Raw genomic sequence first — 57,671 nt, 5'->3', positions numbered from 1 at the left:
GGTGAGGGTGGAGCCGTTGCGCTCGGTGTCCCAGTTGTCGACGAAGACACCGGACTGGCCGCTTGCCATATAGCCCCAGCCCTCGCCGAAGTTCTTCAGATACGCCAGCTTCTCGCTCTGGAACACCCGCTTGAGGTCACGGCCGTAGCGGAACTCCTGCACATCGCCGTTGCGCAGATACTCCGTCGGGGAGACCGCCTCGCCCTCGCCGTGGATGACCTCCTGCTTCCAGTAGACGCCGGGGTCGCTCAACTGGCTCTTGATGGCGGCCAGGTCGTCCGCCGGGATGTGCTTGGCGCCGTCGACGCGGAAGCCGTCCACGCCGAGCGAGAGCAGGTCGTCGAGGTACTGGGCGAGCCGGGTCCTGACGTATGACTCACCGGTGTCCAGGTCGGCGAGGCCCACCAGCTCGCAGTGCTGTACGTTCCAGCGGTCCTGGTAGTTGCTGACCTGTGAGGTGCAGTCGTCCATGTCCTGGGGCTGATAGATCCCGGGGTAGGTGTACTTGGTGTACGAGGAGCCGCCGGTGCCGGTGCCGGAACCGGCGGACATGTGGTTGATGACGGCGTCGGCCACCACCTTCACGCCCGCGGCGTGACAGGTGTCGATCATGTTCTTGAACGCGGTGCGGTCGCCGAGCCGCCCGGCGATCTTGTAGCTGACGGGCTGGTAGGAGGTCCACCACTGGCCGCCCTGGATGTGCTCGGTGGCCGGGGACACCTCGACGAAGCCGTATCCGGCGGGGCCGAGGGCGCTGGTGCACTCCTTGGCGACGGAGTCGTACTTCCACTCGAAGAGTTCCGCGGTGACGTCCTTGGTGCCGGGCGGTGTCGCCCGCGCGGTCTGCTGGGGCAGGGCGACGAGCACCGCCGCGCTCGCCGCGAGGGCGAACGCGGCGGCAAGGGGGATGCGGCTGCTGGCCATCGTTCCTCCGTGGGGGGAGTTCGGGGGTGCCGATTCAGCCTCGTACGGCAACGCGCCGTGCCCGTAAGGCCAGTTGAAGGGTTGAAGGTTCTTGCTGCAAGACGTCAGTCCGATGTCGGTGTCCGGACCGTACTCGCGAGCTTTTGTGGCTGCAAGACCTTTCGCAAGGGATTGCGGCGGTGTTACGTTCAACCACGTTCTCCGGTCCGGCCGGCCGGGGGCCTGTCAACAGGCCCCACGCGCCCGGCCGGTCGGATCGGGTTTTCCACGGGGTGTCGGTGGGCGAACGGCCCGTCGCGGGCGTCAAGATCCGTCCGGCACCCGCTAAGCGCTCCGCTGGAAGTGCCCTGACCTGCCGTCGATCGTCCGCGGCGCCGTCGCGGCTGGTCGCGCCCACGCGGCGGAGCCGCACATCGACACAGCCCCGCGCCCCTTCGGGGCGCCACCGAACCGCAGCCGACTTCCGCCGATCCGCTTAGCGCGGCCTGGCCGTCGAACCGCGTACGACGAGGTCCGGCTGGAAGACGAACTCCGTCTGCTGCACCGGGTTTCCGGCCATCTCCTCCAGCAGCGCCCCCACCGCCGCCGTGGCCATCGACTGCACCGGCTGGCGCACGGTGGTCAGCGGTGGATCGGTGAAGGCGATCAGCGGGGAGTCGTCGAAACCGACCACCGACACATCGTGCGGCACCCGCAGCCCCCGGCGGGATGCCTCCCGGATCACCCCGAGCGCCATCAGATCGCTGCCGCACACGATGCCGGTACAGCCCTGGTCCAGCAGCGTGGCCGCCGCCACCTGACCGCCCTCCACGCTGAAGAGCGTATGGCGCACCAACTCCCGCGCCTCGTCCGGCGATCGGTCCAGCAGCTCGGCGCTCGCCGCGAGGAATCCCTCGACCTTGCGCCGCGCGGGGACATAGCGGGCGGGCCCCACCGCGAGGCCGATCCGGTGGTGGCCGAGGGCGGACAGATGGCGTACGGCCATCCGCGCCGCCGCCCGGTCGTCGGGGGAGACGAACGTGGCCTGGATGTGCTCGTTGTAGCCGTTGATCAGCACGAACGGCACCTTGCGGCCGGCCAGTCGGGCATAGCGGGCGGGGTCGGCCGTGGTGTCGGCGTGCAGTCCGGACATGAAGACGATGCCCGCCACATCGCGCTCCTCCAACTGCTCCACCAACTCGTCCTCGGTGGCGCCGCCGGGCATCTGGGTGCACAGGATCGGGGTGTAGCCATGTCCGGCGAGCACCTGCTCGATGATCTGCGCGAAGGCGGGGAAGACCGGATTGGTCAGCTCCGGGATCACCAGGCCGACCAACCCGGCGCTGCGCCGCCGCAGCCGCACCGGCCGCTCGTAGCCGAGTACCCCGAGAACGCTGAGGGCGGCGAGCACCCGCTGCCGGGTGGTGGCCGCCACCCCCGCCTTGCCGTTGAGCACCCGGCTGACGGTGGCCTCGCTGACCTCGGCCTGTGCGGCGATGTCGGCGAGCCGCGGCGGCGCCGACAGGCCCGCCCCCGGAGGGCTCGGCGCCGGAGGGCTCGGCGCCGGAGGGCTCGGCGCCGGAGGGCGGGCCGCGGATGCGCTCGAGGCCGCTGGGCCCGCCCCGGGCGGGCCCGCCGCCGGCGGACTCGTCACGACTTGGTCGCTCCGGCCGTGAGCCCCGCGACGAGATGGCGCTGGGCCCAGGAGAACACCAGCGCCGCCGGGATCGCGATCATGACGGCGGCGGCGGTCATCGAGCCCCAGTCGGAGGTGTACTGGTTGACGAAGGTCTGGAGCCCCGCGGCGAGCGTGAGGTTCTCCTCCCCCGTCATGAAGGCGGAGGCGTAGGCGACCTCGGCCCAGGCGGTGATGAAGGTGTAGAACGCGGTCACCGCGAGCCCCGGTTTGGCCAGCGGGACCACCAGCCGCCAGAAGGTCCCGAACGGGTTGAGGCCGTCGACCCGGCCGGATTCGTCGATCTCCACCGGGATGGTGTCGAAGAAGCCCTTCATCATCCAGGCGCAGAACGGCACGGCCACGGTGAGGTAGGTGACGATGAGCGAGATCGGCTGGTTGAGCCAGCCCAGCGTCGACATGATGTTGTACAGCGGCACGATGAGGATGGCCACCGGGAACATCTGGGTGATCAGCAGCAGCCACATCAGCGGGCGCATCCCGGGGAAGCGGAAGCGGCTGACGGCGTAGCCGGTGGTGGCCGCGACGAAGACGCCCAGGATCGTGGTGATGACCACGATGAACAGCGAGTTGCCGAACCAGCTCAGGAACTCGGTGTCGCCCAGGACGTGTTGGTAGTTCCGCAGCGTCGGGTCCTTGACCACATCGGTGCTGAACGCCTCGCTCTTGGGTTTGAACGAGGTCACCACCAGCCACAGCGGCGGGAAGACCGCCACGGCGGAGGCGATGATGAGCGTGGTGTGCAGCCCGACGGAGGCGAGCGGGCCGCGTCGTTGGTCGCGCATGGCTACCACACCTCTCCCTGCTTGCGGAGCGAACGGCGGTAGACCACCGCGAAGAGCATGAGGATGAGCAGGATCAGCACACCCCAGGCCGAGGCGCCGGCGAAGTCGCGCGGGCTGTTGACGAAGGACAGCCGGTAGGCGTACGTCACCAGGATCTCGGTGGAGTCGCCGGGTCCGCCGCGGGTCAGCAGGAAGATCACCGGGAACATGTTGAACGTCCAGATGGTCGACAGCAGGATCACGGTGGAGCTGACCGAGCGCAGCCCGGGCAGGGTGATATGGCGGAACCGCTGCCAGGGGCTCGCCCCGTCCATCTCGGCGGCCTCGTACAGCTCACCGGGGATGGACTGCAATCCGCCGAGCAGCGCGACCAGCATGAACGGCACCCCGAGCCAGATGTTCACGGCGATCACGGAGACCTTGGCCATGGTGGGGTCGTTGAGCCAGGGCACCGCGTCGATCCCGCCGCCGTGCAGCACCTTGTTGAGGATGCCGTTCTTCTCGTTGTAGAGCAGCCGCCAGGCGAAGACGGAGACGAACGCGGGAACGGCCCAGGGCAGGATCAGCAGCGACCGGTAGAGGGTGCGCCCGGCGAACCGCCGGTTGAGCAGCACGGCCAGGCCCAGGCCGATCGCGAAGGTGAGCGCGACACAGCTGACGGTCCAGGTGACGGTCCAGCTCAGCCGGTCCCAGAAGACCTGGTCGTCCAGGATGGCCCGGAAGTTGTCGAGGCCGACCGTCTTGTAGGTGGCGGGGATGTGGTTGATCCCGATGGTGCGCTCGACGTTGGCCTCGTTGGCGTCGGTCAGCGACAGATAGACGCCGCGGACCAGCGGATAGCCGATGATCAGCCCGATGACGATCACGACGGGCGCGACCATGGCCCAGGCGTACCAGTGGCGGGCCAGCGCGTCGCGGATGCGGCGCGGCGGTGGGGTGCCGGCCTTGCGGACCCGGCCGCGGGCGCCCTTCGCGCCCGCGGCCGGGTCCATCGGCCGGCTGGTGTCGACAGCCATCGTCGCCGGCCCTACTTCCAGTCGCCCTTGAGGAGCTTGCGGTACGCGTCACCGGCCGACTTCGCGGCCTTCTCGGGTGAGGTCTTGCCGGTGAGAACGCCCGGGAACTGCACCAGGATCGCCTGGAAGAGGCTGTTGCCCTCGGGGATCCAGGGGCGTTCGACGGCCTTGTCGACCGCGGCCTTGAAGAACTTCACATTGGCGTTCGCCGCGACCGCCTTGTCGGAGTAGACGGAGGTGCGGGTGGGCAGCAGGGAGAGCTTCTCGGTGGTCTTGGCCTGGACCTCGGCCGAGCTCATGTACTGGGCGAAGGCGTAGGAGGCGTCCAGGTTCTTCGATCCGGCGTAGACGGTGAGGTTCTGGCCGCCCTGCGGGGCGCCCTGGCCCTTGCTGCCGGCCGGGACGGGGACCACCCCGAGGTTGGACTTGTCCTTGAACGCCTTGCCGGCCAGGGTGTCCTCGATCGCCCACGGCCCGTTGATCGTCATCGCGACGTCGCCGTTCTTGATGGCGTTCTGCATGTTGTCCCAGCCGTCGGTGGCGTCGGTCTCCGCCGCCTTGGACGTGACCAGGTCACGGGCGGCCGCGAACGCCTTGATACCGGGCTCGTCGTCGATGGTGACCTTCTTGGCGCCGGTGTCGAGGAGGTCGCCGCCCTCGCCGTAGATGAAGGGCAGATACCAGTAGGCGTCGTCGCCGCGCAGATACAGACCGGTCTTGCCGGTCTTCTCCTTGATCTTCTTGGCGGCGGCCTTGAGCTCGGTCCAGTCCTTGGGCGGCTCGACCCCGGCGTCCTTCAGCATCTTCTTGTTGTAGAAGAGGCCGAGGGTGTCGATGACCTGCGGTACGGCGTAGGTCTTGCCCTTGAACTTGGCGCCGGCGAGGGCCTTGGGCAGATAGTCGGACTGGTCGGCGAGGGCGGGGGTGCCGTCCAGTGGGGCGAGATAGCCGATGTTGGCGAGGTCCTGGGTCCAGGCCACCTCGGTGCGCAGCACATCGGGCGCGCCGGAGCCGCCGGAACCCGCGGCGTTCTTGAACTTGGCCAGCGCGTCACCGAAGGGCACATTGACGTAGTCGACCTTGACGTCGGGGTGCTTCTTCTCGAAGCCCAGGGCGAGCTCCTTGTACGTGCCCTTCTCCGCGTCGTTCGACGTGTCCCAGTACGTCACGGTGCCGGAGAGATGGCCGCCGGACTTCTTGTCGCCGCTGCCGCCGTCGTCACCGCCGCACGCGGTCGCCGCGAGCGCCATGGCCGCGACGAGTGCGGTGGCCGCTATGCCACGTCGCATGTGAACTCCTCCAAAGCCGGCCGCTCCGTCGCGGCCCCGGGTTGCGGAGGAACGTAACAGGGCCGCAAGCGCGCCGAAAGAGCTTGCGGCAAATTTCTGCAAGCCGCCCGGCATCGTTACGTCCGCGTGTCCCCGCGGTGGCCGCTCCGCTCCCGTGCGGGCGCTTGACATGCGCCCGTAGCACGACCGGAGCACCCCCGGAGTCCATCAGCGCGCCCTGCAAGCTCTTCCGCAAGGCATTGCAGAGCTGTTACGTTCGCGCCATGACCCAGGAGCTCACGACCTCTCTTGCCACCGAGCCGGCGCGATCGTCCGAGAGCCCCGGATGGTGGCGCGACGCCGTCATCTACCAGGTGTATGTGCGGTCCTTCGCCGACAGCGACGGCGACGGGATCGGCGATCTGCGCGGGGTGCGGGAGCGGCTGCCGCACCTCGCCGGGCTGGGCGTGGACGCCGTCTGGCTGACCCCCTTCTACGCCTCCCCGCAGGCCGACGGCGGCTACGACGTGGCGGACTACCGCGCCGTGGATCCGCTCTTCGGCTCCCTCGGCGACGCCGACGATCTGGTGCGCACCGCCCATGAGCTGGGGCTGAAGGTGATCGTGGACGTCGTCCCGAACCACAGCTCGGACCAGCACCCGTGGTTCCGCGAGGCGCTCGCCGACCGGCCAGGAGGCGCGGCCCGCGCCCGGTACCACTTCCGCCCCGGCCGCGGCGCGCACGGCGAACTGCCGCCGAACGACTGGGAGTCGGTCTTCGGCGGCCCCGCCTGGACCCGCACCACCGATCCGGACGGCACCCCCGGTGAGTGGTATCTGCACCTCTTCGCCCCCCAGCAGCCCGACCTCGACTGGGACTCCGCCGAGGTCCGCGCCGAGTTCGACTCGGTGCTGCGCTTCTGGCTGGATCTGGGCGTGGACGGCTTCCGTATCGATGTCGCCCACGGCATGGTCAAGGCCGCAGGGCTGCCCGACATCGGCCACACCGAACAGGCCAAGCTGATCGGCTCCCAGGTGCTGCCGTTCTTCGACCAGGACGGGGTGCACGAGATCCACCGCTCCTGGCGCCGGCTGCTGGACTCCTACCCCGGTGACCGGATCGGCGTCGCCGAGGCATGGGCGCCCACCGCCGAGCGGCTGGCCCTCTACGTACGCCCCGACGAACTGCACCAGGCGTTCAACTTCCAGTTCCTGAAGTGCCCGTGGGACGCGGTCGCGATGCGTCAGGTGATCGACGAGTCGCTCGCCGCGACCGGCTCCGTCGGCGCCCCCACCACCTGGGTGCTCTCCAACCACGATGTGGTCCGGCACCCCACCCGCTACGCCGACGGCTCCCCGGAGCGGGGGCTCGCCCGCGCCCGCGCCGCCGCCCTGCTCACCCTGGCACTGCCCGGCTCGTCCTATCTCTACCAGGGCGAGGAGCTGGGCCTTCCCGAGGTGACCGATCTGCCGGACGAGCTGCGCCAGGACCCCGCCTTCTTCCGCACCTCCCCCGACGGGCAGGACGGCCAGGGCGGTCAGGACGGCTTCCGCGACGGCTGCCGGGTGCCCCTGCCCTGGACCCGCTCCGGCAAAAGCCATGGCTTCGGCCCCGGCGGCAGCTGGCTGCCCCAGCCGGACACCTGGTCCGGGCTGTCCGTCGAGGCGCAGACCGGCGACCCCGACTCCACGCTGGAGCTCTACCGCGGCGCGCTCGCGCTGCGCCGTGAGCTGCCGGGGCTGGGGGACGGCGCGATGAGCTGGCTCCAGGCCCCGGCGGGGGTGCTCGCGCTGTCCCGGCCGGGCTTTGTGTGCACGCTCAACACGCTCGGGGAGGAGATCGAACTGCCGGTGCCGGGGCGTGCGCTGCTGTCGTCCGCGCCGCTGACGTACGAGGCCGGAACCGTGTGCATTCCGCCTGATTCATGCGCGTGGTGGGCAATCTGACACGCGACCGGTACAGTCCCACTCCATGACCGCACGGCTTGCTGACATCGCAGCCCAGGCGGGGGTCAGCGAAGCCACCGTCAGCCGCGTCCTCAACGGCAGGCCGGGGGTGGCCGCGGCCACCCGCGAGTCCGTCCTCGCCGCTCTGGACGTCCTCGGCTATGAGCGGCCGGTGCGGCTGCGACAGCGCAGCGCCGGGCTGGTGGGACTGATCACTCCCGAGCTGGAGAACCCGATCTTCCCCGCGCTCGCCCAGGTCATCGGGCAGGCGCTCACCCGGCAGGGCTACACCCCGGTGCTGGCCACCCAGACCCCCGGCGGCTCGACCGAGGACGAGCTGACCGAGATGCTGGTGGACCGGGGGGTGGCGGGGATCATCTTCGTCTCCGGGCTGCACGCGGACACCTCGGCCGATATGCAGCGCTATGACCAGCTGCGCGGCCAGGGTGTTCCGTTCGTACTGGTGGACGGCTTCTCGCCAAAGGTGCGGGCGCCGTTCATCTCCCCGGACGACCGGGCGGCGATGGGGCTGGCGGTCACCCATCTGGTCTCGCTCGGGCACACCCGGATCGGTCTCGCGCTCGGGCCGAAGCGGTTCGTTCCCGTACTGCGCAAGATCGAAGGCTTCCAGCAGGCGATGCGGGACCGGCTGGGGCTCTCCGCGGCGGAGTCCGAGGAGCTGATCCAGCATTCGCTGTACACCCTGGAGGGCGGCCAGGCGGCGGCGACCGCGCTGATCGAGCGGGGCTGTACGGCGGTGGTGTGCGCGAGCGACATGATGGCGCTGGGTGCCATCCGGGCGGCCCGGCAGCAGGGCCTGGCGGTCCCTCAGAACGTCTCGGTCGTCGGCTTCGACGACTCCCCGCTGATCGCCTTCACCGATCCGCCGCTGACCACCATCCGCAAACCGGTGCAGTCGATGGGGCAGGCGGCGGTGCGGGCGCTACTGGAGGAGATCGGCGGCACTCCGGCCCCGCCCAGCGAGTTCGTCTTCCTACCCGAACTGGTGGTGCGCGGCTCCACCACGTCGGCCCACGGCGTGGAGTCGCGGGGGCGGGCGGCCGGGGGCGCGGCCCAGGGGGCGTCCGGGGGCGGCTGAGGCTCCGTCCGGGGGCCGTGACGCCTGCGGCGGGCTGATCCCCTCCCCGCCCCTTCCCACAACTGGGGCTCCGCCCCAGACCCCGCTCCTCAATCTCCCCCAGCTACCGCTGGGAGGTGCCCCCTGGAGGGGCTGGAAGGCCAAACGCCGGGGGGCTGGAAGGTGGGGCTCCGCCCCAGACCCCCGGGTCCAGGGGGCAAGGGATCCCGGCCCCCGGGGTCCAGGGGCAGAGCCCCAAGTCGGGGTCTGGGGCGGAGCCCCGGTTTCGGGAAGGGGCGGGGAGGGGAAAGATGCGCCGGGCACCCCGCAGCCCCTGTCCGGCGGCCCCGTCCGAGGGCCCTGCCCGGGGTCTCCGTCCAGTGGTTCGACTCAGTGGACGTATAGGGGCATACGTCCCTTTGATGACCCCCCGGACCAGGACATAAGCAACGAAGACCCGATGCCGTGGATGATCTGCGGGTGGAGCTCGTCTGGCAGACTGTTGCCCTATGGGTGGAGCGACGATCAGGACCACGGAAGGCCGGACGGCCACCCCGGCACCCATCGCCGACACCGATGCGGCGCGGGCGCCGGGCCACACCCTGATGGACCGGTTGCGTACGCCCAGAAGGCCCCGGCTCTGGTTCGAGATCGTCCTCATCGCCGTCAGTTACTGGACCTATTCGCTGATCCGCAACGCCGTCCCGGAGCAGCGGCCCGAGGCGCTGCGCAACGCGAGCTGGATCTGGGAGTGGGAGCACCGGCTGGGCATGGCCTTCGAGCGGGGTGTCAACCACGCGCTCGACTCGGTCAGCTGGCTGATCGTGGGCATGAACTACTACTACGCCACGCTCCACTTCATCGTGACGCTCGGTGTGCTGGTGTGGCTCTACCACTGGCATCCGGGCCGTTACGCCGCCACCCGGCTGGCGCTCTTCGCGACCACGGGCGTGGCCCTGCTCGGCTACTACTTCTTTCCGCTGGCCCCGCCCCGGCTGATGAGCGGCGGCCACTTCATCGACACCGTGGTGGTGCACAACACCTGGGGCTCGATGGCCTCGGGAAACCTCGCCGATATGTCGAACCAGTACGCGGCGATGCCCTCGATGCACATCGGCTGGTCGCTGTGGTGCGGTCTCACCATCGCCACACTGGCCCGTCCGGTGTGGGTGAAGGTGCTGGGGCTGCTCTACCCCTCGGCCACGCTGCTGGTGATCGTCGCCACCGCCAACCACTTCTGGCTGGACGCGGTGGGCGGGGTCATCTGTCTCTCCTTCGGCTTCGCGCTGTCGAGCGCGTGGTACGGCTCGCTGCCGTACCGGCTGCCGAAGCAGGTCGCCGTGATCTGCACGGTTTGATCGTCCCCGGCGGAGCCGCCATTCTCTGTTCCGCAAGGTCGACATGGGTTCACAGGTCGACATGGGTTCAGGGGCTCCCTGTGTCGCGCTGATCGACGCGGAATGAGCACGATGAGCGTGACGAAAGGGACCACCGGCCACCGTGCACACCGCCGACGCCGCTGCCGCTGCTGCTGTTTCCACCTCCGTATCCACCCCCGTATCCGCCTCCGCACCGGGCGGCACCGTGCCCCCGGGGCCCGTACCCGCCCCGGGCGCGCTGCTCCCCCGGCCCCGTACCGCCGGGCGGCCCCGCTTCCCGCTGGTGGCCACCGACCTCGACGGCACCCTGCTGCGCGGGGATCTGACGGTCTCGCCCCGCAGCCGTGCGGCGCTCGCCCTCGTCCGCGCCGCCGGGGCGCGGCATCTGGTGGTCACCGGGCGCCCGGCCGCCTCCTGCCGGGAGTTCCTGGTGGCGATCGGCTACCGGGGGCTCGCGGTGTGCGGACAGGGCGCGCAGTTGTACGACGCCTCCGCGGACCGGCTGCTGGTCTCGGCGTCGCTGGACCGGGAGCTGGCCCGGTCGGTGGTGGAGCGCACCGAGGAGGCGCTGGGCGCGGGGCCGCTGGAGCTCGCCGTGGTGACCGCGGCGCCCGAGAACCGCTTCGTGGTCACCGCCCGCTTCACCGACCGGATGCGCCCGGAGTGGGGGCTGGCCGGGCGGGAAGAGCTGTGGGCGGCGCCGATCGAGAAGGTGCTGATGCGCCACCGCACGGTGGCGGACGGGCTGGTCGCGGCGGCCGCGGTGCGGGTGGGCGGGGGCGAGGTGGCGGTGACCCACTCCGAGAAGGGCATGATCGAGGTGCTGCCCGCCGGGACGGACAAGTCGGTGGGGCTGCAACTGGCCGCCGACCGCATGGGGTTCACCCCCGCGGAGACGATCGCGTTCGGCGATATGCCCAATGACATCCCGCTGCTGGGCTGGGCCGGATACGGGGTCGCGATGGGCAACGCACATCCGGATCTGATCGCGATGGCCGATGAGGTGGCACCGGCCAACGAGGACGACGGGGTCGCGGTGGTGCTTGAACGGCTGTTCGCCCACCCTTGAGCCGCTCTCGCACGGCACTCGCGGCGGCCTCGAGCCGCCCGGTGCGCCCTTGACTGGCTATATACAACTAAACAAAATATCTAAGGTGCGAGCCGAACCACGATCTGAAGCCCATTACGTCGACGAGCGCTCCGGCGCCACGTACCCGATCGACGATCCACGCTGGTGCGGGGACGACGGGGCTCCCCTCACCGTCTCCGCGCTGCCCGGCATCACCCGCGAGCAGGTGGACACCGGGGCCCGGTCACTGTGGCGCTACCGAGCGGCCCTCCCGGTGCGCGTCGACGCCCCGGTGTCACTGGGTGAAGGGTGCACCCCACTGGTCGAGAAGAGCTGGGGGGAGGGTCGGGTTCGGTTCAAGCTGGAGTGGTTCAGCCCCACCGGCAGCTTCAAGGACCGCGGCACCAGCGTGATGATCTCGCTCCTCGCCCAGCGGGGCGTGCAGGAGGTGATCGAGGACAGCTCCGGCAACGGCGGGGCCTCCGTCTCGGCGTACTGCGCCGCGGCCGGCATCCGCGCCAGGATCCTCGCCCCCGCCACCACCTCGCCCGCCAAGATCCTCCAGAGCCGGGCCTACGGCGCCGAGGTCCAGCTGGTGCCGGGCGACCGGGACGCCACCGCGGCGGAGGCGCTGCGCCAGTCGGCCCATACGTACTACGCGAGCCACAACTGGCACCCCTTCTTCCTCCAGGGCACCAAGACCCTGGCGTACGAGCTGTGGGAGGACCTGGGCTTCACCGCACCGGACGCCGTGGTGACCGTGGCGGGCGCGGGCAGCACCGTACTCGGCTGCGACCTCGGCTTCTCCGAACTGCTCGGCGCGGGCCAGATCACCCGCCGCCCCCGGCTGCTGGTGGCCCAGCCCGCCCACTGCGCACCGCTGCACGCCGCGTTCCACGCGGGCGCCGAGACCCCGGTGCCGTTCGATCACGCCCCGACCATCGCCGAGGGCACGGCCATCCGCGAGCCCGTCCGCTTCCCCGAGGTGCTGCGCGCCATCCGCCGCTCGGAGGGCGACATGGCGGCCATCCCGGAGGACGCGATCGCCTCGGCGGTCCGCCGGCTGGCCGCGATGGGGCTCTACGCGGAGCCCACCAGCGCGACGGCCGCCGCGGCGATCGAGGTCTTCCGCGCCCGGGGCGCGATCCGCCCCGGTGAGACCACGGTCGTGCTGCTGACCGGGTCGGGGCTGAAGGCGACGCCGACGATGACGGAGCTCTTCGGATGACCGGGGTGAGGCGTCAGGAGACGGCGGGAACCCCCGAGGACGAGCTGCTGCTGCGCGAGGCCGAGAAGATCGTGGTCGCCCTCGGCCGGATGTTCCCCGGGCTGTGCGAGGTGGTCCTCCACGATCTGCGCAACCCCGACCAGTCCATCCGCGCCATCGAGAGCAATCTCTCCGGCCGCGAGGTGGGCGAGCCCGCCACCGAGCTGGGCCTGGCCCGGATCCAGGACCCCGGCTTCCCCGACATCGTCCAGAACTACGCCAACCGCTTCCCGGACGGCCGCCCGGCCAAGAGCACCTCGGTCGGCATCAAGAACAGCGCGGGCCAGTACGTCGCCGCCATCTGCCTCAACCTGGACGTCTCCCTCTTCGCGAGCGCCGCCCGCAGCCTCAACAACCTCGTACGGACCGATGAGCAGGAGCAGCCGCTCACCGAAACCCTCCGCGCCCGCACCGCCGCGGAGCTGCGCGCCGTCATCGAGGAATTCGCCGCCGCCCGTGGCCAGACGCCCCGTAGCCTGGGCACCCCAGCCAAGAAGGAACTCGTCCGCACCCTCAAGACCAGCGGCTTCCTCCAGGTGAAGCACTCCGTCCAGGTGGTCACCGAACTCCTGGGCGTATCCCGCGCCACGGTCTACAACTATCTGCGCTCACCCTGACCCCGGGAGCCTCCCCCATGACCCCGCCGATCCGCGGCATCGACAACCCCGAAGCCTTCGCCGCGTCGTTCGGCGAGCGCGACGCCACCGACCGCGCCTGGCTCGCCGCGCTGCCCCGGCTGGCCGCGGACTTCCTCGACCGCTGGGACCTGCGCCCGGCCGGTCCCGCCGCCCATGGCATGGTCTCGCTCGTCCTCCCGGTGACCGGCGCGGACGGAACCCCCGCGGCCCTCAAGCTCCAGCAGGTCAAGGAGGAGACCGAGGGCGTCCCGCTGGGCCTGCGGACCTGGAACGGCGACGGCGTGGTGCTCCTGCTCGACCATGACCCGGACACCGGCACCATGCTGCTGGAGCGCCTGGACGCGTCCCGTCCGCTCTCCTCGCTGCCCGACGACACCGCCGCGCTGGGCGTTCTGGCCGATCTCCTGGCCCGTCTGACCTCGGTACCCGCCCCTGACGGTCTGCGCCGCCTGTCCGATATCGCCGCCGCCATGCTCGAGCGGACGCCCGACGCCGTACCGGCCCTGCGCGATCCGGCCGAACGGCGGCTGGTCCGCGTCTACGCCTCCGCCGTGGCCGAACTCCTCGACGAGCCGGGCGACCGGCTGCTGCACTGGGACCTCCACTACGACAACATCCTCGCCGGGGAACGCGAGCCCTGGCTGGCCATCGACCCCGAACCGCTCACCGGCGACCCCGGCTTCGAACTCCTCCCGGCGCTGGACAACCGCTGGGACGAGGTCCTGGCCACCGGCGATCCCACCCGCGCGGTGCTCCGCCGCTTCGACCTGCTGACCGAGGCCCTCGGCCTGGACCGGCGGCGGGCCACCGGGTGGACCCTCGGCCGCGTCCTGGAGAACGCCCTCTGGGACATCGAAGACGGCAAGACCGCCCTGGAACCGATCCAGGTCACCATCGCCACGGCCCTGCTGAACCACCGTTAGGCGGTTTCCGGTCTGCTCTCGGCAAACCGCCATGGTGGCGCGCCGCGCGCCGCGCCACCATGGCGGGATGGCCAACGACACCTCCGTGCGCCGCCCCGACCTCGGCTACTTCGTCCGCCCCGCCGTCGAGACCGGTAGTCACCGGTCGTCCGCCAGCCCGACGGCACGGTGATCCTCGCCGGTCAGGCACATGACTTCGCCACCGAGTTCGGCTCGGACCAGCTGGCCCGCAGGGCCGCCCTCGACGGCGTGGCGCAGCCCCTCCCCCCGTACCGCCCCTGGCTGGACCGCCTCACCGACTTCGACCCCCGTCGGGTGCTTTTCGCCCACGACTGGGCGGTCTGGGAGCCGTCGGGCGACTGACGGTCTCGTCTCGCGCCTTCGGCGCCTTTGAGCATGGGGGCGGGGGTGCCGGGCTCGCGCTTTCTTCGCCGGGCGGCGGGCAGTGGGTGGCAGGGCCGGTGGCGGCTCCCGTGCCCAGGGGCTTGTGCCAATGCCGGACCGTCGGAGGGGTACCCCCCTGGAAAACGTTTGACAAATTAGTTGCTCCAGATCAAGCGTTCTCGGAAGGGGTACCCGGAGGGACCGCCAGTCCGGCCGGGCCTCAGCCCAGGGCCAGCAGAAGCCGCCCCGGGGCCCACCACCACCTGGCCCGCCAGCCGGCGGCGAGACCCGCGCCCCCCATCCCCCGCCCCCATGCTCAAAGGCGCCGAAGGCGCGAGACGAAACCCGCACCCCACCACCGGCCCCAGCACCGGAACGAACGGCGCCCCGGGCAGTCGCTCCCCGAAATCGGTGACCCGAAGTCGGTGTGGTTCCAGGTCAGCGGGCGCGAACTGCCCTGTCCTGGGCGGTGGACGGCGCTCGGCGCGCACGCCATGCGAGAGGACTCGGGCCCGTCTCTCTCACTTCCGGGCAACGGGCCGGGTGTGCGCCACCCGCGGAGCTACCGTGACGCCACGTTCCCCTGACCCTCGGCACCTGGAGGATTGTGTGCGGTACAAAGGACCGCTTCCCAAGCGATTCACCGACCGGTTCAACGCCTGGATGGTCGGGCTGCGGTCCTCCCCTCGGTGGGGGCGGAGGGTGAGCGGGCGGCTCACGGTCGTCACGTACACGGGGCGGCGCTCGGGCCGCACCTTCAGTACGCCGGTCGCCTATCGGCGCGCCGCCGATGCCGTCACGATCACCGTGGCCATGCCCGAACGCAAGCTGTGGTGGCGCAACTTCACCGGTGAGGGCGGGCCGATATCGCTGGACCTGGACGGGAGCGACCGCACCGGGCACGCGGTCGCTCGGGTCGATGAGAAGGGCCGCGTCACCATCACCGTACGGCTCGACCAACCGCCCGCCCCGAACAGCCCCTGATACCTGCGGAATTGCCATGCCCCCTGCACATCGCACACGGAACCGCTGAGTAGGATCGGCGGCCACACGGGGGAAAGGCACACAATGAAACAGCTGATGGGCGGCGCGCGCCGTCGGACGGCTCTGGTCGGCGGCGCCGTCGTGGTGCTGGTGGCGGCCGGGCTCGGCACCTGGGCCACGGACACCTGGCCGTTCGACGGCAAGGACACCTACTGCTGGGGCGCCTGGAAAGAGGACAGCGGACCGGGTTTCCTGAGCCGGAAAGCGCTCGACGAGGACAACGCCAGCCGTACGTCCAAGGAGACCGCGCCGACACCGCGGCGGCAGCGCGGACAGTGCACCGTCTCGCTCCACTCCGAGCGCGTCGGCAGCGACGGCGACCAGATCGTGGCGGAGACCAAGATCACCGTCACCTACGGCCCCGCGCCCGAGGGCGCCGGACAGCGCCTGGAGTGGATCGACGGATACCTCGGCGACCGGGCGATGCCGCTGCCCGATGGGCTGCCGGGCGCCACCGACGGAAAGCAGGCGCTGCTGGTGCTGCCCGAGGGGTGCGACACCCGCGACGGGCGACCGACGGCGGTGACGCTCGACACGGTGGCGCGGACGGTCTACAGCGACACCACCATGTCGGCCGACGCGGGGCTCGGCGGCTCCCAGTCCGTGGCACGGTTGCTGGTCGCGGTCGCCAACCGGGCGATGGAGAAGGCGGGTTGCGCCCCGGCCGAGCCGCTCGAGGCCGTGTCGCCGATGACCACCCTGCCCGAGGAGGACGAGTCCTTCTTCACCCGCGCCTGCCGGATCAGGGGTCTGGAGTTCGGCAAGGAGGGCCGCGACCTGGAGTACCAGGTCGGCGCGGTCACCCGGGATTTCCAGTCCTGTTCGGTACGGACGCAGCGCGGTGACGGCCGGTACTTCGACGCGCTGATGGTCGCCCAGCCGCGGTTCTCCGCCCTCCTCGACGGGGTCACGGGCACCAAGGCCCCGGCGCGCGGCTGGCGCGGTACGGGCGTCTTCGCCGACGACTACAAGGTCGTACGGGCCGACTGCGCGGGGCGGCCGCTCACCGTGCTGATGCTCGCTCCCTCCCTGCACGAGACGACTCCGTACTTCACCGCCTTCGCCAACGCCGTGGCGCGACGCGTCGGTTGCGCGCCCATCGCACCTGGGGGTTCCAGCCGATGACCGACTCCGAGAACGCCGAGCCCGCCGAGAACAACGAGAACAACGAGCGCGACGGGAGCGGTGCGGCCAACGCGCGCGTGCCTCTGCACGAGCGGCGCCGCCCCTGGTGGCACTGGGGGCGCCTGGCCGGCAGCCGTCTGCGGCTGGCCGTGATCATCGGCGTGGCCGGGGCCGTCGTGGGAGCGCTGCTCGGCGGCGCCGGAGTGGCCTGGCGGGCCGGGGCGGGTCCGTTCGCGGACGACCGGGCCTGCTGGGGGGCGTTCGGCGAGGACGATGTGGCGGCGCTGTTCGACGGCAAGAGGGACATCAAGACCTCGGAGGTGCCCATCACCACCGATCGCATCGGCAGCCAGGGCCCGTCGGGCACCTGCCGTCTGACCTCGCCGCGCGGGCGGCGGATCACGGTCCAGGCGCACCAGTTGGACACCGGGTTCGGCGGCGCGGGCGATCGGTGGGCCGATGAGTTCCTCTCCGCGCGGCTCACCCCGCTGGGCGACGGGCTGCTGGGCATGGCCTCGGACACCCGGGCCTGGCTCGCGGTGCCCGACGGCTGTATCGGCCGGCCGAGCCGGCTGGACGTCAGCGGCGGCCCCACCGTGATCGACATGGAGACCGGCTGGACGGTCTACGACGACGACGTGGACACCAAGGCCCGTGACGCGCTCGCCCGCGCCGTGGTCAAGCTGGTCAACCGCTACATGGCCGACGAGGGCTGCACGGGCAGGATCGCCGACCCGGTGCGCCGGATGCCGGAGCCGCCGCGGTTTTTGGTGGAGAAGAAGGACGGGATGTGCGGCGTCAAGGGGCTTCGGCTCCCGAGCACGTACCAGCACGAGGGAAGGCACCGGCCCCTGCTGACCCGGGGCGACGGCCCGGTGCGCACCTGCGACCGCGGTGTGCTCTTCGACCACCCCGGGCTGCGGCTGATGACGATCGAGGACCCCCGGCTCGCGGTGCTCTACGACCGGCTGTCCCGCGATGGCGCCAAGGAGCCGGTCAGGACCGGTGCCCACGGTGAGCAGGACGGGTACGGCTTCATCCGCGACGACATGGGGCTGTTCCAGGCCGAGTGCCAGACCGGCCAGGTCACCTTCCTGGTCCGGGCGGATGACGGGGAACACCCCGACGACATCCGTGCGCTCCTCCCCCGCTATGTGGCCGCCGAGGCCGACCGCGTCGGCTGCGGTCCGCTGCGCGTCACCCTGCCCGCGGAGGGCTGAGGCACCACCGCACTACAGCCCCGTCAGCCCTCGTAGTCGTAGAAGAGGCGCTCCACCACCGCCCGCGCCCGGCGGGTGGTGCGGCGGTAGTCCTCCAGCAGCTCGCCGACATGGCCGGGGCCGTAACCCAGGTAGCGGCCCACCGCGGCCAGTTCGCGGACGTCCGTCGGGAAGGTGTCGCCGGGGCGGCCGCGGACCAGCATGACGGCGTTGCGGACGCGGCTGGCCAGGACCCACGCCTCGTCGAGGGTCTGGGCGTCCTCGGTGGCGATCAGCCCGGCGGCGTGGGCCGCGGCCAGGGCCTCGCGGGTGCGGGTGGTGCGAAGGCCGGGCTCGGCCCAGCCGTGCCGCATCTGGATCAGCTGGACGGTCCACTCGACATCGCTGAGACCACCGCGGCCCAGCTTGGCGTGGGTGGTGGGGTCGGCCCCGCGCGGCAGCCGCTCGGACTCCATCCGGGCCTTGAGCCGCCGGATCTCACGGATCGCGTCCTCGCCCAGCCCCTCGGAGGGATACCGCAGCGGATCGATCAGCTCGATGAACCGCTCGCCGAGCCCGGGGTCGCCCGCCACCGGCTCGGCGCGCAGCAGCGCCTGGCTCTCCCACACCAGCGCCCAGCGGCGGTAGTAGGCGGCGTACGAGGCGAGGCTGCGCACCAGCGGCCCGGACTTGCCCTCGGGGCGCAGATCGGCGTCGATGAGCAGGGGCGGGTCGACGCTGGGGAGTTGGAGCAGCCGTCGCATCTCGTTGGCCACGGCGAAGGCGGCGCGGGCGGCCTCCTGGTCATCGGCCCCCTCGCGCGGCTCATGGACGAAGAGCACATCCGCGTCCGAGCCGTAGCTGAGCTCATGGCCGCCGAAGCGGCCGAGGCCGATGACGGCGAAGCGGGTGGGCAGCTCATCGCCCCAGGTGTCGCGGACGGCGGCGCGCAGCGCTCCGGCGAGGGTCGCGGCGTTCAGGTCGGAGAGGGCGCCGCCGACCATGTCGATCAGCGTCGCGGCGTCCACGGGCGGTTCGGCGGCGGGAGGGGCGGGCCGGGCCGGCACATGGGGTTCGGAGGCCCGCAGGGCGCTGGGGACCTCGGGGGCCCTGGCCGCCGAAGCGGCGGGCGCCGCCCCGATGGCCCGGCCCGGGGTCCGGCCGCCCGGCGGCTGATCGCCCACCGGCGGCCAGCTCACGGTCGGGCGCACCTCGCCGTTGGCCAGCCGGGCGCTTTCGATGATGTCCGCGGCCGCCGTACGGAACATCTCGCGCCGCCGCACCCCGCGCGCCGCCGCGACCGCCTGCTCGGCGCCCTCGGCGCGGCCGACGGCGGCCAGCACCTCCTGCTCCAGATGGGCCCGGCCGCGCGGGCGCAGCCCCTCCGGGTCGCCGAGCAGGGCGACCGCCTCGGGGGCGCGCAGCAGCAGATCGGGGGCGAGCCGCCCGGCGGAGAGCACCCGGGCCAGGTTCTCGGCGGCGGCGCCCTCGTCGCGCAGCAGCCGCAGGTACCAGGGTGTCTTGCCCAGTGCGTCGGAGACCTTGCGGAAGCCCAGCAGCCCGGCGTCCGGCTCGGCGGAGTCGGCGAACCAGCCCAGCAGCACGGGCAGCAGCGTGCGCTGGATCGCCGCCTTACGGGTCACACCGGACGCCAGCGCCTCCAGATGCCGCAGCGCACCGGCCGGATCCGCGTACCCCAGGGCGGTGAGGCGCTGCCCGGCCGCCTCGGGGCTGAGCCGGATCTCACCGGGCTGGAGCTGGGCCACGGCGTCCAGCAGCGGCCGGTAGAAGAGCTTCTCGTGCAGCCGCCGCACTTCGCGGGCGTGCCGCCGCCAGGCGGTGCCCAGCTCGGTCACCGGCTCCGTACGGAAGCCGAGCGACCGGCCGAGGCGGCGCTGATCGGCCTCGCCCTCGGGCATCAGATGGGTGCGGCGCAGCCGGTAGAGCTGGAGGCGGTGCTCCATGGTGCGCAGAAAGCGGTACGCGGCGTCGAGCGCGGCGGCGTCGGTGCGCCCCACATAGCCGCCCGCGGCCAGGGCCGCGAGCGCGTCCAGCGTCGTACCGCTGCGCAGCGACTCGTCGGACCGCCCGTGCACCAACTGGAGCAGCTGGACGGCGAACTCCACGTCGCGCAAGCCCCCGGGGCCCAGCTTCAGCTCGCGGTCGACCTCGGACACGGGGATGTTCTCGACCACGCGGCGGCGCATCTGCTGCACATCGGGGATGAAGTTCTCGCGCTCGACGGCCTGCCAGACCATCGGCGCGAGCGCGTCCACATACGCCTGGCCGAGCGCCTCGTCACCCGCGACCGGACGCGCCTTCAGCAGCGCCTGGAACTCCCAGGTCTTGGCCCAGCGCTGGTAGTACGCCAGATGGCTGGAGAGGGTCCGCACCAGCGGGCCATTGCGCCCCTCGGGGCGGAGGTTGGCGTCGACGGGCCAGATGGTGCCCTCGACGGTGACATCGGAGCAGACGCGCATCAGCCGGGAGGCGAGCCGGGTGGCGGCCCGCACCGCCTCGTCCTCGTCAACGCCTTCAACGGACTCCGCCACGAAGATCACGTCCACATCCGAGACGTAATTGAGCTCGCGGCCCCCGCATTTGCCCATGCCGATCACGGCCAGCCGGCACGCGGCGGCGTCCCGCGGCTGCTCCTCGACGGCGATCTCCAGCGCGGCCCGCAGCGTGGCGGTCGCCAGGTCGGCCAGCTCGGCGGCCGTCTGGGTGATGTCGGTGGTGCCGCACACATCGCGGGCGGCGATGGCCAGCAGCGCCCGGCGGTAGGCGACCCGCAGCGCGTCCGGCCGGGGCATCCCCGCCCCGGGCTCGCCCCAGACCCCCTCGGCCAGGGCCCGCTCGAACTCGGGGGTGGCCGGATGCAGATCGGCCGACTCATAGGTCACCAGGGCGTGCCAGTCCCCCGGATGGCGGGCCAGGTGGTCGCCCAGCGCCTCGGAGGCGCCGAGCACGCCGAGCAGCCGGTCGCGCAGCGGTTTGGCGGTGACGAGGGTGTCCAGCAGCGCCTGCCGCGAACCGGCCCGCTGCCCGCCGTTCTCCCCCGCCCCGGCCTCCTTCGCCTCCTCCTCGGGCAGCGCCTCCACGAGCCGCAACAGCCCGAGCAGCGCAAGATCGGGGTCGGCGGTCGCGCCGAGCGCCTCAAGCAGCACCGGATCGCTGCGCACCGCGGCCAGCTCGGGCGCGTCCAGCAACCGCTGCGCGGCCGAGGCGTCGGTGAAGCCGTGCCGCAGCAGCCGGGTGACATTGCTGCTCCTGCGTCCCTGCGGTACGGACATCCCGCCGCCTCCCGTCCCTGGTCGACCCGCCCCACCCGACCACGCGCACACCCGTGATCAAAGGCGCCGCTGCCGAGCCTAAGCGACCCGGAGGGCGAAGCGGCAGGTCCAGGCGTCGACGGCGGCGAGACGAACAGCGGGGCGGGCGGGGCCCGCCCTCGCTTCCCGCGGCTAGAGCACCGGCAGGTTCTTCCGCAGCTCGAACGGCGTCACCTCGGAGCGGTACTCCTCCCACTCCTGCTTCTTGTTGCGCAGGAAGAAGTCGAAGACATGCTCGCCGAGCGTCTCCGCGACCAGTTCGCTGCGCTCCATCAGGTCGATCGCCTCGCCCAGGTTCTGCGGCAGGGGCTCGATGCCCAGGGAGCGGCGCTCGGCGTCGGAGAGGGCCCAGACGTCGTCGTCGGCTCCGGCCGGGAGTTCGTAGCCGCCCTCGATGCCCTTGAGCCCGGCGGCGAGGAGGACCGCGTAGGCCAGGTAGGGGTTGGCGCCGGAGTCCAGGGAGCGGACCTCGACGCGGGTGGAGCCGGTCTTGCCGGGCTTGTAGAGGGGGACGCGGACGAGGGCGGAGCGGTTGTTGTGGCCCCAGCAGATGTAGGAGGGGGCCTCGCCGCCCGCGCCGGCGGTGCGCTTGGAGCCGCCCCAGATGCGCTTGTAGGAGTTGACCCACTGGTTGGTCACGGCGGAGATCTCCCCGGCGTGGCGGAGCAGCCCGGCGATGAAGGAGCGGCCCACCTTGGAGAGCTGGAACTCGGCGCCGGACTCGTAGAAGGCATTGCGGTCGCCCTCGAAGAGGGAGAGGTGGGTGTGCATGCCCGAGCCGGGGAATTCGGAGAACGGCTTGGGCATGAAGGTGGCCTGTACGCCCTGCTCCAGCGCGACCTGCTTCATGACCAGCCGGAAGGTCATGATGTTGTCGGCGGTGGAGAGCGCGTCGGCGTAGCGCAGATCGATCTCCTGCTGGCCGGGGGCGCCCTCGTGGTGGGAGAACTCGACCGAGATGCCCATCGATTCGAGCATGGTGATCGCCTGGCGGCGGAAGTCCATGCCGATGTTCTGCGGGGTGTGGTCGAAGTAGCCGGAGGAGTCGGCGGGCACCGGGCGGGTGCCGTCCACCGGCTTCTGGTTGAGCAGGAAGAACTCGATCTCGGGGTGGGTGTAGAAGGTGAAGCCGAGGTCGGAGGTCTTGGCGAGGATCCGCTTGAGGACGAAGCGCGGATCGGCGAAGGACGGTGAGCCGTCCGGCATCAGGATGTCGCAGAACATCCGCGCGGTCCCGGGGGCCTCGGCGCGCCAGGGCAGGATCTGGAACGTCCCGGGGTCCGGCTTGGCGATCATGTCGGACTCGTAGACACGGGCGAAGCCCTCGATCGCGGAGCCGTCGAATCCGATGCCTTCGTCGAAGGCACCCTCGAGTTCGGCCGGCGCGACGGCCACGGACTTCAGGAAGCCGAGCACGTCGGTGAACCAGAGCCGCACGAACCGGATGTCGCGCTCTTCGAGCGTGCGGAGCACGAACTCCTGCTGCTTATCCATGGTCCCCTATCCTTGCAGGTCAAACGGCTCTTTGCGCGGGCGCGGGGCACCTTCCGCAGCCCTAGTATCACGCGGTGGGATTTCGCCGAGGTTTCGTCCGGTCTCTCCGGTCTCCCCTCACCTCACCACGATGTGTGCATCGTACTTTCACCCGGCCGGTCCCGGACCCCGGGCGTTCCGCGCCCTCCGTGGCGCCTGCGGGAGGTCCATACCCCTTGGGGGTAGGCTGCCGATTATCACGATGATCATGCGGTCAGACGATGATCTGAACGGTCAGATGGAGGCGGCGGTGCATCGAGGCCCCTCACCCCACAGCCGATCGCTGATGCGGCGCATAGAGCGGCGCGTCGGCCGCCCGCCCTCCCGGCGGGGCGGTGGACGCGCCGACCCCTCACGCATCCGGCACACATCAGCATTGGGGTACTGACTCATGCACGAAAAGACTCGCCGTGCCGTGCTCGGCACGGGCATCGCCGCCGCGGGCAGCGGTCTGCTCACCGCCTGCGGTTCCCCCGGCCCCCGCCCCCACGCCGGGGGCCACGGCGGCGTGGACGGCGACGCGACGGGCGCCCCCGCCAGGGCCGGGGCGCCCGCGGACGACGTCCCGGCGGAGTATGTCTCCCCCCACGGCCCGGAGGTCGCCGCGGTCGAGCGGCGGCGGGGCCCCGGGCCGGTGCGGGAGTTCCGGCTGACCGCCACCGCGACCACCCTGGACATCGGCGCCCGCAAGGTGGCCTCCTGGGCGTACGAGGACCAGGTGCCGGGCCGGGAGATCCGGGTGACCGCGGGCGACACCATCGCCCTCACCCTCGCCAACAACCTGCCGCAGTCCACCACGCTGCACTGGCACGGCATCCGGCTGCGCAACGACATGGACGGCGTGCCGGGGGTGACCCAGCGGGCGATCAAGACCGGCGCCGCCTTCGACTACCGCTTCACCGCGTTCTACCCGGGCACGTACTGGATCCATCCGCACTCGGGCGTCCAGCTGGACCGGGGGCTGTACGCACCGCTGATCGTGGAGGACCCGAAGGAGCCGCTGAAGTACGACAAGGAGTGGGTCGTCGTCCTCGACGACTGGCTCGACGGGGTGGGCGGCCGCACCCCGGACAAGGTGTTCGAGCGGCTGGGCGGCGGCAAGGGCGGCCACTCCATGGAGGGCATGGGGGGCATGGGGGACGGGGGCAAGCCCGGCGCCAAGGCCGAAGGCGGGGCGAAGAGCACGGCCAAGAGCACGGCCAAGGGCGGCGCGAAGGGCACCGGGGTCCGGGCCACGGCACGGCGGAAGGCCGCCCCTTCGGAGAGCGGGCCGCTGGGCGGCCACGCGGGCGATGTCACCTACCCGTACTACCTGGTGAACGGGCGCAGCCCGGAGTCCCCGCAGGTCTTCCGCGCCAAGCGCGGCGACCGGGTCCGCATCCGCATCATCAACGCGGGCGGCGACACCGCCTTCCGGGTGGCCCTCGGCGGCCACCGGATGACCGTCACCCACACCGACGGCTACCCCGTCGTACCGGCCAGGACCGACGCGCTGCTGCTGGGCATGGGCGAGCGCTACGACGTGCTGGTCACCCTCAAGGACGGGGTCTTCCCGCTCGCCGTCATCGCCGAGGGCAAGGGGCGGTCCGCGATGGCGGTGCTGCGCACCCGCGGCAAGAACCCCGTGAAGTTCCCGCGCCCCAAGGAGCTGGACGGCGAGCTGCTCACCGCGGACCGGCTGAAGGCGGCGGAAGAGGTACGGCTGACGCCCAAGGAGCCCGACCGCATCATCCGGATGCGGCTCACCGGCTCGATGCGGCGGTGGGACTGGGCGATCAACGACCGGCCGTACGACCCCTCGCAGCGCTATCCGGTGCGGGCCGGTGAGCGGGTGCGGATCTCCTTCATCAACGGCACCGACATGTGGCATCCGGTGCATCTGCACGGCCACACCTTCGCGCTGCCCGACGACGGCCCGCGTAAAGACACCACGATCGTGCTGCCGCACCACAAGGTGAACGTGGACCTCGACGCCGACAACCCGGGGCTGTGGATGGTCCACTGCCACAACGTCTACCACTCGGAGTCCGGGATGATGACGACCCTCGGCTACCAGAAGTAGCCGTTTGCGGCGGAACCGGCCCGGCCCCGGAGACGCGGGGGCCGGGCGGGGGCAGGCCCCGTCCGGCGGCGTGAGATGAGAGACACCCCCGGCTATCGCGTCAGACAGACGATTACACTGGGCGCGTGCCTCAACTTCGCCTCGCTCTGAACCAGATCGACTCGACCGTCGGAGACCTCGACGGCAACACCGAGTCGATACTCCACTGGACCCGGCACTCCGCCGAGCAGGGCGCCCATCTGGTGGCGTTCCCCGAGATGGTGCTGACCGGCTACCCCGTCGAGGACCTGGCGCTGCGCTCGTCCTTCGTCGAGGCGTCGCGCACCGCGCTGCGCTCGCTCGCCGAGCGGCTGAACGCCGAGGGGCTGGGCGAGGTGCCGGTGGTCGTCGGCTATCTCGACCGCAGTGAGGGCGCCCGGCGGTACGGCCAGCCGGCCGGCTCACCGCAGAACGCGGGCGCCGTGCTGCACCGGGGCGCCATCGCCCTGACCTTCGCCAAGCACCATCTGCCGAACTACGGCGTCTTCGACGAGTTCCGCTACTTCGTGCCCGGCGACACCCTGCCCATGGTCCGCGTCCACGGCATCGACGTGGCGCTCGCCATCTGCGAGGACCTGTGGCAGGACGGCGGCCGGGTGCCGGCCAGCCGCTCGGCGGGGGCCGGGCTGCTGCTGTCGATCAACGCCTCGCCGTACGAGCGGGAGAAGGACGACACCCGGCTGGACCTGGTGCGCAAGCGGGCCCAGGAGGCGGGCTGCACCACCGCGTACCTGGCGATGATCGGCGGCCAGGACGAGCTGGTCTTCGACGGCGACTCGATCGTCGTGGACCGCGCCGGTGAAGTCATCGCCCGCGCCCCGCAGTTCGCGGAGGGCTGTGTGCTGCTCGACCTCGAACTGCCCGCCGCCGACCCGGACTTTGTCCCCGAGGGGGTCGTGGACGACGGGCTGCGCATCGACCATGTGACTCTCTCCGCCGACCCGCTGCCCGGTTACGAGCCGGAGCTCGCGGGCGGCGAGGCCGAGCGGCTCGGGGACGACGAGGAGATCTACACGGCGCTGGTCGTGGGGCTGCGGGCCTATGTGGCCAAGAACGGCTTCCGCAGTGTGCTGATCGGGCTCTCCGGCGGGATCGACTCCTCGCTCGTCGCCGCCATCGCCTGTGACGCGGTCGGCGCGCAGAACGTGTACGGCGTCGCCATGCCCTCGCGCTACTCCTCCGAGCACTCGATCGCCGACGCCACCGAGCTGGCGCGGCGCACCGGGCTCAACTTCCGCACGGTCTCGATCGCCCCGATGTTCGACGCCTATATGGGGTCCCTGGGGCTCACCGGGCTGGCCGAGGAGAACCTCCAGTCGCGGCTGCGCGGCACGATGCTGATGGCGATCTCCAACCAGGAGGGCCATATCGTCCTCGCCCCGGGCAACAAGTCCGAGCTGGCCTGCGGCTACTCCACCCTCTATGGAGACTCGGTCGGCGCGTACGGCCCGATCAAGGACGTCTACAAGACCTCCATCTTCCGGCTGTCGAAATGGCGCAACCGTGCGGCGGAAGAGCGGGGCCAGACCCCGCCCATCCCCGAGAACTCGATCTCCAAGCCGCCGAGCGCCGAGCTGCGCCCCGGCCAGGTCGACACCGACTCGCTCCCCGACTACGACATCCTCGACCGGATCCTGGAGCTGTACGTCGACCGTGACCAGGGGCGCGCGGAGATCGTCGCGGCGGGGTACGACGATGCGCTGGTGACCCGGATCCTGCGGCTCGTGGACACCGCGGAGTACAAGCGCCGGCAGTACCCGCCGGGCACGAAGATCTCCGCGAAGGGCTTCGGCAAGGACCGCCGGCTGCCCATCACCAACCGCTGGCGGGAGCACGACTGAGCCTGTCGGCGGGGCGCCCGTGAGGGTTATGCCTGGGCGTCCAGGAACGCCCTGATCAGCCCCAGCCACTCACCGGGCGCCTCCGCGAACGGCAGATGGCCGGACGCCAGCTCGGCGAAGCGCGCCCCGGGGATCCCGTCGGCGACCTGACGGTGGTGGTACGGCGTGGCCATCGTGTCCAGCGCCGTGGAGATCACCAGCGTGGGCACCCGGATCCGGCCCAGGTCCTCGCGGACGTCGACCCGGCCGACCAGTTCGACCTGGTCGACCGCGCCGGGCGGTACGGAGTCGCGGGCGTACGCGATCAGCGTGGCGAGCTCCTCGGGCGTCATCCGGTCCAGATAGGGCGCGCCCGCGGCGACAAGGGTGGTCCAGCGGGCGGCCGCCTCCTGGTCGCCCGCGCGGAGCAGCCGCAGCCAGTCCTCCACCAGGAGCCGCATCCGGGCGCTGGGGTGGGCGAAGGTCGCGGTCAGCATGAGGGCGGTGACCCGCTCCGGATGGCGGGTGGCGGCGCGCAGGGCGACCGGGCCGCCGAGCGAGTACCCGGCGATGGCGAAGGTCTCCAGGCCCTCCTCGACGGCGGTGGCCACCAGCTGGTCGGCGAGGGTGTCGAGGTCCAGCGGCCCGTTGGCGCGCGGGGTGCGGCCGGAGCCGGGGTAGTCGGGGCCGACCACGCGACGGCGCTCGGCGAGGCCGTCCAGGATCGGACCGTAGTTTCCCTCGATGGAGCCGGTCCCGCCATGAGCGAGCAACAGCCCGGGGCCACTGCCCCGGACGACGCGGGCCAGGGGTGAGGTGCTGGTCATCAGGTGGTGCCCTTCGTCTCGCGGCTGATGACGGGGACGCTCAAGCCTCACATCGGTGTCAAAGTCAAGCCCACCAGATCCAGAACACCCCGGCAACGCCACGCAACGCGCCCCGAAGGGGCGCGGGGCTGTGCCAATGCGCGGCTCCGCCGCGCGGGCGCGCCCCAGGGCGCCCCCGAAGCGGCGCGGGGCTGTGCCAATATGCGGCTCCGCCGCGCGGGCGCAACCAGCCACAACGACGCCGCAGACGACCGACGACAGCTCGGGGCGCCCCAAAGGGGCGCGGGGAACTGCGCGACCAGCCACGACGGCGCCGCAGACGATCCATCAACCCGAGAGCACCTCCAGCGGAACGCTCAGGGGGTCTCCGACGGGTCGTGACGCCTGCGGCGGGCTGTCCCCTCCCCGCCCCTTCCCGAAACTGGGGCTCCGCCCCAGACCCCGAACCAGGGCTCCGCCCCGGACCCCGTTACCAGGGGCTCCGCCCCTGGGCCCCTGGGCTCCCTGGCCCCGGGCCCTGGGGGCCCGGGACCCGGAGGCGCGGGGTGACAGAGTCCCAGGGCCTCAGGGTCCCGAGGTCTCGGAATCCCGGAGGCGCGGGGTCCCGGCGTCCCAGAGCCCCGACCCGGGGGCCCGGCGTTCCCGGGCCCCAGAGTCCCGGAGGCGCGGAGTCCCGGAGGCGCGGAGTCCCAGGGCCTCAGGGTCCCGAGGCCCCAGAGCCCCGGAGCCGCGCGGTCCGGCGTCCCAGAGCCCCGACCCAGGTCCCGAGAGCCCCGACCCAGGTCCCGGGCGTCCCGGAGGCGCAGGGTCCCGGAGGCGCGGAAGCGCGGAGTGGCAGAGGCGCGGGACCTCTGGGTCCCGAGGTCTCGGAGTCCCAGCGCCCCGGAGCCCCGACCCGGGATCCGAGAGCCCCGACTCAGCGTCCCGGAGCCTCAGCGTCCTGGAAGCGCGGAAGCGCGGAGTGGCAGAGGCGCAGAGGCCCAGGACCTCAGGGTCCCGAGGTCTCAGAGTCCCAGCGCCCCGGAGCCCCGGAGCCCCGGAGCCCCGGAGCCCCGGAGCCCCGACTCAGCGTCCCGGAGCCCCAGGGCCCTGGAAGCGCGGAAGCGCGGAGTCGCAGGGTTCCGGCGTTCCGGCGTTGCGGAGCCCCGGAGCCCCGGAGCCCCGACCCAGGTTCCCGGAGTCCCGGCCCGAAGTCCCTACCCAGAGCCGAGACCCGGGGTTTCAGAGCCCCGACCCGAAATCCCGACCCAGAGCCCCGCCCCGGGGGCCCGGAGCCTCGACCCGAAGTCCCGCCCCGGGGGCCCGGAGCCCCAGCCCGGGGTCTCAGAGCCCCGGACCCGGGCCGGGACCCCCCGGCCCGGGTCCGGGGGTCCCGACCTGAGGCCCCGGGTCCCCAGGGGTCCCAGGGGCGGAGCCCCTGGTAGTGGGAAGGGGCGGGGAGGGGAAAGATCCGCCGGAGCCCCCCGTAGCTCACCCCACCTCAGACAACCGCCGCACACCCTCACCACTCGCGACAACCCGCGAACCCCCCACCGGCGCCCGATCGCTCACGCCCGCGATCAGCGCGATCGCGAGCCCGATCACCGCGAGCACGGCACCGACCAGCGTCGGGGAGGTCCAGCCCCAGCCCGCCGCGATGGCGGCGCCGCCGAGCCACGCGCCACCGGCGTTGGCGAGGTTGAAGGCGGAGTGGTTGGAGGCGGAGGCCAGCGTCGGGGCGTGCTTAGCCTTGTTCATCACCAGCATCTGGAGCGGGGTCGTGGTCATGAAGCCGACCGCGCCCAGCACCACGACCGACACCAGCGCCGCCCACTTCACATGCACCGTGAAGTCGAAGAGCACGAGCACGACGGCCAGGGCCGCCAGCGAACCGTAGAGCGTCGGCCGCAGCGCCCGGTCGGTCAGCGGACCGGCGACCAGGGCGCCCAGCGTCATGCCGATGCCGAACAGCGCGAGCACCAGCGTGACCGTCGATTCACCGAACCCGGTGACCTCGGTCATCATCGAGGCGAGGTAGCTGTAGACGGCGAAGACGCCGGCGAAGCCGAAGACCGCGGTGAGCAGCCCCAGCAGCACCTGCCGGTCGCGCAGCGCGCCGAGCTCCTGGCGCAGCCCGCCGTGCTGCTCGAGGGAGACCCGCGGAACGAGCCGGGCGAGCGCGGCCATGGCGACGACGCCGATCGCGGAGACGACCAGGAAGGTCGCGCGCCAGCCGAGGTTCTGGCCGAGCAGGGTGGCGACGGGGACGCCGACGATGTTGGCGATCGTCAGCCCGAGGAACATGGTGGCGACCGCGCGGGCCCGCCGGTCCTCGCTCACCAGCCGCGCGGCGACCACCGCGCCGACGCCGAAGAATGCGCCGTGCGGCAGCCCGGCGAGCACCCGGCCCGCGATCAGCAGTCCGAAGCTGGGGGCGAGGGCGGAGGCGAGGTTGCCCACCGTGAAGAGCGCCATGAGCAACACGAGCATCCGCTTGCGCGGGATACGGGAACCGAGGGCGGTCAGCAGCGGAGCGCCCACCACGACTCCGATGGCGTATGCGGAGACGAGGTACCCGGCCGTGGGCACCGAGGTGTCCAGATCGTTCGCGACATTGGGCAGCAGGCCCATCATCACGAATTCGGTAGTACCAATGCCGAAGGCGCTCACAGCAAGGGCGAGCAGGGCCAGGGGCATGAGAGACCTTTCAAACGAAGGAGAAACGTGCAGGGATGTATATGTTCTCTAGCTGAACAAAGTCTCTCACGCCGAATGTTCCCAAGGAGATCCCCAAGGTGAACGGGACGTAAGATCTCGCCGGGCGCCCCGTGAGCTCTGTCACTTCAGCCCTGTGAGCTCCGTCACTTCACGGGCGCGGGCTCTGTCACTTCACGGGGCGCGAGCTCAGTAGTCGACCGACGCCGCCAGCGGAAGGTGGTCGCTGCCGGTCCTGGGCAGGGCCCACGCCGAGACCGGGTCCACCCCGCGCACCATGATCTGGTCGATCCGCGCCATCGGGAACGAGGCGGGCCAGCTGAAGCCGAAGCCGTCGCCCGCCGCGCCCTGGGCGGACCGCATCTGCGAGGTGACGGGCGCGAGCGCCCGGTCGTTCATCGTGCCGTTCAGATCGCCGAGCAGGATCACCTTGTGGAGCGGTTCCCGGGCGATGGCCTGGCCCAGCGCCTCCGCGCTGGCGTCGCGCTGCCCGGCGGTGAAGCCCGCGTTGAACTTCACCCGCACCGAGGGCAGATGCGCCACATAGACGCCGATCTCACCGCGCGGGGTGGCGACGGCGGTGCGCAGCGCCCGCGTCCAGCCCAGCTTGATGTCCACCGGCTTGGTGCCGGACAGCGGGTACTTGCTCCACAGCCCCACCGTGCCCTGCACGGTGTGATAGCGGTAGGTGCCCGCCAGGGCACGCTCGTACGTCGGCACGGCCGCGCTGGTCAGCTCCTCGAGCGCCACCACATCGGCGCCCGAGGCGGCCACGTCCTTCGCGGTGCCGGTCGGATCGCCGTTCTCCGCGTTGACGTTGTGGGTGACCACCGTCAGTTCACCGCCGCCGCTGCCGGACTTGTCGAAGAACATCAGCCCGCCGAAGAGGTTCAGCCAGACGGCGACGGGCAGCACCAGCGCCAGCACGGCGCTCGCCGACCGCCGTACCAGAGCGAGCACCAGCAGCACCGGGAGGAACAGGCCCAGCCACGGCAGGAAGGTCTCCAGCAGGGAGCCGAGGTTGCCCACGCGGTTGGGGATATCGGCGTGGAAGATCATGACCAGCGCGAGCAGGATCGCGATCGCCGCCAGCACGAGTCCGCGCCGCCAGATGCCGCGATCGTCCCGGAGCCGATCGAGCAGGCGGCCGATCCGGGAGTCCGATCGCCGGGGCGCGCCCCCGAGCTGTCCCGGCTCCTGCGTGTACGCCTGCGTCATTCGCTGTCCCTCACTGCCTCAACTGCCGCGCCTCGGGCTACGACCCTAGGTGATGACCAGGGCTTTTCCCGACGCCTCCGGTGGGGTGCTCCCCGTCGGAGGACGTAGGGGCGACGGCCCGGAGTTCCACCTCCCGACCCGGGAGGGCGTGTTGTGACACAACGGGCACAAACCGCTCAGCGGCGTGGGGAAACCCCTTCGAGGACGGTGTCGACGATCCGTTCGGCCAGCCCGTCGGGCAACTCCCGCCACTCGTGCAGCATGGCGCGCGTGAGCATCGGACCGGTGAAGAGATCGGCGAGCAGCTCCAGATCCACATCGGCGCGGATCTCACCGCTCTCCCGCCCCCGCCGCAGCACGGCGCGCAGGCAGGCGCGGCGGGCCGCTATCACGTTCTCGTCGTAGGCCCGCCACAGCTCCTTGTGGGCGTGCATCTGGGTGATGACGCTGCGCAGCAGGGCGGAGTTGCGCTTGGCGAGCCCGCGTCGGCGCATGAACTCCAGGATGGTGACGAGGTCGTCGCGCACCGAGACCCCGGCCGGCTCGGGGCTGGGCTCCTCCAGGGAGCGCAGCACATCGAGCATCAGCGCCTCCTTGCCGGGCCAGCGGCGGTACACGGTGGCCTTGCCGACGCCCGCCTCGCGGGCGATCCCCTCGATGGAGAGCCCGCCGAGCGAGGCGCCCTCCTCCAGCAGCCGCAGCGCGGCCTCGATGATCGCGGCGTCGGTGGCGGGGCTGCGGGGGCGGCCGCGGAGCCTGGGCGCGGAGCTCTCCGGTGCGGTCATCGGTGGGCCGACGCCTCCTCCCGCGACCGCGGCCGCCCGTCGTCGGGGGCCTGGCCGGAGGCGCCCTTGCCGGGCAGGAAGGCCAGCACGACCAGCGCGCCGAGGACCGCGACGCCCGCCGAGCCGAGGGCGGTGATGTGCATGGCGTGGACGAAGGCGTCCTGCGCGGGGCCCACCAGCGCCTGGCCCTTGGGCCCCAGCTTCTCGGCGACCCCCAGGGTGGCCTCGACGGACTCGCCCGCCGAGCGCCGTACGGAGTCGGGCAGGCCGGGCACGGCGGCGAGGGTGTCCCGGATGCCGTCGCGGTAGGCGGCGGAGAGCACCGAGCCGAGCACGGCGACCCCGAGCGCACCGCCGACCTGCCGGAAGGTGTTGTTGAGCGCCGAGCCGGAGCCGGCCTTCTGGCGTGGCAGCGCCTGCATGATCGCGGTGGTCACCGGCGGCATGATATGCGCCATTCCGGCGCCCTGGCAGAAGAACAGCACCTCGAGCACGATGATCGGGGTGTCCACGCCCAGCAGCAGGAACCCCGACATGGTGGCGGCCACCAGCAGCATGCCGCAGGTGCACACCGCACGGGCGCCGAACCGCTCGACGACCAGCCGGGCGCGCGGTGCGAAGATCAGCTGCGCCACGGCCAACGGCAGGATCAGCAGCCCGGATTGGAGCGCGCTGTAGCCGCGCACGCTCTGTGTGTAGAACACCATGAAGAAGGTCACGCCCATGAGGGCGAAGAAGACCAGGGCGACGGCGGCGATGGCGGCGGAGAAGGCGGGGTTGCGGAAGTAGCCGACATCGATGGCCGGGTGGTCGCTGCGCTTCTCGTGCAGTACGAACAGGGCCAGGACGGCGAGTCCGCCGCCGATGGAGGCCAGCACCTGGGCGTCGGTGAAGTCGGCGAGCTGGCCGCCCTTGATGATGCCGTAGACCAGCAGAACGAGCCCGACGACGGACAGCAGCACGCCCAGCGGGTCCACCCGGCCGGGCGCGGGGTCCCTCGAATCGGGCACGAGCATCACCATCGCGATCAGCCCGACGATCACGACCGGCACATTGACGAAGAAGACCGAACCCCACCAGAAGTGCTCGAGCAGCAGTCCACCGGTGATCGGGCCGATGGCGATGGCCAGCCCCACCGCGGCGACCCAGATGCCGATCGCCTTGGCCTGCTCCTCGCGTTCGAAGACATTGACCAGGATGGCGAGGGTCGCGGGCATCACGAAGGCGGCGCCGAGACCCATGAGCGCCCGGAAGCCGATGAGTTCACCCGGCGAACCGGAGAAGGCGGCGAGCACCGAACCCATGCCGAACACCGCCATCCCGCCGAGCAGGACCTTCTTACGGCCGATCCGGTCGCCGAGGATCCCCGCGGTGAACAGCAGCCCGGCGAAGACCAGCGTGTAGGAGTTGATCGCCCACTCGAGCTGGCTCTGGGTGGCGCCGAGCCCGGTGGGCTTGGGCGAGGCGATGGTCTTCATCGCCACGTTGAGTATGGAGTTGTCGAGGACGACGACCAGGACGCTGAACATCAGGACGACGAGGATCGCCCAGCGTCTGCGGTGGATCTCCGCGGGGACTCCGGACCCGTCCGGGGCACCCTGGGTGGTGGAGGTTGCCATGCCGCCCAGGCTAAGCAAAATACGATACGAGACCGTATCGTATTGGAAAATCTTTGCGAGGGTTTGGGGCGACGGGACACAGAAGGGCGCGCTGACACGGAGGACCACGCCGAGGCGGAAGGCCGCGCGAAAAGGTGGTCAAGACCACCGCCCGGGGCATCCGGGCCCACTTTCGCCCCGGCAGGAGCCGTGCCAGCATGGGATTGGTCCGGGGACGCCGTCAGGGCGCCTCGAGATGATGAACAGGAGCCGTAGCGATGACGCACGTCAATCCTGCGCAAAAGCAGTCCGAGAAGGCGCTCTACGGGGGTACGGGCTCCCGCCGCATCACCGTCCGTGACATCGCGGCCGCCAAGGGGCGCGCCGAGAAGTGGCCGATGCTCACCGCCTACGACGCGATGACCGCGTCCGTCTTCGACCAAGCGGGCATCCCGGTGCTGCTGGTCGGCGACTCGATGGGCAACTGCCACCTGGGCTACGAATCCACCGTGCCCGTCACCATGGACGAGATCGCGCTGCTCTCCGCCGCCGTGGTCCGCGGCACCCGGCGCGCCCTCGTCGTCGGCGACCTGCCCTTCGGCTCGTACCAGGAGGGCCCCGTCCAGGCCCTGCGCAATGCCACCCGCCTGGTCAAGGAGGCGGGCGTGGGCGCCGTGAAGTTGGAGGGCGGGGAGCGCTCCGCCCATCAGATCGAGCTGCTGGTCCAGTCCGGCATCCCGGTCATGGCGCATGTCGGCCTCACCCCGCAGTCCGTCAACGCCTACGGGGGCTACCCCGTCCAGGGGCGTGGCGAGGAGGCGGCCCAGCAGCTGCTGCGGGACGCCAAAGCGGTCCAGGACGCGGGCGCCTTCGCGGTGGTCCTGGAGCTGGTCCCGGCCGAGCTGGCCGCCGAGGTGACCCGCTCGCTGCACATCCCCACCATCGGCATCGGCGCCGGTCCCGACTGCGACGGCCAGGTCCTGGTGTGGACGGACATGGCGGGCATGACCGACGGCCGGGTGCCGCGCTTCGTCAAGCAGTACGCACAGCTGCGCCAGAGCCTGGGCGACGCGGCGCGGGCCTTCGCGGAGGACGTCGTCGGCGGGGCGTACCCGGCCGAGGAGCACTCCTTCCACTAAGCAGGTCGGAAGAAGTCCGCTATGGTTCGACGGCGCCCCGAAGGGGCGCGGGGCTGTGTCGATGTGCGGCTCCGCCGCGTGGGCGCGACCAGCCACGACGGCGCCGCAGACGGCCGACGACGCATCACGGCACTTCCAGCGGAGCGCTCAGGCAGCACGAGCCACTGCGGTACAACGGCAGCCCGCCGATCTTCCCCCGTCGGCGGGCTGTCTGCCGCTTGTCGGTGGTCTGTCGGTGGCGGCTGTCATCGTGTACCGCATGACGCGACGGGAACACAGGATCAGAGACGGCAACGCCGTCGAAGTACGGGGGCTGGTCAAGCACTTCGGCGGCACCAAGGCCGTCGACGGAGTGGACCTGGACGTGCCGGAGGGCACCGTCCTGGGTGTGCTGGGCCCCAATGGCGCCGGGAAGACGACGCTTGTCCGCTGTCTGTCCACCCTGCTGGTGCCGGACGCCGGCACCGCGGTGGTGGCCGGGTACGACGTGGTGCGCCAGCCCCGGCAGCTGCGCCGCACCATCGGGCTGACCGGGCAGTACGCCTCGGTCGACGAGAAGCTCCCCGGCTGGGAGAACCTCTACATGATCGGGCGGCTGCTCGATCTCTCCCGCAGGGAGGCCCGTGCGCGGGCGGACGCCATGCTGGAGCGGTTCTCGCTCACCGAGGCCGGCAAGCGGCGGGTGCGCACCTACTCCGGCGGTATGCGCCGCCGGCTCGACCTGGCCGCCTCCATGATCGGCCGGCCCTCGGTGCTCTATCTGGACGAGCCGACCACCGGTCTGGACCCGCACTCCCGCAACGAGGTGTGGAACGAGGTCAGACGGATGGTCGCCGATGGCGCCACCGTGCTGCTGACCACGCAGTACATGGAGGAGGCCGAGCAGCTCGCCAACCATCTGACGGTGATCGACCGGGGCAGGGTCATCGCCGACGGCAGGGTGAACGAGCTCAAGGCCAAGATCGGCGGCCGCACCCTCCAGATCCGCCCGTCCGACCCCGGTGAGCTGCACCGCATGGTCGGCGCCATCACCCAGGCGGGGCTCGAGGGCATCGGCGGCGCGACCGCCGACGTCGAGGGGGGCCTGGTCAATGTGCCCATCGCCAGCGATGAGCAGCTGACCGCCCTGATCGGGCTGCTCGGCCGGCGCGGCTTCGCGATCGCCGGGATCGACACCCATCTGCCCAGCCTGGACGAGGTCTTCCTGGCCATCACCGGCCGGATGACGTCCACCCCGCAGGACTACAAGACGCTGGAAGAGGTCCCCGCGTGAGTACGGCAACGATGACCGCACCCATGCGGGGGAAGAGCGACGGCCGGATCGGCCCACGCGCCAATCTGCGCCACATCGGCGCACTGGTGCGGCGCAACGCCATGCAGATCAGGTACGAACCGTTCGCGATGTTCGACGCCCTGGCGATGCCGATCGTCTTCGCGCTGCTGTTCACCTATGTCTTCGGCGGCGCGATGACGGGCGGCAACCGGTCGGAGTACGTCAACTACTTCATCCCCGGTCTGATGGCGATGGGCGGGCTCAACATCGCGATGTCGATCGGCATCGGCGTCAATGACGACTTCAGCAAGGGCGTCATGGACCGCTTCCGCACCATGCCGATCGCCCGCTCCTCGGTGCTGATCGCCAAGCTGATCGTGGAGAGCGGCCGGATGCTGGTGTCCACCCTCATCCTGCTGATCATGGGCTTCATCATGGGCTTCGAGCTCGAGACCGGGCCCGTGGAGCTGTTGGCCGCGGTAGCGCTGTCCGTGCTCTTCGGATCCTCGCTGACCTGGATCTTCATGCTGCTGGGGATGTCGATGCCCACCCCGCAGGCGGTCAGCGGTATGGGCTTCCTGGTGATGATGCCGCTCCAGTTCGGCTCGTCCATCTTCGCCCCGACCGCCACCATGCCGGACTGGCTGCGGGCCTTCACCGAGTACAACCCGCTGTCCCGGCTCGCGGACGCCGCACGGGCGCTGACCAGCGGCCATGGCGCGGTGGCCGAGCCGGTGATGGTGACCCTGGGCTGGGCCGTGGCCCTCACGGTGGTCGTGGCACCGCTCGCGGTGCGCAGGTTCCGCAACAAGACGAGCTGACGGTCCACGCTTTCGCCCGACCGGCCGGGCGCGTCCTACGGGGGGCGCGCCGGCCGGTCGCACGGCCGCTCAGACCAGCGCGACGGCCTCCTCCAGGGTGAGGCCCGTGCCCTCGGCGTGGACGCGCTCGTACGCGGCGTCCCCGAGTTCGGCCCGCGCCGCGGTCTCGGTCCGCTCCTGCCCCGTCCGCTCGATCGCGGACCTCCGGTAGTGCTGGGGCTTGCGCAATGTGTCATACGCTCCCACCAGCCGCGCCGCGGTTTCGGCCCGTTCGGGGCCGCCGAGGGCGCTCAGCGCCTCGGCGGCCGTCAGCAGTTGGGTCACCGGGATGAACGGCGCGATCAGCCCCGTCATCCGGCCGGAGGTCTTCACCAGCCCACCGCGTACGGTCGCCAGGGCGTCGCCCGGCCGCCCCTCCAGCAGGTCCACCCAGGCGAGCATCCCCTCCGCCATCCCCTCGAACAGCTTCAGCGCACGCCTCTCGAACTCCCCGTGCAAGGTGACCAGAAGGGCCCGCGCCTCCCCGACGCGGCCGGTGGTGCCGCAGTGCTGCGCCAGATGGACCCGGGCGTACGCCAGCGCCTCCGCGCCCACCTGCGGCCCCTGTTCGACCACTTCGCGCAGCATCCGCTCGCCCTTCGCGGCCTCCTCCTCGTCCCCGAACTCCACGAACACCCCGGCCAGCCGGGCCCGGAGCCACAGCACCTGCTCATGGGCGCCGAGGTCCTGGGCGCAGCGGATCGCCGCGCGGTAGTCGGCGGCCGCGGCCGCGCCCTCGCCGCGCTGCTCCCGTGTCTCGCCGCGGCCGGCCAGCGCCTCCGCCGCGCCCCAGGTGTCACCGATGCGGCGGAAGATCTCCAGGGCCTCGTCGGCGTCGCGGATCGCGCCCTCGTCCTCACCGCTCCGCTCGTTGTAGATCCTGGCCCGGAGCTGGAGGGTGAACGCCAGCTCCCACTCATAGCCCAGTTCACGGCAGGTGCGCACGGCCTCGTCGGCCATCTCCCGCAACATCCCGAGGTCGCCCTTGAGGATCACCGCGAAGAACCACAGGACGCCCGGGAGACGGCAGGTCTGGGGCAGCCCCGCCCGGTAGGCGGCGACGATGCCCTCCAGCTCGCGCTGGGTGTCCTCGCCCACCACGGCCTGGAGGTCGCCCTCGATGTTGGCCAGCGCGAACAGCCGTACCCCGCGCCGCGCCTCCACCAGCAGTTCGGGCTCCATCGGCGGCGGGGCGGCGGTGCAGCTGATGTGCAGCGGCGGCGCGGGGGCCACGGGCGGTGCGAAGGGGCTCGGCCCGAGCTCGGCCGCCGCGGTCGCCCAATGGCGCGACTCGGCGCGGTGGCCGCGCAGATGCCAGAACCAGCCGAGCGAGAGCACCAGGCACAGCGCCTCCTGCTCGTCGCGGGCGGCCACGGCCCGGCGCAGCGCGGTGCGCAGATTCTCGTGCTCCGTCTCCAGCCGGATCATCCAGTGGCGCTGGGCGGGGCCGCGCAGCAGCGGATCGGCGGTACGGGCCAGCTCCCGGTAGGCGACCAGATGGCGCCGTTCGACCGCGGCCCGCTCACCGGACTCGTCCAGCCGCTCCGCCGCGTACTCGGCGACGGTCTCCAGCAGCCGGTACCGCATCTCCCCGTCCGCCCCGGGCTCCGCCGCGGGCGCGGTGACGACCAGCGATTTATCGATAAGGGAACCGAGCAGCACCGCCACGTCCCGGGGCTCCACGCCCCCGGGGCGCCCCTCCGCGTCCCCGCACACCGCCTCCGCCTCGGCGAGACCGCAGCCGCCGGCGAAGACGGACAGCCGGGCGAGCACCGTGCGTTCGGCGGCGTCGAGCAGGCCCCAGGACCAGTCGACGACGGCCCGCAGGGTCTGCTGGCGGGGCAGCGCCGTACGGCTGCCGCTGGTCAGCAGGCGGAAGCGGTCGTCCAGCCGCTCGGCCAGCTGCCGCGGGGTGAGCAACCGCAGTCGCGCGGCGGCCAGTTCGATCGCCAGGGGCAGTCCGTCGAGGCGTCGGCAGATCTCGGCGCACGCGGCCGGATCGTCCTCCGTACGGAACCCGGGCCGGGCCGCCGCGCCCCGGTCCTGGAGCAGCCGCAGCGCGACGGGGTCGGGCAGCGGCTCCACGGGGCGCACCAACTCGCCCGGCACGGCGAGGGGTTCGCGGCTGGTGGCCAGGATGGTGACCCCGGGGCAGTGGGCGAGCAGGGACTCGGCGAGATGCGCCGCGGCCTCCACGAGGTGTTCGCAGTTGTCGAGCACGATCAGCATCCGGCGCGGGGCGCAGTGCTCGATGAGCCGGGCGCGCGGATCGCGCACGGTCGGGTCGGCCGCGGCACGCAGCCCTTCGGCCGCCGTGCCGAGGATGACCGTCTCGCGACCCCCGACCGCGCTGAGGACCGTCTCAGGAACGGTCTCGGGGTCGTCCACGGGCGCGAGCTCGGCCAGCCACACCCCGTCCGGCCAGGCGGACGCGGCCGACTCGGCGGCCTCCTGCGACAGCCGCGTCTTCCCTGCGCCGCCGGGCCCGAGGAGGGTGATCAGCCGGTGCCCGGCCAGATCGCCGCGCAGGGTCACCAGATCGCCCTCGCGACCGACGAAGCTGGTCAGCCGCGCCCGCAGATTCCCACCGCCGGTACGGGCGGGCACGGAACCGGGCGATACGAGACCGGACGGCACGGGACCGGGCGATACGAGACCGGACGGCACGGGACCGGGCGGAACGCGACCAGACGATACGAGACCGGACGGCGCGGGACCCGACGAAACCGAACCGGCCGCGGCGGACCCTGGCCGCACCACCGGGAAACCCTCACTGGACGCCCCCAGCAGCTCGGCGTGGAGCGCCCTCAGCTCCGGCCCCGGATCGACGCCCAGCCGCTCGGCGATCTCCGTACGGATCTCCTCGTACGCGGCCAGCGCCTCCGCCGCACGGCCCACGTCCCGCAGCGCGCGGATGCGCAGCGCGTGCAGCGGCTCATCCAGGGGGTGGGCGTCGCAGAGCCCGGTGAGCGCGGGGAGTGCCTGGCCGGCGCGGCCGAGGGCGAGATCGGCGGCGAGCCGGGCGCGCCGCGCCTCCAGCCGCCTCGCCTCGGCGCGGGCGGCGAGCGCGGTGGCGTCGGGCAGATCGCTGAGCGCGGGCCCGCGCCACAGCCCGAGGGCGGCGTCGAGGAGGTCGACGGCCTTGGCCGGATCGCCATCGGCGAGGGCTCGGGTGCCCTCGTCCGCGAGCCGTTCGAAGCGGTGCAGATCGATGTCGTCGGGGTCGGCGCTCAGCCGGTACCCGCCCGGAACGGACTCCACGGCGTCCTTGCCGAGCGCCCGCCGCAACCGTCCGACCAGGGCCTGGAGCGCGCCCTGCTCATCGGCGGGCGGGTCGGTGTCCCAGATCTCCCCGATGAGCGCCCCGGTGGTCCGCGCCCGCCCGGCCGCCAGCGCGAGCGCCGTCAGCAGCGCACGCAGCCGCGCCCCGCCGATGTCCACGGGGGTGCCGTCGTCGTGGCGGGCCTGGGTGGTGCCGAGGATGCCGTAGCGCACGGACCCATTCTGATGGATGGCCCGCCGGCCGGGGGGTCGGCCTCAGACGCGCATGAACTGAGATGAGTCGAGGACGAGCGTCTGGTCCTCGACCGGGATCTCGATCTTCTCACCGAAGTCGCCGGTCACCGCGTGGCGGTACGTCCCGCCCTGCGGGCGGGTCAGCAGCGTCCAGCGGGCGGTGAGCACATTGACGACGAGGTATGCCTCGATGCCGCGCAGTGCGTAGTGATCGGACTTCGTGCTGTAGTCCCGTTCCTCGCTCTCCGGCGAGACGACCTCCACGACGAAGCGGAGCAGGTCTTCCTGGAATTTGCTGGCGTCGGGGAGTACCTGGTCGCTCGGCACGGCCGACACGTCCGGCTCCGGGCTGTAGCCCTCCCGCGGCGGGATCACGCTGAACTCGCCGACCGCCGTCCAGCCCGGCAGGCGCTCTTCGATCTGGCTGGCGATGCGCCTCTGGGTCGTCCAGTGCGCTTGAGTGATCGGTACCAACGTCAATCCGTTCCTGGTCAGCCGCAGGCGCATGCTCCGAGGCAACCGGATCTGCTCTTGCAGTTCCACCGCCCGGTCCTCCGCGATCGTCACTGTTCCTCCCTGGCCAGGTTGTTCTCAGACTAGCCGCTGGGCACCCCGCCCGCGTGGCGCTGATCACGTCTGCTCCCTCTCGCACGGAACTCCGCGCACACTGATCACCGTTCTTCCGTCAGCGCCCACTCCCCGTATGGAGACCCCACCCGATGACCACCGCCATCAGCCGCCGCGACCGGCGCATCAGCCCCGTCTTCCTCGGTCTGTTCGCGATCATGGTCGTGTCCGCGTGGGCCGTGTGGACGGAGTACTCCGCGAGCCCCGGCTTCGCCGTCTTTCTGTTCGTCGTCTCCGGCTGGGTCGTCTCGCTCTGTCTGCATGAGTACGCCCATGCCCGCACCGCGCTGCACGGCGGGGATCTGTCGATCGGCGCGAAGGGCTATCTGACCCTCAACCCGCTGAAGTACACCCATGTGGCGCTGAGCATCGTGCTGCCCGTGATCTTCGTGATCATGGGCGGGATCGGGCTGCCGGGCGGGGCGGTGTTCATCGAGCGGCACCGGATCCAGGGCCGCTGGAAGCACAGTGTGATCTCGGCCGCGGGCCCGCTGACGAACGTGCTGTTCGCGGCCGCGCTGACCGCCCCGTTCTGGCTCGGCGCCACCGACCAGGTGCCGGAGCTCTTCCGCTATGCCCTCGCCTTCCTGGCGCTGCTCCAGGTCACGGCGGCGATTTTGAACTTCCTGCCGGTGCCGGGCCTGGACGGTTACGGGGTGATCGAGCCCTGGCTGTCCTACCGCATCCGGCGCCAGGTCGAGCCGTACGCGCCGTTCGGACTGCTCGCGGTCTTCGGCATCCTGTGGATACCCGAGGTCAACCAGGCGTTCTTCAACGCGGTCGACGCGCTGATGCGGGCCCTGGGCGTCACGGAGTGGGACACCTACTGGGGTCAGGAGTTCTTCCGCTTCTGGCAGGGCGAGCCCGATATCGCCGGATTCCGCTCGTAGGGAGCGCCTGCGGCGGGTTGTTCCCCTCCCCGCCCCTTCCCGTAACCATGGGCTCCGCCCCTGGACCCCGGCCCGCGGCCGCGGGCTCAGCTCGCGGCGCCCGTGTGCTCGCGGTCTGCCTCGCGGTCGGCGCGGGCCTTGCGGAGGTAGTACCAGGCCATGTTGGACGAGATACCGGCGATCAGGATCCAGACGATGCCGAGCCAGCTTCCCCGTGCGAAGGACACGACGGCCGCGGCGATCGCGAGGACGCAGACGGCCAGGGTGTAGAGGGCGAGGCGGGGCATGGGGTCGGCTCCTGTCGGGGGGTGTGTCACTCCCCGACATTGTCCCCCATGCACCGCCGGAGGGGCCGGGCGCCCCGGGTGTCCGCGGTCGGGTGGGCCCCTCAGACATCCGTGACGCGCAGGCCCGCGTGAGCCTTGTAGCGGCGGTTGACCGAGATCAGGTTGGCGACCAGGGACTCCACCTGGTGGGCGTTGCGCAGCCGGCCCGCGTAGACGCCGCGCATACCGGGGATGCGGGCCGCGAGCGCCTGGACCAGGTCCGTGTCGGCGCGGGACTCGCCCAGGACCATCACATCGGTGTCGATCTGCTCGACCTCGGGGTCTTGGAGCAGCACGGCCGAGAGGTGGTGGAAGGCCGCGGTGACCCGGGAGTCCGGGAGCAGGGCGGCGGCCTGCTCGGCGGCGCTGCCCTCGTCCGGCGTCAGGGCGTACGCGCCCTTCTTGTCGAAGCCCAGCGGGTTGACGCAGTCGATGACCAGCTTCCCGGCCAGCTCCTCGCGCAGTCCCTCCAGCGTCTTGGCGTGGCCGTCCCAGGGGACGGCCACGATGACGATGTCGCTGCGGCGCGAGCACTCGGCGTTGTCCGCGCCCTCGACGCCGAGCTCCGCGCCGCCCAGCTCCCGCGCCGCGGTCTGCGCGCGCTCGGCGACCCGGGAGCCGATGATCACCTTCTGACCGGCCCTGGCCAGCCGGTAGGCGAGGCCGCGGCCCTGGTCACCGGTGCCGCCCAGGACGCCGACGGTCAGCCCGGCCACGTCGGGGAGGTCCCAGGGGTCCTTGGCGGGAGCCTTCTTCGCGGGGGCGCCGTACTCGGGATTCGCAGCATGAGCGGCATGAGGTGCATCAGGAGTAGTCATGACAGTGATCCTGTCACGCACCGCCGCCACCTTCACGGTGACGTCTCTTACGCTTTGACACTCCCCTCCGTCAGCCCTGTGCGCCAGTACCGCTGGAGTACGCCCATCAGCACCATCAGCGGCAGCACGGACAGGAACGCCCCGCCGACCGTGTACTGGTACAGCTCCGGCTGCCGGTCCGCGTACCCCTGCCAGGACGTCAGGCCGAGCTGGATCGGATAGAGATCGGAGTCGGAGAGCATGACCAGCGGCAGAAAGAAGTTGTTCCAGATGTGCACGAACTGGAACAGGAAGACGGTGACCAGCGCCGGGGTCATCAGCCGCAGCCCCAGCGTGGAGAAGATCCGGGCCTCCCCCGCGCCGTCGATCCGCGCCGCCTCCAGGAGCGAGTCCGGGACGGCGGCGGCCGCGTAGATCCGGCACAGATAGACCCCGAAGGGGCTGACGACGCTGGGGATCAGCACGGCCCAGTAGGTGTTGGCCAGCCCGATCTCGCTGAACAGCAGATAGAGCGGGAGGGCGAGCGCCGTGCCCGGGATGAGCACTCCGGCCAGGATGACGTTGAAGATCCCCTCCCGGCCGGGGAAGCGGTACTTGGCCAGGGCGTACCCGGCCGCGGCCGACATCAGGGTGGCGGCGAGCGCGCCGACGCCCGCGTACATCAGGCTGTTGGCGAACCAGCGGACGTAGATGCCGTCGTCGTAGGTGAGCACCCGGTGCAGATAGTCCAGCGGATGCGGGTCGTGGAACCAGAAGCCGAAGGTGCCGAAGAGATCGCTGCTGGACTTGGTGGAGGAGACGACGAGCCAGTAGACCGGGGTCAGGAAGTAGATGGCGGCCACGGTGAGCAGCGAGACGGTGATGATCCGGTGCCGCAACGGGGGTTCCGACCCGCCGCGGCCCGCCCGGCCCCGCGCCGCGCGGCGGCGGCCCGCACCGGGCCGGGCGCCGGACGGGGCCGTCTCGGGCGCCTGCCCGGGTGCGGCCGCGCCGGTGGGCTGGTCGGCGACCGCGCCGCCCGCCAGGTCGTTCGCCTCGTTCATCCGCTCTCGCCGTCCTTCCCCCGCTGTCCCACGAGCCTGAGGAATCCGAAGGACAGGACGCAGGCGACGAGGGCGAGCAGCACCGCCTCGGCCGCCGCGATGTGCTGGTTGTTGCTGGTGAACGCCTCGTTGTAGGCGGCCAGATTGGGGGTGTAGCCGGAGTCGATGGAGTTGCTGAGCGGTTTGAGCACCTTCGGTTCGGCGAAGAGCTGGAGGGTGCCGATGAGGCTGAAGACGGTGGTGAGCACGAGCGCGGGCCGGATCAGCGGGAGTTTGATGTGCCGGGCGACCTGCCAGGCACTGGCTCCGTCGATCCGCGCCGCCTCGTACAGCTCGCCGGGTACGGCCTTGAGCTGGGCGATCAGCACCAGCATGTTGTAGCCGGTGAACTGCCAGGTGACGATGTTGGCGATGGACCACAGCACCGCCCCGCGACCCAGGAAGTCCACGTCCCAGCCCGCCGAATGGGCCATCTCCACCAGCGGGCTGATCCCGGGGACGTAGAGGAAGCCCCACAGGATCGAGGCGATCACACCGGGCACGCCGTACGGCAGGAAGAAGGCGGTCCGGAAGAAGCCGACCCAGCGTGCGGAGGCCGCGTCCAGCAGCAGCGCCAGCCCGGTGGCGAGGGCGATCATCACCGGGATCTGGACGGCGCCGAAGAGCAGCACCCGCCCGAAGCCCGCCGTGAACCGGTCGTCCTCCAGGGCGTGGACGTAGTTGGACAGGCCCGCCCACACCTGTTTGGTCTCCCCGCCGAGGCCGAGCGGCCCGGTGCGCTCGACCTTCAGCAGGCTTTCGTAGAGGGCGTAGCCGACGGGGGCGATGAAGCACAGCAGGAAGAGGGCGAGGAAGGGCAGCAGAAACCCGGACGCCGCCCGGACGCTGCGTGCCTCGGCCCGGGTGAGGCGGCGGGGCACCCCTCTCATCGGCCTCACCCGGCCTTCACCTGGAGGCCCTTTTCCTTCAGATCGCTGATCGTCTCGCCCTGCACCTTCTTCAGCACCGAGCGGAAGGAGGAGCCGTCCCCGATGGCCGCCGTGAAGGCGTCGCCGAGCCGCTGGTAGAGGGTGTCCGTGGCGGGTCCCCACTTCCAGTTGGTGTCCACGCCCTTGCTCGCCTCGTCGAAGACCTCGCTGTACTCCTGGCCGCCGAAGAAGTCCTTGTGCACATCGAGCTGGACGGTGGTGTACCCCTGTTTGGCGCCCGGGGTGCCATAGCCGTTCTCGATCAGGAGCTTGATGGACTCGGGGTCGGTGTTGAGCCAGATCGCGAAGGCCAGCGCGTCCTTGGGGTATTTGGTCTTGGCGAAGACCGCGGTGGTGGAACCGCCCCAGTTGGCGTAGGCGGCGTCGCCCTTCTTCCACTGCGGCATGGGCACCACACGCCACTTGCCCGCGGTCTTGGGGGCGTTGCCGACCAGCAGGGCGTCGCCCCAGCTGGCGCCGAGCCAGGCGGCCATGGCACCGGTCTGGACATCCTTGTACCAGGCGTTCTGCCGGTCCGGGATGGTCTTGATGAGCTTCCGCCGGACCAGTTCGTACCAGTAGTCGGCGACCTTACGGGTGGGCTCGTCGTCGATGGAGACGGTCCAGGTGTCGCCCTCGGAGCCGAACCAGCGCGCCCCGGCCTGCCAGGCCAGCCCGGCGAAGCGGTTGCCGTTGGTGGCCGAGAAGGTCTCGATCCAGGCGCCCTTCTCACGGATCGCCGTGGCCGCCGCCTCGTAGTCGTCCCAGGTGGTGGGCGGTTCTATGTCCCACTTCTCGAAGAGGTCCTGACGGATGAACAGGCCCATCGGACCGGACGCCTGCGGTACGGCGTAGACGGCCTTGCCGAAGACCGACTGCTGCCACTGCCAGCCGATGAACATGTCCTTGTGCTCGGCGACCCCGTACTTGGTCAGGTCCAGCAGCCCGTTGTCGATGAGGAAGCTGGGCACGACCGGGTATTCGACCTGACCGAGGTCCGGCGGATTGCCCGCCTTGATGGCGGCGTGCATCTTGGCGTACTGGGCGCCGTCGACGGCCGAGACCTTCTCGACCTCGACCCGTACCTCGGGGTTCTTGCTGTTCCACAGGGCGACCGGCTTGTCGATGCCCGGCACCCAGGACCAGAAGGTCAGGGTGATCTTCTGGCCCTTCTCGCGTCCCTTGGGCTCATCGCCCCCGTCGTCGTCCGAGCCGCAGCCCGCGAGGGCGAACCCGGCGGCCGCGGCGGCCGCACCGCCGAGGACGGCACGGCGGGGCGTCCCGGACGGCCAAGTGTTCCCGTTTCCTGCGGTATCGCTCATACCAGCCCCTCCGTCGGAATGCGCCGGAATGTGATGGTCGAGTAGGCGCTGAAGTCGCCGGTCTCGTAGAGCAGTCCGACCGTGGCGTCATCGAGCCGGACCAGATCGGAGTAGGCGGCGGGCAGGCCGTTCACGGTGTGCGTGGGACGCCAGGTGACACCGCCGTCATCGCTGGTGCGGACGGTCATCAGCGCCCGGTACGCGGGATCGGCGGGGCCGGAGAAGAGCAGCGCGTCCGGTTCGCCGAGGTGCAGCACACTGCCCTCGACCACGGGGGCGACCAGACCGGCCTGCGGCCGGAAGGGCAGGTCCAGGGTGGCGCCGCCGTCGCCGGAGTGGGCGTCGGCGCGGTTGCCGGGCGCCTCCGCGTCGGTGCGGGTGTTGAAGTAGACGCGGCCGTCGGGGAGTTGGGCGGCGGTGGTCTCGTTGACGTTGACATAGCCGTCGGGGTTGTCGTCCACGTACCCGATCCGCCAGGTGGCGCCGTCGTCGTCGCTGAGCAGATCGTGGCCGCCGTTGTACCGCCCCTCGGTGCCGTCGTCCCCGGGGACGGTCGGCGGCAGGGAGTGGTTGCCGGGGATGACGATCCGGCCCGCGTGGGCGCCGTACCGCAGCTGGAGGGCATGGCCGGGGGTGGTGGCGTACCAGCGCCATTCGGGCCGTTTGGTGCTCGCGGTGATCTCGCGGGCCCCGCTCCAGCTCGCGCCCTCGTCATCGCTGTACGTCAGCCACACCCGCCGTCCGTCGGCCGCGCTCACCTCACCGCGCCGGATCCGGTCCTCGGTGGCGGAGGCGGCGCTGCGGATGTGCACCAGCAGGACGCGGCCGTCGTGGGGACCGCCGTCGAGGACGACGGGGGCGGGGTTGCCCGCCGTTCCGTCCTCGTTGCGGGCGACGATCTGTAACGCGCCCCAGGTCCGCCCGCCGTCGGCCGACCGCTTGAGCACCAGGTCGATATGGCCGTAGTCGGCGGAGGAGTCCACCCGGCCCTCGGCGAAGGCGAGGACGGTTCCGGCGTGGGTCGGCACGACCGCCGGAATCCGGTAGCTCGCGTACCCCTCGGTTCCCGACCGGAATGGAACGGACACCTCGTACGAGCGTGCCGCCCCCGTACCGACTGTCATCAGACCTCCCGATGCCCCGTCGCAATCGAGTGCCGAGTCAGAAAAATAGGACGTAGGACGTCCCTTGTGTCCGGCGACCTTAGGGTTTGCCTCACAGAGCGTCAAGAGACGGCGCATGAACAGTTGGAGACGCGGAAAGGAGCACAAACGGCCGCCGGGCGGGGGCTCGATTGACGGCATGCCTGCCGCATATGCCCCGAACGGGTGAGCCGGGCCCGAATCGCGCCCGCCGGGGCGCCGGCCGGGGCAGGATCCGGATGCCATGGACGCCGTAAGGGTCGCGCTGCTGCGCGAAGTCCTCGCCGGAACCGAATGGCTCCAGGCCACCCGCCGCTTCGCGGGTTCGCTGCGGGCCGCGGTCGGGCCGCGCGAGGGGGGACTGCTGCTGGTCGGCAGCGAGAGTTACGAACCGTGGCACCTGGCCGCGCACCTCGACGACGAGGCGGCCTGGTCCGGACTGCCCGAGCTGTCCCCCACCCTCGTCCGCCACCGGGTGCCGGAGGGCGGCGCGGTGCCCGCGCATCTGGCGGTCGGCCTCGGGCGGCTGGAGGGGGCGGGCCGCGGGGAGACCCTGCTGGTGGTCGCGCCGGACGACCCCGGGGCGGGGCTGCTCGAGCGGGTGAACGACGCCCGCCGGGGCGGGGCGACCGTGCTCGCCCTCGACGGCGGCGACACCGAACTGCACACCCTGGCCCATGACGCGCTGTCCGCCCCCGAGGGCGGCGAACTCGGCCTCGACACCCTCCAGCACCTGGTCAGCGCGGCTGCCGGGGAGAACAGCCTGCCGCGCCCCGGCCGCCGCCGCTTCCAGGACCGGCTGGCCCGCCTGGCCGAACACCTGGCGGCGCCGCCGCCCACGCACTGGTGAGGGCCGCTCCGGTGCGCGCACTGGTGAGGGTCACCCTGGCCCGCGCACTGGTGAGGGTCGCTCCGGTGCACGCACTGGTGAGGGCGCGTACGGGCCCGCACGCTCGTGAGGGTCACCCCGGCGCGCACACCGGTGAGGGTCGGTCCGGCCCGCGCACTGGTGAGCGTCGCTCCGGCCCGCACACCGGTGAGGGCGCGTACGGGCCGTACGGGCGGGGGTGGGCCACCCGCCCGCACTCCTGACGGCGAGCCCGCCCGCGCACTCGTGACGGCGCCCCTCGGCGCACTCGTGACGGTGCCCCGCCCACGCACTCCTGACGGCGCCCCGCGGGGCCGAGGCCCCCGCCTGCCGTCAGGCGCCACACGGGCCCCGGTCCCCACGGGCCGTAAGGCGCGCATGGCCCCCGTAAGGGCGTCACGCCGCCCGTAAGGCGCCCACGGACCGTAAGACGGCCATCTCCGCAAGGCCCCGCATGGCCCGCAAGGCCCCGCATGGCCCGCAAGGCGCCGCATGGCCCGTAAGGCGCCCACCGACCGTAATTCGGTTGCCCGGTTCGGCGGCCCCGCCGGACGATGTCACCTCGTGACCTTGACCGACCAGGACGACCCTCCGGCGCGCCGTGCGCGTCGTACGCGCCGCGCGCCCCGGGCCCGCGCGCTGCTGCCCGACCTCGCCCCCTGGCACTCCTCGCGCGACTTCCGGCTGCTGTGGACCGCGGGACTGGTGACCGCCTTCGGCAGCTTCCTGACGATGGTGGCGCTGCCGCTCCAGATCAAGGAGTTGACGGGCTCCGCCGCCGCGGTCGGCGCGATCGGGGCGGTCGAACTGGTGCCGCTGATCGTCTTCGGGCTGTACGGCGGCGCGCTGGCCGACGCCGTGGACCGGCGGCGGCTGATCCTGCTGACCGAGGCCGGGCTCGGGCTGCTCGCCGCGCTGCTGCTGGTCAACAGCCTGCTGCCGGATCCCATGCTGTGGCCGCTGTACGTGGTGGCCGCGCTGACCAGCGCGCTGACCGGGCTCCAGCGCCCCGCCATCGACGCGGTGGTGGCCCGTATCGTCCCGCACGGCCAGCTGACCGCGGCCGCCGCGCTCAACGCGCTGCGCTGGCAGCTGTCCGCCATCGCGGGGCCCTCGCTCGCCGGGGTCGTCGTGGCGTACGCCGGACTGCCGCTCGCCTACGGCCTCGATCTGCTGACCTTCGCCGTCTCCGGACTCCTGGCCCTCCGGCTGACCGCCACCCCGCCCGCGCACGACGCCGAACCGCCGTCGCTGCGCGCGATCGGGGAGGGCGCGCGCTACGCGTGGCGGCGCAAGGAGCTGCTGGGCACCTACGCGGTGGACATGGCCGCCATGTTCTTCGCCTTCCCGAACGCGATCTTCCCCTTCCTCGCCGACGATCTGGACGCGCCCTGGGCGCTCGGCCTGATGTACGCGGCGGGGTCGGTCGGTTCGGTGGCGGTCAGCGCGACCAGCGGCTGGACGGCCCGGATCCACCGCCACGGCCGGATGGTGGTCGCGGGCGCTGCGGTCTGGGGCCTGGCCATGGCGGCGGCAGGCTGGCTGTCCAACGTCTGGCTGGTGCTGCTGTGCCTGGCGGTGGCGGGCGGCGGGGACATGATCAGCGGGCTGTTCCGCTCGACGCTGTGGAACCAGACGATCCCCGAGAAGCTGCGCGGCCGACTGGCCGGCATAGAGCTGCTGTCCTACGCGACCGGCCCCCAACTGGGCCAGGTCCGGGCCGGGTCCATGGCCGGGTGGACAGGCGTACGGGCCTCGGTATGGTCCGGCGGAGTGGCCTGCGTCGCCTCGGTCGGCCTCCTGGCACTGGCCCTGCCCCGACTGATGAGCTACGACGCCCGGACGGACGAACACGCCCGCCAGGTACGCGAGTCACGGGAACTCAACCCCACCCCGGGCTGATCCCCCGCGGGGTCCGGGGGCTCAAGGGCCGGGCCGGAGGCGTCGGGCCCGCCCTGGGACTTCGGAGGGCGGAAGAGCGCCTCAGTCCGCCGCCGGGGGTTCGTCGTCGCGCCAGCGGGGGTCGTTTCGCCACTCCTCGTTGCGCTCGCGCGCCGTTTCCATCGCGCGGGCGGCCTCCTCGGGGGAGGCGTACGGGCCGAGGCGGTCGGCGGCGCGGCACTCCGGGCCCTCCTCGACCTTCTGGTGCTTGATGCAGTAGTACCACTCGCCGGGCTTCCCGGCGGTCCCTCTTCTGAACAGCGCCATCCCGGCCCCGACCTTCCGCTCGTACTCCCTTGCGGCCATGCTGCCCCATGCGCCGCCGATACACTCGCTGATATGTCTGGCCAGTCGCTTCTAGTCCCGGGGAAGCTCTCCCCCACCCGCTCCGTCCCCGCTTCGATCCCGCGTCCGGAGTACGTCGGTAAAGAGGGCCCGACGCCCTATGACGGACCCGAGGTCCAGGACGCCGAAACGATCGAGCGCATGCGGATCGCGGGGCGGATCGCCGCACGGGCGATGGAGGAGGCCGCCAAGCTGATCGCGCCGGGGGTCACCACGGACGAGCTGGACCGGGTGGCCCATGAGTACATGTGCGACCACGGCGCGTACCCCTCGACGCTGGGCTACCGCAAGTTCCCCAAGTCGCTGTGCACCTCGGTCAACGAGGTCATCTGCCACGGCATCCCGGACACCACCGTCCTCAAGGACGGCGACATCGTGAACCTCGACGTCACCGCCTACATCGGCGGGGTGCACGGGGACAACAACGCCACGTATCTGTGCGGTGAGGTGGACGAGGAGTCGCGGCTGCTCGTGGAGCGCACCCGCGAGTCCCTCAACCGCGCGATCAAGGCCGTCAAGCCGGGCCGCCGGATCAACATCATCGGCCGGGTCATCGAGTCGTACGCCAAGCGCTTCGGCTACGGCGTGGTCCGCGACTTCACCGGCCACGGGATCAACAGCTCGTTCCACTCCGGTCTGATCGTGCCGCACTACGACAGCCCGCATCACACCACCGAGATCAAGCCGGGGATGACCTTCACCATCGAGCCGATGCTGACGCTCGGCACCCATGAGTACGACATGTGGGACGACGGCTGGACCGTGGTCACCAAGGACCGCAAGCGGACGGCGCAGTTCGAGCACACGCTGGTGGTGACGGACTCCGGAGCGGAGATCCTCACCCTGCCGTAGTGGGCTGACGGGTTCTGGCGAGTAGCGGGGCGAGTAGCGGGGCCTTACCGAGGGCCCCTTATTCCTCTGCGGGCAGTTTTACCGACAGCCTGTCGGGAAAGCATTGACGTAGCCAGCGGTCTCTACTTAGGTAAGGCTAACCTACTCGCCTCGGCCCCGGAGGTCCACCGTGGAGTTCTCCGCCCTGATACGCACCGCCTCACGGGAAGCGCACTCGGACGTCGGGAGCTCGTCGTTCATGACCGACCTGCTCGGCGGGCGCCTGGGGGTGGCGGCCTACCGGCGCTACTCGGAGCAGCTGTGGTTCGTCTACCGCGCCCTGGAGTCCCCGGCCGACGCGCTCGCCGCGGACCCCGTGGCGGGCCCGTTCCTCCGGCCGGAGCTGGCCCGCATGGCCGAGCTGGAGCGCGATCTGGCCCATCTCGGCGGCCCGGACTGGCGCACCGACCTGACCGCGCTGCCCGCCACGGCGGCGTACGCGGAGCGGGTGGCGGAGTGCGCCCGTGACTGGCCGGCGGGCTATGTCGCCCACCACTACACCCGCTATATGGGCGATCTGTCCGGCGGCCAGATCGTCCGGGACACGGCGGAGAAGACCTGGGGCTTCGACCGCAAGGGCGACGGCGTGCGGTTCTACGTCTTCGAGTCGATCGGCAACCCCGCCGCGTTCAAGCGCGAATACCGCGCACTGCTGGACGCGCTGCCGGTGGACGACCTGGAGAAGCAGCGCGCCGTGGAGGAGTGCAAGCGCGCGTACGCGCTGAACGCGGGGATCTTCCAGGATCTGGCCGAGGAGTTCCGGCTCAGCGCTTGAGCGGGGCGACTGCGAAGCCCGCGCTCCGAAATCCGCGCCCACCGGGCAGGAGGAATCGGTGAGCGCGGGCGGCCTGTTGTGACGGACCCGTCAGGATCCGCCGGGTGTCGGGACCTCCGCCCGTGTCGCCGCCAGTGCCTCCACCGGTGCCGCCGGGCAGGTCGGCGTCCTCGTCGAGGGCGACGGTGACGGTGACCGAGCCGAGGGCCTCGCCCGCCGCGTAGAAGCCGCCGAACGCCTTGGCGCCATCGGCCGTCAGTCGGGGGGCGCTTTTGTGCGTTCGAGGTCAGGACAGGGGCAGCTCGGCGAGCATGACGGCGTAGACCGGGGAGTCGGGGAAGGGCTGGCGCTCCCCCACCTTGCGGAAGCCCCAGGACTCGTACAGGGCCTGGACCCGGGGGTGGTCGGGGTCCACGAGCAGGACCACGAGGACCTCGTCCCGCCCTGCCATCAACGTGCGGGTCAGCCGCTCGGCCACGCCCTGCTTCCGCCACTCCGGGATCACGGCCAGCTCGGAGTACGAGAAGGTCAACTCCTTCTCCGGCGCCGGGTCGAGGTACTCGCGCCACCACTCACGACCAGGGTTGGCCGGGGCGCCGTACGCGAAACCCACTGCCTTGTCGCCGTCGAAGGCGATCACACAGGAGAACTCCGGGTGGCCACCCCAGTGGTCCACGAACCAGGGGAACTTCTTCTTGAAATCGTCGTCCCGGTCGGGGCCCGCCGCTGCGGCGTGCAGATCGATGATCGTCTGACGGATGTCCGCCAGGTCGTCGTGCCCGAAGTGGCGGATGTCCAGGCCAGCGGCGCTCACAGTCGGCTCCATTCAGTTCGGTATCGATCGCCCCACTCTCGGGCGATCGAGGCATGAGGGGCAAGGGTGATCAAGTCCCGGTAGTAGTCGCCGAGGAGAGATCGCATCCGTCCGGGGATCGGGTGGCCGGACATCAGCGTGAAGACTGTTGAGGCGGTGGCGCACGCCTGTTCCACGTCGCGCTGATGGAGCTGGGCCAAGGCAAGCCGGGCAGTTGCCATGGCCCGGTTCCTGCGGAACCCCTTCGGGATGGTGGCCAGGGCCGCGTGGGAGGCGGCCTCGGACTCGGCCGCGTCCCCGATGCGATCGCGGACGATGGCTGTCAGGGCCATCAGCTCAGCAGGCCCGTAGAAGGCGATCCACGACGGCGTGGGTTCGTCCATGTCCGCCTTGCCCAGGGCCTCCTGTGCGTGTCCCAGGGAACGCAGGGCGGCTTGTCGGTCTCCGAGATTCGCGTGGCCGATGGCCGTCCTGGCGTGCGCCAGTGAGGCGAAGAACGGCTGGCGCCGGGCGATGGCCGTTCCCTGGGCCGCATAGGCGGCGTCGACGGCTTCTGTGTACTCGTTCTGGTGGTGCAAGAGCATCGCGTACGAGTTCCAGACCCGCATCTCGGCAACGGGATCCTTGGCCATCCCGGCCAGATACAGGGCGTGGCCCAGGAGTTCGGAGGCCCGGTCCATCTGCCGAGCGTCGATAGCGGACCAAGCGGCCATGGACGTGTAGTCGGCGGCCACGCTGAACAGCCGCTGGCGGATGCGCTGGGAGGCGCCCAGCTTCTGCTTCTCCAGCGCCTCGGCCGCCCCGGCAAGGGCCCTGCGTTGTAATTCGTCGTGACCTCCCCGTGCGGCGTCCAGGGCCACCAGGGCATCCACACCGGAACGGAGCCGCATCACGTCCGAGGTGCCTACGGAGTGCTGTGCGACGAGAGGGACGGCGACCGCGGCCGTCGTACCGGTGGTGGCGGTCAGGAAGTTCCTGCGCCTCACGGGATCCTCCGGTTCTGTGGCAGGGCATCTTCGGGCCGGTGGGACGAATCCCAGTTCTTCGGCCGTACATCCGAATACTGCCCCTAAGGCTGCCCGCTGCCGAGCGTGCGGCCAACGGGTCTTTCCGGTCAGCCAGTTGCGAACCGTCCGGTCGCTGACCGTGCCTTCGTAGCCGTCGCGGTGCAGATGAGTGTTCACCGCATCCGCCAACCCGGCCTGAGTGAGCCCGCTCTCGCGCATGGCGCCGATGAGGTTTTCGTTCCCCTCCACGTACCCACCGTAGTCACGTAAGCCCCCTCCGTGAGGGGACTCGGCCGAGAATTTCCGGTTGGGCGGTTTGCACACCCGATGGGTATTACCTCCCCTCGCGCGGCGAGCCGTCGTTCACTCGGGCAAGGCCGCTCACTTCGCACCCACCGAGGTCCTGATGTCCGTGACCGCTACACCTCGCCCCACGGGGCACCCCGGGTACTCCCAGACCATGCGCCGCGTACCGGAGAGCGCGGAGGCCGCCCGCAAGCTGGTGCGGGCCGCACTGGCCGCCTGGGGGCAGGAGGGCCTGATAGAGGACGCCGCGCTGGTCATCACCGAACTGGTCTCCAACGCCGTGGACCACGCCCGTCTGGAGTCGATCCGGGTCGTCGTCACCCGGCCTTCCGAGGCGTTGGTCCGCTTCGGCGTTGTGGACCGCTCCCGCAACGTTCCCTACCTGCGGACGGACTCCAATGGCGACAACACCCGGGGCCGGGGGCTGCTGTTGGTCGACGCCCTCACCGACCGATGGGGGACGGACCGGTACCGCTGGGGCAAGCAGGTCTGGGGGGAGATGACGTGCGATTGATCATCCGTAGCGTCCACTGCCCGCTTGGCCTCATCACGGCGTTCTGGGCCAGGCCGCAGGAGCGCTGCTGATGGCGGGCGGCGAGCAGACCGAGGCCGCCGCATAGACCGGGTGGGTCGCTGGGCTCCGGGCCCCCGTACCGGACGACGGCCCCAGCGGCCCGCCCTCCAAGGCCCCTGCGGTAGGCGCAGCCCAGGCGTAGCCGCCGCAGGGCAAGGCTCCGGCCCCGATTTGGGGATCGCAACGCCGGAGTCCCCACTCAGGAAAGCTCGCCCCGGCCTCCCGCTTGCAGGCCAGTGGCCGGGACGAGCACCGCGCCATCGCGCGGGGACACCTCTGCGCGAGTGAACTCACAGGAGAGCCCATGCGATTACAGCATGCCGTCGTCCGCCAGGACCCGGAAGACGGCGACACCATGCCGGACACGGACGCCCCGTCACCGAGTGGCGGGGCACCCGGCGACTCGGACGACGGCCGCCAGTACGCGAGGTAACCAGCGTCAAGCGCCATAGGTAAGCGGCGGTCCGCCCCGGACGGATCTCTGCCCGGCCGGGGCGGACCGCTCCCACTGCCAGGAGGTACCCCGAATGACCGCTCCGCCCCCACCCATGCCAGCTCACTGGCACTGCTACCGCTGGACCGGAGACCGCCGCACATACGACGACGAGTCCGCCCGACGGCCGCCACACCTCGTCGTACAGGACATCTCACCCCAGGAGTGGAAGCAGATCGCGGCGGCCAGCCCCGCCTTCATGGCGAGCGAGGTGCCCCCGCTGGAGGTACCGCACTGGCTGCTCCGCCCGGCCAGAATGATCAAGGCCACCTTCGAGGCACCCGACAAAGCCTCCGCCTGGTACAGAGACCAGGTCAGCGAGTTAAGCCCGGCCTTCCTCACCGACCACGAAAAGAACTCGGCCCGGCAGTCCGAGTGGTTCGCGGCAGCGGATGACCGGCTCAGCTGGGGCGGTGATGTCGTCGGCGGGTGGTACCTGCGAGGTACTGGTTTCGCCTCGGTGCAGGTCGTCGCGTGCAGCCCGAACCGCATCCGCCCGACGCTCCCGTGCCCGATGCGCTGATGTCTTCCGATCGGCCCGCCCGTTGCCGCCCCAGAGCACACAAGACATCAAAGACGGCACCGAAGCCGACATCCGACGAGCCGCGCCCATAAGAGGCGTGCGTCACTCTTCCTGGACTGCGAACCGCATCAAATCAGCCACCTTGGCCAAGTCTTTGCCATTCGCAGAGCACTCCTTGACCTTACACACGATCCACACAGGCAAGGCTCAGTTAAGTTAGGCCCGCCTTATCAAGCAGCCTTGCTCCCGCCCTGTCCGCCCTGTCCGCCCCGTCCGTCCTGTCCCGATTTCGTCTGGAGCCTGTATGCGAGCCGCTCGCACCCCTGTTGTCGCCGCGATATCGGCGCTGACGACGATCACCGCCGTCGCCGGCTGCGCCCAGAAGTCCGACGCCAAGGACTCCGACGCCATTCAGGTCACCGCCTCCGACAGCGCGTGCGAGGTCTCCAAGAACTCCTTCCCCGCCGGGCATGTGAAATTCGCGGTGGAGAACAAGGGTTCCAAGGTCACCGAGGTCTATGTCTACGCCCCGGGCGACCGGATCGTCACCGAGCGGGAGAACATCGGCCCCGGCACCCGCGCCTCGATCAACGCCGAGGTCAAGGCCGGTTCGTACGAGATCGCCTGCAAGCCCGGGATGAAGGGCCACGGCATCCGCCAGAAGGTGTCCGCCACCGGCAAGGGCAAGCTGCCCCAGCGCGATCCGCGACTGGACAAGGCGGTGGCCGCGTACCGGACATACGCCCAGGAACAGGCCGACGACACGCTGCCCGCGGTCCAGAAGTTCGCCGACGCGATCAAGAAGGACGACCTGGAGGGCGCCAAGAAGCTCTACGCCCCCTCCCGTATCGGCTGGGAGCGCACCGAGCCGGTCGCCGAGTCCTTCGGCGATATCGACCCCAAGGTGGATGTGCGCGAGGACGGCCTGGAGAAGGGCCAGAAGTGGACCGGCTGGCACCGGCTGGAGAAGTCGCTGTGGCAGACCAAGAAGATCACCGCGGCCGACCATGACCTCGCCGACCAGCTGATCAAGGACCTGAAGGACTGGCAGAAGCGCGTCGGCACCGCCGACATCACCCCCACCGGCATGGCCAACGGCGCCAAGGAGCTGCTGGACGAGGTGCAGACCGGCAAGGTCACCGGCGAGGAGGAGCGCTACAGCCACACCGACCTGGTGGACTTCAAGGCCAACGTCGAGGGCGCCGAGACCTCCTACAAGCTGCTCAAGCCGGTGGCGGCCAAGAACGACCCGGGGCTGGCCACATCGCTCGACAAGCAGTTCGCGGCCGTCGAGAAGCTCCTGGACAAGTACCGCGAGGGCGATGGCTTCGTGTCGTACGACACCGTCTCGGAGGGCAAGCGCAAGGAGCTGTCCGACGCGGTCAACGCGCTCGCCGAACCGCTCTCCCGGCTCGCCGCCGCCGTCGTCACCAAGTGAGGGGGCCGGGCATGAGCGACGAGACCGGCACCACCCCCTCGCGCCGGGCGCTGATCGGCTGGGGAGGCGCCGGGCTCGCGCTCGGCGCCGCGGCCGCGGGAGGCGCGGCGGCCGCGCTGGGCGGCGGTGCGGACGACACTCAGA

Annotated in this window: 48 protein-coding genes and 1 pseudogene (2 of these 49 cut by a window edge); 26 read left to right on the top strand and 23 right to left on the bottom strand. The window is 71.3% G+C overall.

Annotation, left to right across the window (positions count from 1 at the left end):
- The 5 genes from NQU54_RS08725 to NQU54_RS08705 all read right to left on the bottom strand — a co-directional run.
- Positions 1-924, bottom strand: the 5' portion of a protein-coding gene (locus NQU54_RS08725; protein WP_257630564.1) for an alpha-amylase. The gene continues 468 nt to the left of window position 1, outside the view; 924 of the gene's 1,392 nt are visible here — the first part of the coding sequence; the start codon lies at positions 922-924; the stop codon falls past the left edge of the window.
- 475 nt (positions 925-1,399) lie between these two features.
- Positions 1,400-2,428, bottom strand: a complete 1,029-nt coding sequence (locus NQU54_RS08720; RefSeq protein WP_257630634.1) for a LacI family DNA-binding transcriptional regulator — start codon at positions 2,426-2,428, stop codon at positions 1,400-1,402.
- A gap of 125 nt (positions 2,429-2,553) precedes the next feature.
- Positions 2,554-3,384, bottom strand: a complete 831-nt coding sequence (locus NQU54_RS08715) for a sugar ABC transporter permease (RefSeq protein ID WP_257630563.1) — start codon at positions 3,382-3,384, stop codon at positions 2,554-2,556.
- Positions 3,385-3,386: 2 nt separating this feature from the next.
- Positions 3,387-4,400: a carbohydrate ABC transporter permease gene (locus NQU54_RS08710; RefSeq protein ID WP_257630562.1), complete on the bottom strand. Its 1,014-nt coding sequence runs from the start codon at positions 4,398-4,400 to the stop codon at positions 3,387-3,389.
- Positions 4,401-4,411: 11 nt separating this feature from the next.
- The gene (locus NQU54_RS08705) at positions 4,412-5,689 is read right to left on the bottom strand and encodes an extracellular solute-binding protein (protein ID WP_069869276.1); all 1,278 of its coding nucleotides are present in this window, start codon (positions 5,687-5,689) and stop codon (positions 4,412-4,414) included.
- A 263-nt stretch (positions 5,690-5,952) separates the two neighbouring features.
- Here NQU54_RS08705 and NQU54_RS08700 point away from each other — a divergent pair, with 263 nt between their 5' ends.
- From NQU54_RS08700 to NQU54_RS08650, 11 genes and pseudogenes are all read left to right on the top strand, one after another.
- Complete coding sequence (locus NQU54_RS08700) at positions 5,953-7,614, top strand: glycoside hydrolase family 13 protein (RefSeq protein WP_257630561.1); 1,662 nt, start codon at positions 5,953-5,955, stop codon at positions 7,612-7,614.
- A 25-nt stretch (positions 7,615-7,639) separates the two neighbouring features.
- Positions 7,640-8,713, top strand: coding sequence for a LacI family DNA-binding transcriptional regulator (locus NQU54_RS08695; protein WP_257630560.1), 1,074 nt, complete (start codon positions 7,640-7,642; stop codon positions 8,711-8,713).
- A 488-nt stretch (positions 8,714-9,201) separates the two neighbouring features.
- Positions 9,202-10,050 (top strand): phosphatase PAP2 family protein, encoded by an 849-nt coding sequence (locus tag NQU54_RS08690; protein ID WP_069869273.1) that lies wholly within the window; start codon positions 9,202-9,204, stop codon positions 10,048-10,050.
- A gap of 142 nt (positions 10,051-10,192) precedes the next feature.
- Positions 10,193-11,140: an HAD family hydrolase gene (locus tag NQU54_RS08685; protein WP_372505824.1), complete on the top strand. Its 948-nt coding sequence runs from the start codon at positions 10,193-10,195 to the stop codon at positions 11,138-11,140.
- 85 nt (positions 11,141-11,225) lie between these two features.
- Positions 11,226-12,368 carry a threonine synthase gene (locus NQU54_RS08680; RefSeq protein WP_257630559.1) on the top strand — a complete coding sequence of 381 codons (1,143 nt, stop codon included), beginning with the start codon at positions 11,226-11,228 and terminating at the stop codon, positions 12,366-12,368.
- Positions 12,365-13,024, top strand: a complete 660-nt coding sequence (locus tag NQU54_RS08675; protein WP_257630558.1) for a helix-turn-helix transcriptional regulator — start codon at positions 12,365-12,367, stop codon at positions 13,022-13,024. The genes NQU54_RS08680 and NQU54_RS08675 overlap by 4 nt, the downstream gene beginning before the upstream one ends.
- Before the next feature lie 17 nt (positions 13,025-13,041).
- Positions 13,042-13,968: an aminoglycoside phosphotransferase family protein gene (locus NQU54_RS08670; protein ID WP_257630557.1), complete on the top strand. Its 927-nt coding sequence runs from the start codon at positions 13,042-13,044 to the stop codon at positions 13,966-13,968.
- 138 nt (positions 13,969-14,106) lie between these two features.
- A pseudogene (locus tag NQU54_RS08665) lies at positions 14,107-14,331 on the top strand (N-acyl homoserine lactonase family protein); the annotation flags it as partial.
- Between the two features lie 630 nt (positions 14,332-14,961).
- The gene (locus tag NQU54_RS08660; RefSeq protein WP_069869269.1) at positions 14,962-15,336 is read left to right on the top strand and encodes a nitroreductase/quinone reductase family protein; all 375 of its coding nucleotides are present in this window, start codon (positions 14,962-14,964) and stop codon (positions 15,334-15,336) included.
- An 84-nt stretch (positions 15,337-15,420) separates the two neighbouring features.
- A complete protein-coding gene (locus tag NQU54_RS08655; RefSeq protein WP_257630556.1) occupies positions 15,421-16,521 on the top strand; it encodes a hypothetical protein in 1,101 nt (366 codons plus the stop codon).
- On the top strand, positions 16,518-17,741 hold the full coding sequence (locus tag NQU54_RS08650) for a hypothetical protein (RefSeq protein ID WP_257630555.1): 1,224 nt from the start codon (positions 16,518-16,520) through the stop codon (positions 17,739-17,741). The genes NQU54_RS08655 and NQU54_RS08650 overlap by 4 nt, the downstream gene beginning before the upstream one ends.
- A gap of 23 nt (positions 17,742-17,764) precedes the next feature.
- Here NQU54_RS08650 and NQU54_RS08645 read toward each other — a convergent pair whose 3' ends face one another.
- Positions 17,765-21,013: a bifunctional [glutamine synthetase] adenylyltransferase/[glutamine synthetase]-adenylyl-L-tyrosine phosphorylase gene (locus NQU54_RS08645; protein WP_257630554.1), complete on the bottom strand. Its 3,249-nt coding sequence runs from the start codon at positions 21,011-21,013 to the stop codon at positions 17,765-17,767.
- Between the two features lie 171 nt (positions 21,014-21,184).
- On the bottom strand, positions 21,185-22,546 hold the full coding sequence (gene glnA2, locus NQU54_RS08640; protein WP_069869265.1) for a gamma-glutamylpolyamine synthetase GlnA2: 1,362 nt from the start codon (positions 22,544-22,546) through the stop codon (positions 21,185-21,187).
- Positions 22,547-22,976: 430 nt separating this feature from the next.
- Here glnA2 and NQU54_RS08635 point away from each other — a divergent pair, with 430 nt between their 5' ends.
- Both NQU54_RS08635 and NQU54_RS08630 read left to right on the top strand, forming a co-directional pair.
- Entirely contained in the window at positions 22,977-24,647 is a 1,671-nt protein-coding gene (locus NQU54_RS08635; protein WP_257630553.1) for a multicopper oxidase family protein, read from the top strand.
- Between the two features lie 125 nt (positions 24,648-24,772).
- The gene (locus tag NQU54_RS08630; RefSeq protein WP_257630552.1) at positions 24,773-26,527 is read left to right on the top strand and encodes an NAD+ synthase; all 1,755 of its coding nucleotides are present in this window, start codon (positions 24,773-24,775) and stop codon (positions 26,525-26,527) included.
- A 26-nt stretch (positions 26,528-26,553) separates the two neighbouring features.
- On the opposite strand, the gene NQU54_RS08625 is transcribed toward NQU54_RS08630, so the two are convergent.
- The 5 genes from NQU54_RS08625 to NQU54_RS08605 form a co-directional block, all read right to left on the bottom strand.
- On the bottom strand, positions 26,554-27,333 hold the full coding sequence (locus tag NQU54_RS08625; RefSeq protein WP_257630551.1) for an alpha/beta fold hydrolase: 780 nt from the start codon (positions 27,331-27,333) through the stop codon (positions 26,554-26,556).
- Between the two features lie 1,470 nt (positions 27,334-28,803).
- Entirely contained in the window at positions 28,804-30,009 is a 1,206-nt protein-coding gene (locus NQU54_RS08620) for an MFS transporter (protein ID WP_257630550.1), read from the bottom strand.
- A 207-nt stretch (positions 30,010-30,216) separates the two neighbouring features.
- Positions 30,217-31,245 (bottom strand): endonuclease/exonuclease/phosphatase family protein, encoded by a 1,029-nt coding sequence (locus tag NQU54_RS08615; RefSeq protein ID WP_257630549.1) that lies wholly within the window; start codon positions 31,243-31,245, stop codon positions 30,217-30,219.
- A 176-nt stretch (positions 31,246-31,421) separates the two neighbouring features.
- Positions 31,422-32,030, bottom strand: coding sequence for a TetR/AcrR family transcriptional regulator (locus NQU54_RS08610; protein WP_069869260.1), 609 nt, complete (start codon positions 32,028-32,030; stop codon positions 31,422-31,424).
- Complete coding sequence (locus NQU54_RS08605; RefSeq protein WP_102934368.1) at positions 32,027-33,649, bottom strand: MFS transporter; 1,623 nt, start codon at positions 33,647-33,649, stop codon at positions 32,027-32,029. The genes NQU54_RS08610 and NQU54_RS08605 overlap by 4 nt, the downstream gene beginning before the upstream one ends.
- 257 nt (positions 33,650-33,906) lie before the next feature.
- Here NQU54_RS08605 and panB point away from each other — a divergent pair, with 257 nt between their 5' ends.
- The 3 genes from panB (at position 33,907) to NQU54_RS08590 (ending at position 36,861) form a co-directional block, all read left to right on the top strand.
- The gene (gene panB, locus NQU54_RS08600; RefSeq protein WP_069869258.1) at positions 33,907-34,767 is read left to right on the top strand and encodes a 3-methyl-2-oxobutanoate hydroxymethyltransferase; all 861 of its coding nucleotides are present in this window, start codon (positions 33,907-33,909) and stop codon (positions 34,765-34,767) included.
- 259 nt (positions 34,768-35,026) lie between these two features.
- Positions 35,027-36,040 (top strand): ATP-binding cassette domain-containing protein, encoded by a 1,014-nt coding sequence (locus NQU54_RS08595; RefSeq protein WP_257630548.1) that lies wholly within the window; start codon positions 35,027-35,029, stop codon positions 36,038-36,040.
- Complete coding sequence (locus NQU54_RS08590; RefSeq protein WP_257630547.1) at positions 36,037-36,861, top strand: ABC transporter permease; 825 nt, start codon at positions 36,037-36,039, stop codon at positions 36,859-36,861. Before NQU54_RS08595 ends, NQU54_RS08590 begins: the two co-directional genes overlap by 4 nt.
- A 69-nt stretch (positions 36,862-36,930) precedes the next feature.
- Here NQU54_RS08590 and NQU54_RS08585 read toward each other — a convergent pair whose 3' ends face one another.
- Positions 36,931-40,395, bottom strand: a complete 3,465-nt coding sequence (locus NQU54_RS08585; protein ID WP_257630546.1) for an AfsR/SARP family transcriptional regulator — start codon at positions 40,393-40,395, stop codon at positions 36,931-36,933.
- A gap of 42 nt (positions 40,396-40,437) precedes the next feature.
- Complete coding sequence (locus NQU54_RS08580; RefSeq protein WP_257630545.1) at positions 40,438-40,983, bottom strand: Uma2 family endonuclease; 546 nt, start codon at positions 40,981-40,983, stop codon at positions 40,438-40,440.
- A gap of 152 nt (positions 40,984-41,135) precedes the next feature.
- Here NQU54_RS08580 and NQU54_RS08575 point away from each other — a divergent pair, with 152 nt between their 5' ends.
- Positions 41,136-41,933 carry a site-2 protease family protein gene (locus NQU54_RS08575; protein ID WP_257630544.1) on the top strand — a complete coding sequence of 266 codons (798 nt, stop codon included), beginning with the start codon at positions 41,136-41,138 and terminating at the stop codon, positions 41,931-41,933.
- Positions 41,934-42,019: 86 nt separating this feature from the next.
- On the opposite strand, the gene NQU54_RS08570 is transcribed toward NQU54_RS08575, so the two are convergent.
- The 6 genes from NQU54_RS08570 to NQU54_RS08545 form a co-directional block, all read right to left on the bottom strand.
- Complete coding sequence (locus tag NQU54_RS08570) at positions 42,020-42,220, bottom strand: hypothetical protein (protein ID WP_257630543.1); 201 nt, start codon at positions 42,218-42,220, stop codon at positions 42,020-42,022.
- Between the two features lie 101 nt (positions 42,221-42,321).
- Complete coding sequence (gene npdG / locus NQU54_RS08565; RefSeq protein WP_257630542.1) at positions 42,322-43,077, bottom strand: NADPH-dependent F420 reductase; 756 nt, start codon at positions 43,075-43,077, stop codon at positions 42,322-42,324.
- Between the two features lie 47 nt (positions 43,078-43,124).
- Positions 43,125-44,120, bottom strand: coding sequence for a carbohydrate ABC transporter permease (locus tag NQU54_RS08560; protein ID WP_257630541.1), 996 nt, complete (start codon positions 44,118-44,120; stop codon positions 43,125-43,127).
- Positions 44,117-45,049, bottom strand: coding sequence for a carbohydrate ABC transporter permease (locus tag NQU54_RS08555; RefSeq protein ID WP_257630540.1), 933 nt, complete (start codon positions 45,047-45,049; stop codon positions 44,117-44,119). The genes NQU54_RS08560 and NQU54_RS08555 overlap by 4 nt, the downstream gene beginning before the upstream one ends.
- A 5-nt stretch (positions 45,050-45,054) precedes the next feature.
- On the bottom strand, positions 45,055-46,410 hold the full coding sequence (locus NQU54_RS08550; RefSeq protein WP_257630539.1) for an ABC transporter substrate-binding protein: 1,356 nt from the start codon (positions 46,408-46,410) through the stop codon (positions 45,055-45,057).
- Positions 46,407-47,534 (bottom strand): sialidase family protein, encoded by a 1,128-nt coding sequence (locus NQU54_RS08545; protein ID WP_257630538.1) that lies wholly within the window; start codon positions 47,532-47,534, stop codon positions 46,407-46,409. The genes NQU54_RS08550 and NQU54_RS08545 overlap by 4 nt, the downstream gene beginning before the upstream one ends.
- Positions 47,535-47,796: 262 nt before the next feature.
- Here NQU54_RS08545 and NQU54_RS08540 point away from each other — a divergent pair, with 262 nt between their 5' ends.
- Complete coding sequence (locus NQU54_RS08540; RefSeq protein ID WP_069869249.1) at positions 47,797-48,402, top strand: hypothetical protein; 606 nt, start codon at positions 47,797-47,799, stop codon at positions 48,400-48,402.
- Positions 48,403-49,059: 657 nt separating this feature from the next.
- Positions 49,060-50,322 carry an MFS transporter gene (locus NQU54_RS08535; RefSeq protein ID WP_257630632.1) on the top strand — a complete coding sequence of 421 codons (1,263 nt, stop codon included), beginning with the start codon at positions 49,060-49,062 and terminating at the stop codon, positions 50,320-50,322.
- 81 nt (positions 50,323-50,403) lie between these two features.
- Here the strand turns inward: NQU54_RS08535 and NQU54_RS08530 are convergent, their stop codons facing one another.
- Positions 50,404-50,628 (bottom strand): hypothetical protein, encoded by a 225-nt coding sequence (locus NQU54_RS08530; RefSeq protein WP_069869248.1) that lies wholly within the window; start codon positions 50,626-50,628, stop codon positions 50,404-50,406.
- A gap of 72 nt (positions 50,629-50,700) precedes the next feature.
- On the opposite strand from NQU54_RS08530, the gene map reads away from it, so the two are divergent.
- Positions 50,701-51,558 (top strand): type I methionyl aminopeptidase, encoded by an 858-nt coding sequence (map, locus tag NQU54_RS08525; protein ID WP_069869247.1) that lies wholly within the window; start codon positions 50,701-50,703, stop codon positions 51,556-51,558.
- Positions 51,559-51,727: 169 nt separating this feature from the next.
- Positions 51,728-52,372, top strand: a complete 645-nt coding sequence (locus NQU54_RS08520; RefSeq protein WP_257630537.1) for a biliverdin-producing heme oxygenase — start codon at positions 51,728-51,730, stop codon at positions 52,370-52,372.
- Positions 52,373-52,658: 286 nt separating this feature from the next.
- Here NQU54_RS08520 and NQU54_RS08510 read toward each other — a convergent pair whose 3' ends face one another.
- Both NQU54_RS08510 and NQU54_RS08505 read right to left on the bottom strand, forming a co-directional pair.
- A complete protein-coding gene (locus NQU54_RS08510; protein WP_306278498.1) occupies positions 52,659-53,198 on the bottom strand; it encodes a GNAT family N-acetyltransferase in 540 nt (179 codons plus the stop codon).
- Positions 53,183-54,412 (bottom strand): NsdA family TPR-like regulatory protein, encoded by a 1,230-nt coding sequence (locus tag NQU54_RS08505; protein ID WP_257630631.1) that lies wholly within the window; start codon positions 54,410-54,412, stop codon positions 53,183-53,185. Before NQU54_RS08505 ends, NQU54_RS08510 begins: the two co-directional genes overlap by 16 nt.
- A gap of 187 nt (positions 54,413-54,599) precedes the next feature.
- Here NQU54_RS08505 and NQU54_RS08500 point away from each other — a divergent pair, with 187 nt between their 5' ends.
- The 5 genes from NQU54_RS08500 to efeB all read left to right on the top strand — a co-directional run.
- Positions 54,600-55,013, top strand: a complete 414-nt coding sequence (locus NQU54_RS08500) for an ATP-binding protein (protein ID WP_257630535.1) — start codon at positions 54,600-54,602, stop codon at positions 55,011-55,013.
- Positions 55,014-55,377: 364 nt separating this feature from the next.
- A complete protein-coding gene (locus tag NQU54_RS08495) occupies positions 55,378-55,506 on the top strand; it encodes a hypothetical protein (RefSeq protein ID WP_257630534.1) in 129 nt (42 codons plus the stop codon).
- A 115-nt stretch (positions 55,507-55,621) separates the two neighbouring features.
- Entirely contained in the window at positions 55,622-56,089 is a 468-nt protein-coding gene (locus NQU54_RS08490; RefSeq protein WP_257630533.1) for a hypothetical protein, read from the top strand.
- Between the two features lie 304 nt (positions 56,090-56,393).
- Positions 56,394-57,527 carry an iron uptake system protein EfeO gene (gene efeO / locus NQU54_RS08485; protein ID WP_257630532.1) on the top strand — a complete coding sequence of 378 codons (1,134 nt, stop codon included), beginning with the start codon at positions 56,394-56,396 and terminating at the stop codon, positions 57,525-57,527.
- A gap of 11 nt (positions 57,528-57,538) precedes the next feature.
- Positions 57,539-57,671 carry the 5' portion of an iron uptake transporter deferrochelatase/peroxidase subunit gene (gene efeB, locus NQU54_RS08480; RefSeq protein WP_257630531.1) on the top strand. Its footprint extends 1,127 nt past the window's final position, so the window shows 133 of its 1,260 coding nt (coding positions 1-133); it begins with the start codon at positions 57,539-57,541; the stop codon falls past the right edge of the window.

Origin of the sequence: Streptomyces malaysiensis subsp. samsunensis, assembly GCF_024519315.1 — a bacterium.
Classification (GTDB): Bacteria; Actinomycetota; Actinomycetes; order Streptomycetales; family Streptomycetaceae; genus Streptomyces; species Streptomyces malaysiensis.
This window is presented reverse-complemented; position numbering and strand designations above follow the sequence as displayed.

Excerpts from the sequence above, each read along its gene's own strand:
- NQU54_RS08645 (WP_257630554.1), bottom strand. The coding sequence starts at position 21,013 with ATGTCCGTACCGCAGGGACGCAGGAGCAGCAATGTCACCCGGCTGCTG.
- panB (WP_069869258.1), top strand. The coding sequence starts at position 33,907 with ATGACGCACGTCAATCCTGCGCAAAAGCAGTCCGAGAAGGCGCTCTAC.
- NQU54_RS08625 (WP_257630551.1), bottom strand. The coding sequence starts at position 27,333 with ATGACCAGCACCTCACCCCTGGCCCGCGTCGTCCGGGGCAGTGGCCCC.
- NQU54_RS08505 (WP_257630631.1), bottom strand. The coding sequence starts at position 54,412 with ATGCGCGAGAGCGGGCTCACTCAGGCCGGGTTGGCGGATGCGGTGAAC.
- NQU54_RS08690 (WP_069869273.1), top strand. The coding sequence starts at position 9,202 with ATGGGTGGAGCGACGATCAGGACCACGGAAGGCCGGACGGCCACCCCG.
- glnA2 (WP_069869265.1), bottom strand. The coding sequence starts at position 22,546 with ATGGATAAGCAGCAGGAGTTCGTGCTCCGCACGCTCGAAGAGCGCGAC.
- NQU54_RS08550 (WP_257630539.1), bottom strand. The coding sequence starts at position 46,410 with ATGAGCGATACCGCAGGAAACGGGAACACTTGGCCGTCCGGGACGCCC.
- NQU54_RS08705 (WP_069869276.1), bottom strand. The coding sequence starts at position 5,689 with ATGCGACGTGGCATAGCGGCCACCGCACTCGTCGCGGCCATGGCGCTC.
- NQU54_RS08655 (WP_257630556.1), top strand. The coding sequence starts at position 15,421 with ATGAAACAGCTGATGGGCGGCGCGCGCCGTCGGACGGCTCTGGTCGGC.
- efeO (WP_257630532.1), top strand. The coding sequence starts at position 56,394 with ATGCGAGCCGCTCGCACCCCTGTTGTCGCCGCGATATCGGCGCTGACG.
- NQU54_RS08575 (WP_257630544.1), top strand. The coding sequence starts at position 41,136 with ATGACCACCGCCATCAGCCGCCGCGACCGGCGCATCAGCCCCGTCTTC.
- NQU54_RS08650 (WP_257630555.1), top strand. The coding sequence starts at position 16,518 with ATGACCGACTCCGAGAACGCCGAGCCCGCCGAGAACAACGAGAACAAC.
- NQU54_RS08540 (WP_069869249.1), top strand. The coding sequence starts at position 47,797 with ATGGACGCCGTAAGGGTCGCGCTGCTGCGCGAAGTCCTCGCCGGAACC.
- NQU54_RS08595 (WP_257630548.1), top strand. The coding sequence starts at position 35,027 with ATGACGCGACGGGAACACAGGATCAGAGACGGCAACGCCGTCGAAGTA.
- NQU54_RS08495 (WP_257630534.1), top strand. The coding sequence starts at position 55,378 with ATGCGATTACAGCATGCCGTCGTCCGCCAGGACCCGGAAGACGGCGAC.
- NQU54_RS08620 (WP_257630550.1), bottom strand. The coding sequence starts at position 30,009 with ATGCCCCTGGCCCTGCTCGCCCTTGCTGTGAGCGCCTTCGGCATTGGT.
- NQU54_RS08700 (WP_257630561.1), top strand. The coding sequence starts at position 5,953 with ATGACCCAGGAGCTCACGACCTCTCTTGCCACCGAGCCGGCGCGATCG.
- NQU54_RS08610 (WP_069869260.1), bottom strand. The coding sequence starts at position 32,030 with ATGACCGCACCGGAGAGCTCCGCGCCCAGGCTCCGCGGCCGCCCCCGC.
- NQU54_RS08530 (WP_069869248.1), bottom strand. The coding sequence starts at position 50,628 with ATGGCGCTGTTCAGAAGAGGGACCGCCGGGAAGCCCGGCGAGTGGTAC.
- NQU54_RS08545 (WP_257630538.1), bottom strand. The coding sequence starts at position 47,534 with ATGACAGTCGGTACGGGGGCGGCACGCTCGTACGAGGTGTCCGTTCCA.
- NQU54_RS08615 (WP_257630549.1), bottom strand. The coding sequence starts at position 31,245 with ATGACGCAGGCGTACACGCAGGAGCCGGGACAGCTCGGGGGCGCGCCC.
- npdG (WP_257630542.1), bottom strand. The coding sequence starts at position 43,077 with ATGACTACTCCTGATGCACCTCATGCCGCTCATGCTGCGAATCCCGAG.
- map (WP_069869247.1), top strand. The coding sequence starts at position 50,701 with ATGTCTGGCCAGTCGCTTCTAGTCCCGGGGAAGCTCTCCCCCACCCGC.
- NQU54_RS08490 (WP_257630533.1), top strand. The coding sequence starts at position 55,622 with ATGCCAGCTCACTGGCACTGCTACCGCTGGACCGGAGACCGCCGCACA.
- NQU54_RS08570 (WP_257630543.1), bottom strand. The coding sequence starts at position 42,220 with ATGCCCCGCCTCGCCCTCTACACCCTGGCCGTCTGCGTCCTCGCGATC.
- NQU54_RS08715 (WP_257630563.1), bottom strand. The coding sequence starts at position 3,384 with ATGCGCGACCAACGACGCGGCCCGCTCGCCTCCGTCGGGCTGCACACC.
- NQU54_RS08560 (WP_257630541.1), bottom strand. The coding sequence starts at position 44,120 with ATGAACGAGGCGAACGACCTGGCGGGCGGCGCGGTCGCCGACCAGCCC.
- NQU54_RS08710 (WP_257630562.1), bottom strand. The coding sequence starts at position 4,400 with ATGGCTGTCGACACCAGCCGGCCGATGGACCCGGCCGCGGGCGCGAAG.
- NQU54_RS08675 (WP_257630558.1), top strand. The coding sequence starts at position 12,365 with ATGACCGGGGTGAGGCGTCAGGAGACGGCGGGAACCCCCGAGGACGAG.
- NQU54_RS08510 (WP_306278498.1), bottom strand. The coding sequence starts at position 53,198 with ATGGAGCCGACTGTGAGCGCCGCTGGCCTGGACATCCGCCACTTCGGG.
- NQU54_RS08605 (WP_102934368.1), bottom strand. The coding sequence starts at position 33,649 with ATGGCAACCTCCACCACCCAGGGTGCCCCGGACGGGTCCGGAGTCCCC.
- NQU54_RS08670 (WP_257630557.1), top strand. The coding sequence starts at position 13,042 with ATGACCCCGCCGATCCGCGGCATCGACAACCCCGAAGCCTTCGCCGCG.
- NQU54_RS08635 (WP_257630553.1), top strand. The coding sequence starts at position 22,977 with ATGCACGAAAAGACTCGCCGTGCCGTGCTCGGCACGGGCATCGCCGCC.
- NQU54_RS08500 (WP_257630535.1), top strand. The coding sequence starts at position 54,600 with ATGTCCGTGACCGCTACACCTCGCCCCACGGGGCACCCCGGGTACTCC.
- NQU54_RS08555 (WP_257630540.1), bottom strand. The coding sequence starts at position 45,049 with ATGAGAGGGGTGCCCCGCCGCCTCACCCGGGCCGAGGCACGCAGCGTC.
- NQU54_RS08695 (WP_257630560.1), top strand. The coding sequence starts at position 7,640 with ATGACCGCACGGCTTGCTGACATCGCAGCCCAGGCGGGGGTCAGCGAA.